This window comes from Streptomyces sp. NBC_00503, from assembly GCF_036346895.1.
Classification (GTDB): Bacteria; Actinomycetota; Actinomycetes; order Streptomycetales; family Streptomycetaceae; genus Streptomyces.
The window spans coordinates 3,122,071-3,179,741 of record NZ_CP107855.1 but is presented as its reverse complement, the minus strand read 5'-3'; the positions used below and the strand labels follow the sequence as shown (position 1 = coordinate 3,179,741).

The window sequence follows — 57,671 nt, the reverse complement described above, 5'->3', positions numbered from 1 at the left end:
CCGCGTACTCCCGCGTCGAGCTCGTCGAGAAGCGCGGGGAGTTCGCCGTGCGCGGCGGGATCCTCGACGTGTTCCCGCCCACCGAGGAGCACCCGCTGCGCGTGGAGTTCTGGGGCGACGAGGTCGAGGAGATCCGCTACTTCAAGGTCGCCGACCAGCGGTCCCTGGAAATCGCCCAGCACGGCCTGTGGGCCCCGCCCTGCCGCGAGCTGCTCCTCACCGACCAGGTGCGCGAGCGGGCCGCGGCCCTGGCCGAGCTCCACCCCGAGCTCGGCGAACTGCTGAACAAGATCGCCGAAGGGATCGCGGTCGAGGGCATGGAGTCCCTCGCGCCGGTCCTGGTCGACGACATGGAACTGCTGATCGACGTCCTGCCCGCCGGTTCGATGGCCGTGGTCTGCGACCCCGAGCGGGTGCGCACGCGCGCCTCCGACCTGGTGGCCACGAGCCAGGAGTTCCTGATGGCCTCCTGGGCAGCCACCGCCGGCGGCGGCGAGGCACCCATCGACGTCGGCGCGGCCTCGCTGCGCGGCATCGCCGACGTACGGGAGCACGCGCGCGAGCTCGGCATGATGTGGTGGTCGGTGTCCCCGTTCGCCGCCGACGAGGACGAAGCCCTCGGCAGGGACACCCTCACGCTCGGCATGCACGCCCCCGAGGCCTACCGCGGCGACACCGCCCGCGCGCTGGCCGACACCAAGGCCTGGATCGCCGACGGCTGGCACACCGTCTACCTCACCGAAGGCCACGGCCCGGCCGCCCGCACCGTAGAGGTGCTCGGCGGCGAGGGGATCGCGGCCCGGCTCGAGGCGAACCTCGACGCCCTGGAGCCCTCCCTGGTCCACGTCTCGTGCGGCTCCCTCGACAACGGCTTCGTGGCCCCGGCCCTCAAGCTCGCCGTCCTCACCGAGACCGACCTGACCGGCCAGCGCACCGCCACCAAGGACCTCGGCCGGATGCCGACCCGGCGCCGCAAGACGATCGACCCCCTCACCCTGGAGGTCGGCGACTACATCGTCCACGAACAGCACGGCGTCGGCCGGTACGTGGAGATGGTGCAGCGCACCGTGCAGGGCGCCACCCGCGAGTACCTCCTCGTGGAGTACGCCCCGGCCAAGCGCGGGCAGCCCGGCGACCGGCTCTACATCCCCACCGACCAGCTGGAGCAGGTCACCAAGTACGTCGGCGGCGAGGCCCCGACCCTGCACCGGCTCGGCGGCGCCGACTGGACCAAGACCAAGGCGAAGGCCAAGAAGGCGGTCAAGGAGATCGCCGGCGACCTGATCAAGCTCTACAGCGCCCGGATGGCCGCCCCCGGCCACACCTTCGGCCCCGACACCCCCTGGCAGCGCGAGCTGGAGGACGCCTTCCCGTACGCGGAGACGCCCGACCAGCTCACCACCATCGCCGAGGTCAAGGAGGACATGGAGAAGTCGGTCCCCATGGACCGCCTGATCTGCGGGGACGTCGGCTACGGAAAGACGGAGATCGCGGTCCGCGCCGCCTTCAAGGCCGTCCAGGACGGCAAGCAGGTCGCCGTCCTCGTACCGACCACCCTGCTGGTGCAGCAGCACTTCGGGACCTTCTCCGAGCGGTACGCGCAGTTCCCGGTCAAGGTGAAGGCGCTGTCCCGCTTCCAGAGCGACAGTGAGTCCAAGGCCACCCTGGAGGGGCTGCGCGAGGGCTCCGTGGACATCGTCATCGGCACGCACCGGCTGTTCTCGCAGGAGACCAAGTTCAAGGACCTGGGCCTGGTCATCGTCGACGAGGAGCAGCGGTTCGGCGTGGAGCACAAGGAGCAGCTGAAGAAGCTGCGTGCCAACGTCGACGTCCTGACCATGTCGGCGACCCCGATCCCACGCACCCTGGAGATGGCGGTCACCGGCATCCGCGAGATGTCCACGATCACCACCCCGCCCGAGGAGCGCCATCCGGTCCTGACCTTCGTCGGCCCCTACGAGGAGAAGCAGATCGGCGCCGCGATCCGCCGCGAGCTGCTCCGCGAGGGCCAGTGCTTCTACATCCACAACCGGGTCGAGTCCATCGACCGGGCGGCCGCCAAGCTGCGCGAGATCGTGCCCGAGGCGCGGATCGCGACGGCGCACGGCCAGATGTCCGAACAGGCCCTGGAACAGGTCGTGGTGGACTTCTGGGAGAAGAAGTTCGATGTCCTCGTCTCCACGACGATCGTCGAGTCGGGCATCGACATCTCCAACGCCAACACCCTCATCGTCGAGCGCGGCGACAACTTCGGCCTCTCGCAGCTCCACCAGCTGCGCGGCCGCGTCGGGCGGGGCCGCGAACGCGGGTACGCGTACTTCCTCTACCCGCCGGAGAAGCCGCTGACCGAGACCGCCCACGAGCGGCTCGCGACGATCGCCCAGCACACCGAGATGGGCGCGGGCATGTACGTGGCGATGAAGGACCTGGAGATCCGCGGCGCGGGCAACCTGCTCGGCGGCGAGCAGTCCGGTCATATCGCGGGCGTCGGCTTCGACCTGTACATCCGCATGGTCGGCGAGGCCGTGGCCGACTACCGGGCGGCGATCGAGGGCGGGCCGGAGGAGGAGCCGCCGCTGGAGGTCAAGATCGAGCTGCCGGTCGACGCGCACGTCCCGCACGACTACGCGCCGGGCGAGCGGCTGCGCCTGCAGGCCTACCGCTCCATCGCCGCGGCCAACTCCGAAGAGGACGTCAAGGCGGTGCGCGAGGAGCTCACCGACCGCTACGGCAAGCTGCCGGAGCCGGTGGAGAACCTGCTGCTGGTGGCCGGGCTGCGGATGCTCGCCCGCGCCTGCGGGGTCGGCGACATCACCCTCCAGGGCCCCAACATCCGCTTCGGGCCGGTGGAGTTGCGCGAATCGCAGGAGCTGCGCCTGAAGCGGCTCTACCCGGGCTCGGTGCTCAAGCCGGCCGCCTCGCAGGTGCTGATCCCGCGGCCGAAGACGGCGCGGGTGGGCGGGAAGCCGCTGGTCGGGCGGGAACTGCTGGGCTGGACCGGGGAGTTCCTCGCCACCATCCTCGGCTCGTAGCCGGCCCGTCCGGCCCGTCCCCGCATGGCGGCGGCCGCGGCGGGGGACCTTCTCGGTCCCCGGCCGCGGCCGTTCGCGTTTCCGCCGGCCCTACTTCTTCGGGTCGTCGTCGATGCCGAGCTGCTGTTCCATCTGCTGCTGGGCCTTGTCGATCTGATCGGCGTACTTGTTGCCGGTCTTCTCGTTGGCCTCGGCTTCGAGATTGTCCGAGATCTCCTTGGCCTTCGCCTTGCCCTGATCCCTGAACTTGTCGAAGATCCCCATCTGGAGGGCTCCTTCCGTAATCCCTTCTGCGACGCTACGCGCCCTTCGCGCCATGCGCGCGCCGAGCGGTCGCGGCAGGCCGCGGAGCCCTTGGGGGGACTGGCCGGGCCCCGCCTACGCGCCTTCGCCGGCTCCGGCCTTCGAGAGGTCCAGGACGTCCGCGCCCGCCGGGGGAGCGGTGTCGACCGGGGTGTCGAAGGCCGAGTAGGCGACTTCTCCGTCCTTGCCGCCCGAGGAGAGGGCCTTGAGGAAGTAGGGGGTGCCCTGGGTGGCGATCCAGTAGGTCTCCTCGGTCCCCTCATCGGTCTTCGCGGACACCGCCACCGCCGTCTTGCCGTCGATCAGGGAGATCCCGTCCTTGCGGACCTCCACCGCGCTCGCGCCGATGCCCGTCACCGCGTCCATCTGGTCGCAGACGGCTGCCATCTGCGCGGACTGCGGGTTGGAGCGCGGCATTTTCATCCAGCGGGCGGCGAAGGTGCCGACCAGGACGTTTTCCTGCTTCGGCGTGGCGTGCCTCTGCCGGGCGATGTTCCGCCAGAAGTCGGCGTCCCCCTTGATGTGGAGTAGTTCGGGAGACCTGATGACGGTGACCGATCCCAGGCCCTCCGCCTGGATCGTGCCGCTGCAGTTGCCCTTCCTGTCGAAGGAGATGTCCACCTTCACCGACGTGATCCCGGACGCCGTCGTCTTGTCCGCCGCTTGGGCCAGGCTGCCCGTGACGTGGACCGACTGGAGCTTGTCCATGGCCGCGACGGCCCTGTCGAGGATCTCGTTCTCCGGCAGGCTGTCCAGCTTGCCGTCGGTCGCGCCGGGCGAGGGCGGTGCGCTCGGGCCGCTCGCGGTCTTCGCTTCGGCCCCGGGCGCCCTGCGCCGGCCCGGTGCTACGCCTTCTTCCAGTCCTGGCAGTCCTGGGTCTTGAAGTAGCCGTCGCCGGGGGCGATGGTCACGACGGCCTGGCCGGTGGGGTTCTCGTTCGCGATGATCGAGTCGGTGCTGCCCGAGGCGTCCTTGGTGCGCTCCCAGTAGCAGCCGGTGCCGCCCTCGGTGGAACCGGCGGACTTGTAGGTGCCCGGGGCGATGTCCACGCCGACCTTGAGGGTCCCGGCCTTGCCCGGGGCCTCCGCCTTCGGGGTTCCGGTGGCCTTGGGGTCCACGGCCGTCCAGTCCTTGCAGTCCTGGGACTTGAAGATCTTGTCGGTGGCCTCGATGGTGACGTACGAGGAGCCGACCGCGTTCTCGTTGTCGATGATCGAGCCGGTCTCGCCCGAGGCGTCCTTGGCCCGCTCCCAGTAGCAGTTGGCGCTCTCGCCGTTGCCGGTGGAGCGGTAGGTGCCGGGCTGGACGTCGGAGCCGACCTTGAAGGTTCCGCTGCCGCGGATGGTCGTCTTCTTGGCCTGGTCCGCGGGGGCGCTGCTCGCGGCCGCCGGCTTCGAGGGGGCCGCGTCGCCGGACTTGGCGGTGTCGGTGTCGGTGCACGCGGTGAGCGTCACCAGCGCGAGGACCGCACCGCAGCCCGTCAGCGCCTTGTGTCGGGCGATCCAACTCGTGCGCGGGGTATGGGACATGGGGTGGCTCCTGCCTTCGTCGTGGCGGCTCTGCTGTGCGGTGCGATCATCAGAGCAGAGCTTGTGAACCGAGTCAACGAGTTCGTGAGAGATTGCTGAATTCACACTGTGAAGGGGGCTATCGCGTGTACGGCGCCGGTAGGCTCGCGCGCATGCCGGAACAGACCCCCACCTCCCCGGATCCCACCGCCCCGGACATCACCGCCGCCGAGATCGCCCGGCTCGCCGGAGTCGGCCGCGCCGCCGTGAGCAACTGGCGCCGCCGGCACGCCGACTTCCCCAAGCCCGTCGGCGGCACCGAGACCAGCCCCTCCTTCGCCCTCGCCGAAGTGACGCACTGGCTCCGGGCGCAGGGCAAGCTCGCCGAGGTCCCGCTGCGCGAGCGCGTCTGGCAGCACGTGGCCGCCCATCCCGGCGGCTCCGTCGCCGCGCTCGTCAGGGCGGGGGGCGCGCTGCTCCTCGTACGCGAGCGGCCCGGCCAGTGGCTGGAGCTGACGGCCGGCTCCGACGAGCGGATGGCCGCCCTGCTGCCGGCCGCCCTCGACCGGGTGCTCGACCTGCGGCTGGGCGCCGACCACCGGCTCGGTGCGGACCACCCGGACCGCCCGCTCGGTGCGGACCACCCGGACCGCCCGCTCGGCGTCGGCCACCCCCTCGGCGCCACCGGTCCGCTGCGGCCCGAGGCGATGCCCTTCCTGCGGGCCGCCGGGGAGCTGGCCGCCGAACTCGGAGCGCGCGGCGCCTTCGAGTTCCTGCTCGGCCGCCACCTCGAAGCCAACCCCCGCCAGTACACGCTCACCCCGGACGGCCTCGCCGGGCTGATGGCCGCCCTCGCCGGCCCCGCGGCCCGGACCGTCCTCGACCCGGCCTGCGGCACCGGCACTCTGCTGCGGGCCCTCCCCGGGGCCACCGCCCGCTACGCGCAGGACAGTTCGCCCGAGCTGGCCGCCCTCGCCGCGCTGCGCCTCGCCCTGCACGGCGACGCCCTGGTCCGGGCGGCCGCCGCCGACAGCCTGCGCGCGGACGCTTTCGCGCGCCCCGCCGCCGAGCCGGTGGACGCCGTGCTCTGCCATCCCCCGTTCAACGAACGCAACTGGGGGCACGAGGAACTCGCCTACGACCAGCGCTGGGAGTACGGCTTCCCGGCTCGCGCCGAATCCGAACTCGCCTGGATCCAGCACGCCCTGGCCCACCTGCGCGAGGGCGGCACCGCCGTACTGCTCATGCCGCCCGCCGTGGCCGCCCGCCGCTCCGGCCGCCGCATCCGCGCCGACCTGCTGCGCCGGGGCGCACTGCGGGCCGTCGTCGCCCTCCCGGCGGGCGCCGCGCCGCCGTACGGGATCCCGCTCCACCTGTGGATCCTGCGAAGGCCCTCCCCGCACGGGGCGCCGCCCTCCGGGCTGCTCCTCGTGGACACCGCCGGGCTCGCCGCCGAGGGGCAGGGCCGGGTCGACTGGCCCGCCGTGCACGGGGTCGTGGAGGAGACCTGGACGGCGTACGACCGCGACGGCGCGGCCCCGGACGTCCCCGGCGTCAGCCGCGTCGTGCCCGTGATCGACCTCCTCGACGACGACGTGGACCTGACCCCCGCCCGCCACCTGCCGCCGCCGACTGCCGGCGCGGGCGTGGCCGAGCTGGCCGCCGTACGGGAGCGGCTCGACGAGACGCTCGGCCGCGCGGCCCGGCTCAACCCGCCGCCCCCGCCCCCCGCCGGACCCGCCCCCGGCGGCCCGGCGGCCCGGCCGCCGCTCACCACAGTCGGCGAACTCGCCCGCGCCGGAGCCCTGGTGCTGCACGCGGGCACCGGCAGCGGGTCCGGACCGGCCCCGGTGCTCACCGAGCACGACGTGGCCGCGGGGACCGGACCCTCCGGGATCCTGGCGCTCTCCCCGGACGAGCCGCTGCTCACCGCCCCCGGCGACGTGGTCGTCCCGCTCACCGGCGGGGCGGGCGCGGCCCGCGTGGTCGACGCGGCCACCGCGGGCGCGGCGCTCGGCCGGGGCCTGCAGCTGCTGCGGCCCGACCCGGCCGCGCTCGACCCCTGGTTCCTGGCCGGATTCCTGCGCGGCACCGCCAACAACCGCCGCGCCAGCAGCCACGCCTCCACCACCACGCGCCTCGACGTGCGCAGGCTCCGGCTGCCCCGGCTGCCCCTGGCCGAGCAGGAGGTCTACGGGGCGCGGTTCAGGGAACTCGCCGAGTTCGAGGACGCGCTGCGGCTGGCGGCGAGGCTCGGGGAGCAGCTCGTACAGGGGTTGTACGACGGGCTGTCGGACGGCACGGTGCGGCCCGGGTAAGGGCCAGGCCGCGACCGTGCAACGGTTGGGTGCATCGGCTCACTTCCGGCCGGAAACGCTGTATACGCTCAGACCCGGAACACATCCCCGTTCGGCCCGTCAGGAGTATCGATGCACGGCCCCGGCATCCCGCCGCAGCACGGTCAGCAGCCCGGCACCGACTCCGCGGTGGGGCTGCGCGTGCTGTTCTCGCTGCTGCCCGTCCTGAGCTGCGGGTTCCTCGCGTGGGGCACGATGCTTCGGCTCGCGCTGGTCACCCGCAAGCCCCGGGACTGGTGGCTGATGGGTACGACCATGGCGGCCGAGTTCCTGTGGGTGCTGCTGAGCGGGCTCGACACCACCCCCGACAACAACGGCTGGCAGGCCAACCTGGGCGCCGGCGGCACGGTCGTCACCGGCTTCGCCGTCGCGGTGTACTTCCTGGTGTCCGACATCCGTCACCACGCGGCGCTCCGGACGGCGCAGCCCGCGCCCTGGTACCCGGCGCGGCCCGCCCCGTACACGCCGCCGCAGCAGCCTCCGCAGCAGCATCAGGCTCCGTCCTACGGGTACCCGCCCGCGCCCCGGCAGGCCCCGGCGCCCGTCGCGCAGCCCGCCCCCGAGCCCGCCCCGGCTCCGGCGCCGACCCCGCCGCGCATCGGGCAGGTCCGCGCCGAACTCGACGAGCTCAGCGAACTGCTCCGCAAGCAGCCTCCGCACGACGACCACGGCCCGCGCGCGTGACGGACCGCCTCATCGGAGACCGCTACCAGCTCGCCACCATCCTGGGCCAGGGCGGCATGGGCCAGGTCTGGACCGCGTACGACCGCCGCCTGGACCGCCGCGTCGCGGTCAAACTGCTGCGCCCCGACAAGGTGGCCGGCCCCGGTTCCGTGGCCGACGAGCTGCGCCGCCGCTTCGTGCGCGAATGCCGGGTCACGGCGCAGGTGGACCACCCCGGGCTGGTCACCGTGCACGACGCGGGCAGCGACGGCGACGAGCTGTACCTGGTCATGGGGTACGTGGAGGGCTCCGACCTCGCCGACCACCTGGCCGAGCACGATCCGTATCCGTGGCCGTGGGCGGTCTCGGTGATCGCGCAGCTGTGCTCGGTGCTGTCGGCCGTGCACGCGGTGCCGATCGTGCACCGGGACCTCAAGCCGCGCAATGTGATGGTCCGCCCGGACGGGACCGTCCTGGTCCTGGACCTGGGCGTCGCCTCGGTGATGGACACCGACACCACCCGCCTCACCAGCACCGGTTCCCCGATCGGCAGTCCCGCGTACATGGCCCCCGAGCAGGCCATGGGCGGAGCCGTCGGCCCGCACACCGACCTCTACGCGCTCGGCGTGGTGCTCTACGAGCTCCTGTCCGGCAACGTGCCCTTCGCCGGGTCCACCGCCCTCGGGGTGCTCCACCGCCACCTGTACGAACCCCCGGTCCCGGTGCGCCGACTGCGCCCCGAGGTCCCGCAACAGCTCGAAGCGGTCCTGCTGCGCCTCCTGGCGAAGGACCCGCAGGACCGGCCCGCCTCCGCGCAGGAGGTGTACGCGTCCCTCGCGCCGCTGCTGCCCCACCACGGCTCGGGCGCCCCCAGCGGCCCGCTCGACCCGACCCGCCCCTTCCTGCGCCCGCAGGCCCCTTGGCCCGACCGGGCCACCGTGATCCCGCCGCGGCCCTCCGCCCCGCCGGCCCCGGCCCGGCCCGACGTCCCGGCAGCCGTGGAGGAGGCGAAGAGCCTCCTCGACCAGGGGCGGCTCACCCAGGCGGTGGACATCCTCGGCGGCATCCTCCCTGCGGCGGCGCAGCAGCACGGCGAGCACTCGACGGTGGTCCGCTCCCTGCGCAAGCAGTACGCGGCCACGCTGATGGACGACGGCCAGTACCGCCGGGCCCTGCCCGAACTGCGCCGCCTGGCGGAGGAGTTCCCGGCCGGAGACCCGCGGTCGCTGCGCTTCCGCTACGACGCGGCCCAGTGCCTGGAACAGCTGGGCGAGCCGGCGGCGGCCCTGGCGGAGTACCGCTCGCTGCTCCCGCTCTTCGAGAACCACTACGCGAACCCGGATCCGGGCCTGCCCCTGGAGGTCCGCCGCCGGATAGCCCACCTGCTGCTCTCCCTCGGCGACCGCCCGGCGGCCCACGACACCCTGGCCCGGCTCCTGTTCGACGCGGAACGCCTCCACGGTCCCGCGCATCCCTTGTCGGTGGAGGTCCGGCGCACCCTCCTGTGGCTGGGGCAGGTCCGCTGAGGCGGCCGGATCACGACTGCGCATCTCCTCGGGCAGCGGCGAACATTAGTCCGATTTGACCCTCTCGGGCCGTGTAGCGTACGCGCGTTCGTTCACTCAAACGCCCTAGAGGACAGCTCATGACCACCCCGCCCCCCTCGTTCCCCGTAGACCCTCAGCCGGTGTCGCCCGCCGCGCCCTTCGAGGCCGCCGCACCCGCGAAGAAGGGCGGCAAGGGGAAGAAGATCCTTCGGGTGGTCGCGCTGATCGTGGTCGCCGGCCTGGTGAAGTTCGGCATCTCCTACTTCTTCTTCGGCCCGGTGCAGGCCAAGGCCGGTGACTGCGTCTCCGTGACCGGCAGCGACACCAATCCCAAGGTCTCGACCAAGGACTGCGGTGACAAGGACGCCAACTTCAAGGTCGTCAAGGTCATCGACAACACCTTCGACCTCAACGCCTGCGGCGGCACCGGCGAGGCCGCCCTGGCCCAGCAGTGGAAGTCGGAGGAGTTCGTCCTCTGCCTGAACCCGATCAAGGCGTAGTACCCCGGCGTGCGGACCGGGCCCGCCGCATCGCGGCCGGCCCGGTCCGCACTGCTGTCAGGAGGGCGAGCAGCCCCAACAGGGCCGCGCCCGCGACCGCCAGGCCCGGCACCAGCCCCGGGGGGCGGAAGGCGCAGCTGACGGTGGTGGTGCGGCCGTCCAGCTCCACCGCGACCAGGCCCAGGTAGCCGGAGGCCGGGCGGCCGTTGCAGGTCCAGCCCGCGACGGCGGGGGCCGACAGCACCATCGTGCCCGTGGCGCCCGGCGGCAGAACGGCGCCGACCGACGAGGAGCCGACCCGCAGGGACACCGGCGCCGTGGCGCGCAGCCGCGCGACCGCCGAGTCCAGCCGGGTCCGGTCCAGGCAGGACAGCTGCCAGTGGGCCGGGGCGGCGCCCTCGAAGACCAGCTCCGAGGACCGGCCGTGCGAGACGCCCATCGGCTGGAGGGCGGCCCGGTTGCGCGGCGGCCTCGCGTTCAGCCGGAAGGCCGGGCCGTCCGCGAGGCGGGCCTTCGCGTTGTACTCCGGGGCCCACAGGAAGGCCTCCGTGCCCGCGCGGCAGACGCCGGGCGAGAGCGGGTCCTCGTAGACCCGGGCGCCCAGCAGCAGTTCCTGGTTGGCGAAGGGCGAGGCCCCGTAGGACGGGGGCGGGCCCGCCGGGCGGAGCGTGACCAGCGGCGGGACCTCCTCGCGGGCGATGGTGCCGTCCGGCCGCAACCGGGCGCCGACCGCGAAGACGGCGTCCGTCACCGGGTTGTCGAGGCTCTGTACGTTGCGGCCGCGCGAGGTCCAGCCGGCCCCGAGGGCCACCATGGTCCGGGTGAACAGGTCCGGGGTGTGGCTGCTGTAGTACGCCCCGCCCTCGCCGCCCAGCAGCATCGGGTCGTTGCCCGTCAGCGCGGGCCGTCCCGCGTCGGTGCGGTACGCGGGCCAGCCCTCGGCCCCCGCCAGGGCCTCGGACCGGGCGGTGTGGGCCGCGCCCCAGGACGGGTAGTCGTCCAGGCCCGACAGCTTGCCCTTCTCGCCGAACGCGGTGGTCGCGGCGCCCTGGGCGAGGAGGATCAGGACCAGCGCCCCCGCCGCGGGCACGGCCAGCCGGGGCCTGCGCAGCGCCCACCAGGCGGCCGCCGCCAGGGCCAGCCCGCCGCCGAAGAGGCCGAGCCCCCAGGCCGTGGCCAGCGCGCTGCCGCTCGCCGCGAGGGCCACGGCGGCCAGTACGGCCGCGCCGCCCGCCAGGGCCCGCGGCCCCGGCACTCCCGCCGAGAGCCCGGCCCAGGCGGCGATCACCACGATCCCGGCCAGGACGAAGGTCTGCCGGTACGCGCTGCCGTTCGGCGTCGCGAACAGGTGCCAGGCCAGGTGCGTCGGCTTCCACTGCAGGGACAGCAGCACCGCGAGCACCAGCCCCGCCCACCACAGCCGGGTCCGCCCCGCCACGGCCCGGTGGAACGGCAGGGCCGCCACCAGCAGCAGGGTCCCCGTGCCGATGAACAGGGCGGGGGAGGAGAAGGAGTAGGTGGCGGGCAGCAGCCGGGCCAGCAGGTCCTCGGTCGCCACCGGCCGGAACGGCCTGAACCACCCGGGGTAGGCCTGCTTCGAGCTGAGGAAGAGGGGGAGGAGGACCGGCGCGGCCAGGGCGACGCCCAGCACGGTGGTCAGGGCGGCCCGCGCGAGGACCCGTAGACGGGCTCCGAAACCCTCCCGGACGAGCACCACCCGCACCAGCAGCACCAGGACCGCGCCCAGGGTCGCCATGTAGGCGGTGTAGAAGTTCGCCGTCCAGCAGACCGCGACCACGAGCACCGCCGCCGCCGGGCGGCGCGAGCGCAGCGCCCATTCACCCGTCAGACACAGGAGCGGGAAGGCGATCAGCCCGTCCAGCCACATCGGGTTGTACGAGCCCTCGATCACCGACCAGCCGCACAGCGCGTACGAGGCCCCGAGCAGCCCCGCCGCCCACCACGGGCCGCGCCGCTGGGTGCGCAGCAGCCAGGCCATCGCGGCCCCCGCGGCCATCGTCTTGAGCACGACGACCACGTACACCGCGAGGTCTATGTCCTGGCGGGGGAAGAGGGCCACCAGCGGAGCGAAGGGGCTGGTCAGGTAGGTCCCGAAGTCGGGCAGGAAGCTGGTCCCGTATCCGGACTGCCAGTTCAGCAGCAGTCCGCCCGCGGCGCGCCCGTGCAGCAGGTCCCACAGATGGGCGTGGAAGGGCACGAACTGGTTGCCGAGGTCGTTGATGCTGCGGTGGCGCGGCCCGTACGGGAAGACGCGCGCGACGGCGTCCCCGGCGCACACGGCGACGGCCGTGATCAGCGCGGCGAGCGCCGAGCCCAGCAGGCTCGCGCGGCGCGGGGAACGGTGCGGTGAGCGGTGCGGTGAGCGGTGCGGTGTCGACATGGTGGGCCGACCCTGACAGCGCCGGAGGGCCGAAGGATGACCGCAGGGTGAACGCGAACCCCAACACCCCCGGAATCGTTGGTCGAACCGGTGGCTCTGACCACCGGGACTGCATAACATCGATCACCGCACGGCCCTTGTGCACCGACGCACAATCTCCCGGCCCTGGAGGCTCCTTTGCACCGTCGCACAGCGCTCTCCGTCTCCGCCGCCCTGCTCATGGCGGCCCCACTGCTGTCCGCGTGCTCGGGACAAGCCCGTCCAGGCACTGCGGCCGTGATCGGCGGCGAACGGATCACCACCTCCGCGGTCCAGGCCCAGGTGAACGATGTCCGCGCCGCGCAGAACCGTTCCGAACACTCCTCCGAGCTCATCGCGGCCGTCCCGCAGCTGGACCGGGTCAAGCTCAGCGGGATGCTCCAGAGCCGGATCCTCGACCGGATGGCCGAGGACGCCGGGATCGGCGTCACCCCCAAGGAGCTGGAGGAGGAGCGCCAGACCTTCGAGAACGACAAGGGCGCCGAGGCCTTCCAGGCGACGCTGCTCCAGAAGTTCGCCATCGCCCCGGACCAGATCGACCGCTGGGCCACCGACCAGGTGCTCTTCACCAAGCTCAACGCCAAGTACGGGCAGGGCAACCTCGCCGAGCCCGCCTCGAAGGCCGCGGGCAAGCTGGGCATCGAGGTCAACCCGCGCTACGGGGTCTGGGACCCGCAGAAGGTCTCCATCGGCGACTCCGTGACCCCGTGGATCACCCAGGTCACCCGCCCCGAGCAGCAGCCCCCGGCCGGAGCCTAGGCCGTCTCTGGGCCGTCCCCGCGGGGAGGTAGGTTCGGAGGGTGACTGACGACGTGCCCTCCGAGCCCTCCGCCGCGACCGAGCCCACCGGCCGCATCGTGCTGCTGACCACCAGCCACCGGGTCGCCCCCGGCGTACTGTCCTGGCCGGCCTGGCAGATCCTGCACGCCGCGGACCGGGTACTGTGCGCCGACCCGGACCACGTACAGCTGCCCTACCTGCGCGAAGCGGGCGTCACGGTCGAGCACGGGGCCCCGGACGCGCAGTCGCTGATCGAGGACTGCGCCGGCGGGCGCACGGTCGTCGTGGTCCTGAGCGGCGAGGGCGACCGGCGGCTCACCGACGGGCTGGCCCGCTTCGCCGGGTCGGGCCGCGTGGCCATGCCGGACCTGGAACTGCTGCCGGGCTCCTACGATCTGCCCGGCGCGCGGCTGCTCGACCTCGTCCAGGTCATGGACCGGGTCCGCCGCGAATGCCCCTGGACCTCGGAGCAGACGCACGAGGGGCTGGTGAAGTACGCCATCGAGGAGGCGTACGAGCTGGTCGAGGCCATCGAGGACGGGGACCGTGAGGAGCTGCGCGAGGAGCTCGGGGACGTCCTGCTCCAGGTGGTCTTCCACGCGCGCATCGCGGAGGAGGGCGGTCCGGGCGAGGAGGACGAGCCGTTCTCCATCGACGACGTGGCCGGAGCCCTGGTGGAGAAGCTGATCCACCGCCACCCGCACGTCTTCGGGGACGCCGAGGCCAAGACCGCCGAGGACGTCAACGAGCACTGGCAGCGCACCAAGCAGGTGGAGAAGCAGCGGGAGTCGGTGACCGACGGGATCCCGCTCGGACAGCCCGGTCTCGCGCTCGCGGCCAAGCTCGCCGGCCGGGTCCGGGCGAACGGTGTGGACGTGGAACTCCCGAGCGGCGAGGGCATCGGGTACGAGCTGCTGGAACTGGCGGCGCGCGCCGAGGCGGCGGGCACCGACCCCGAGACCGCGCTGCGCGCGGCGGCCCGGGTCTACCGGGACGCGATCCGGGCCGCCGAGGGCGTCGGCGAGTAGCCCCCGGCAAGGACGGCCCCGCTCGGCCGGCTCGGGCTTCCCCGATCAGCCGGCCCGCTCGGCCGGCCCGCTCAGTACGGCCGGGGCGCGCGGCCCGAGGGGTTGTGCCAGTGCGGATCTGGCCGGTTCAGGAACCACTCCCCGAAGCCCATCGGCCGGCCCCCGTGGCCCTGGCCCTTGCCGCCGGCGGGTACGGAGTCGTAGAAGATCCGGCCGGTACGGGCGCCGAGCTCCTCCAGGAGGTACGCCGTCTCGTCGATGAACTGCGGCGGACCGCTGAGGTAGACGTCCTGGTCGGGCCAGAGCCCCCGGTTGCTCAGCGCGGTCGCCAGCCGGTCGGTGGCCTGGTTGCGGTGCTGCCCGGGGGCGGGGGTGATGTAGGTGACGCTCAGCCAGTCGCGGGCGGCCGCGTACTCGTCGATGAGAGGGCGGTCGTAGAGGTGCGCGGCGTCCCGGGCGACGACGAAGAGCCGCGCGTCCTGATCGGGGGGATGCTCCGCCAGCTCCTCCAGCATGGCGCGGACCGGGGCCCAGCCGGTGCCGGCGGCTATGAAGCTGACCGGCCGGTCCTCGCGGCGGAAGGTCAGCTGCCCGCCGGCCGCGCCCAGCCTCAGCATGTCGCCGGGGTGCGCCTCGCGGACCAGGGAGGTGCTGAGGCGGCCGCCCTCGATCCGGCTGACGTGCAGGTCGACCGTCCCGTCGGAGCGGGGCGCGTTGCCGATGGAGTAGGTGCGCCAGGTCGTCGGGACCCGGTCGCTGCTCACGCTCACGTACTGGCCCGGCAGATAGGGGAGAGGGGCGTGCGGGCGCAGCGTCAGGACGGCTATGTCCTCCCCGTACTGCAGGTGGCGCACGATCTCGGCGTCCCACCAGGGCGGGTCCTCGCTGGAGGCGGCGCCGGCCATCATCGCGTCGGCGATGACCTGGTAGGCCTCGCTCCAGGCCTTTTCCACCGGCGGGGTCCAGGCCTCGCCGGAGGTTTCGGCGAGCGCGGCGAGCAGGCTGGCGCCCACGGCCGCGTAGTGCTCGGGGCCCGCCAGGAACTTGCGGTGGTCGCGGCCGAGGTCGCGTAGATAGGGGAGGAGAGTTTCGTTCTCCAGGTGCGCGATCACATGGGTGAGCGCGGCGAAGAGCCGGTCCCGCTGACGCTCCATGTCCTCGAAGGAGGCCGGGAAGAGCTCACGGACTCCGGGGTTGTGCCAGAACAGGTGGGTGTAGAAGAACTTGACCGCGTGCTCGGCCCGTCTCTCCACCACCGCAAAGCTGCTTTTCAAGATCCTCACATCCACAAAACCGAAAGTAGGAATGCCGGAGAACGTGAGGTCAAGCCAGGGCTGATCTACGGACAGCCGCGACGAATGGCCCATATGGGGTGATGGGTGGCGGGCGGGATACGGTCTTCGGGTGCACGAGCAGACCCCCGAAGCCCCTGCGGCCCCCGAGGCCCCCGCCGCCCCCTCTGATTCCCCGGCCGGTCCGACCCTGTTCGACTGGGAGTTCGCGACCGACCCGTACCCGGCCTACGCCTGGCTGCGCGAGCACGCCCCCGTGCACCGCACCCAACTCCCCAGCGGGGTCGAGGCCTGGCTGGTCACCCGGTACGCGGACGCCCGCCAGGCCCTCGCCGACCAGCGGCTCAGCAAGAACCCGTCCCACCATGCGGGATCGGCCCACGCCAAGGGCAGGACCGGGATCCCGGGGGAGCGCAAGGCGGAGCTGATGACGCACCTCCTCAACATCGACCCGCCGGACCACACCCGGCTGCGGCGGCTGGTGTCGAAGGCGTTCACCCCGCGCAGGGTCGCCGAGTTCGCGCCGAGGGTCCAGGAGATCACCGACCACCTCATCGAGCGGTTCGCACAGAAGGGGGAGGCCGACCTCATCCACGAGTTCGCCTTCCCGCTCCCCATCTACGCCATCTGCGAGATGCTCGGCGTACCGCGGGAGGACCAGGACGACTTCCGCGACTGGGCCGGGATGATGATCCGGCACGGCGGAGGCCCGCGCGGCGGAGTCGCGCGCTCGGTCAAGCAGATGCGGACCTATCTCGGCGAGCTCATCCACCGCAAGCGCGACGACCTCGGCGACGACCTGATCTCCGATCTGATCCGGGCCAGCGACCACGGCGACCACCTGACGGAGGCCGAGGCCACCGCCATGGCCTTCATCCTCCTCTTCGCCGGGTTCGAGACCACCGTCAACCTCATCGGCAACGGCGTCCACTCCCTCTTCATGAACCCCGACCAGCGCGAGCGACTCCAGGCCTCCCTCGCGGCCGGCGAGAGCGCCCTGCTCGCCACCGGGGTCGAGGAACTGCTCCGCTACGACGGCCCCGTGGAACTGGCCACCTGGCGGTTCGCCACCGAGCCCTTCGTCCTCGGCGGGCAGGACATCGCGGCGGGCGATCCGGTGCTGGTGGTCCTCGCGGCCGCCGACCGCGACCCCGAGCGGTTCGCCGAGCCGGACACCCTCGACCTCTCCCGGACCGACAACCAGCACCTCGGATACGGGCACGGGATCCACTACTGCGTGGGCGCACCCCTCGCCCGCCTCGAAGGCCAGACCGCGCTCGCGACGCTGCTCACGCGCCTGCCCGATCTGGAACTTGCCGTACCGGCCGGTGAACTGCGGTGGCGCGGCGGGCTCATCATGCGCGGGCTGCGCACGCTTCCGGTCCGATTCACCCCCCAAAACACCTGAAACCAGCCTGACCTGAAGTCAGAAGCCCTCTGAACTTGTGACAGGCGTTCGAAGGCCGCTAGGTTCTGCCGTTACCCCGCCGTTATGCGAAAGGTGCAGCCTCATGCGTTCCGGGAACGGCCGCCACAGACGCCCCCGACAAGTGCCCGCACTTGTCGTCACCGCCGGAGTCACCGGCTCCGCCCTCGCCCTGCCGCTGCTCGCGGCCACCGGCGCGAGTGCGGCCGAGACCTCCACCTGGGACAAGGTCGCCGAGTGCGAGAGCGGCGGTACCTGGAGCGCGAACTTCGGCAGCGGCGCCTACGGCGGGCTGCAGTTCACCCAGGAGCAGTGGAAGAACGCCGGCGGGCTCGACTTCGCCGAGCGCCCCGACCTCGCCAGCCGCTCCCAGCAGATCGCGGTGGGCGAGCGGGTGCTGGCCTCCCAGGGTCCGCAGGCGTGGCCCCTGTGCGGGGCGCCGGCCGGGCTCGCGCAGCAGGGTCCCGCCGCCGAGGTGGACCCGGGCCTGCCCGGGGGCGGCAACGCCGCCTCGCACTCCGCGTCCCGCCCGGACAGCAAGATCCCGTACCTCGGGACTCCCCGGCCCTCCACGGACTTCGGGGCCCCGACCCCGGCGGCCCCGGCCCCCTCCCCTTCCGGGACGCCGTCCTTCCTGCTGCCCGACTACCCGCTGCCCGTCATGCCGCAGCCGGACCTTCCGGCGACGACTCCGGGGCTCCCGGGCGACCCGACGGCTCCCACGGCTCCCGCGGACCCGACGGCCCCCACCGTCCCGACCTCGCCGTCCACGGACCCGACCGTGCCCGCGACGCCCGCGCAGCCGACGACTCCCGCGCACCCGGGCGACCCGAAGGCGCCCACGGTGCCCGCCACGCCGGCCACTCCCGCCGACCCGACCGCCCCGGCGACCCCGGGAGCCACCACCGACCCGGCCGCCCCGGCAGCCGACGGGGCGTCGGGTGCCGGTAAGCACCGCGGCCCGGCCGCGGTTGAGGCCCCCGTCACATCTGATGCCGCGTCGGAGCCTGCGTACACGGTGAAGGCGGGCGACAGCCTGGCCGCCATCGCGGACGCCAAGGGAGTGAAGGGCGGCTGGAACGCGCTCTACAAGGCCAATGAGCAGGTCATCGGCGAGGACGCCAACCTGATCAAGCCCGGCCAGAACCTGGATCTAACCCACCAATAGCGACACTTGGGGCGCCCGAGATCAGTTGATTGTCCGTTTTCTGTAAGTGAGACATGTGTCTCTTCCGGTCAACTGGCGTGTCCGGTCCGGAGGGTTCCGCAAACCCCGTCCTCACCTGCGCAAACGTCCTTGTGGAGAGCGCAAGTAGGCACCGTTTCTCCCCGATGTCGCTCGTTGAACATCGGGGGGAGACCTGTCTACCTTCTGAATCGCTCGCCACCGCGGGCTCCTTCGACCGCATCGCCGAATCCTGCCGGCGGCCGGGGGGAACACTCGTCGCGCAAGCGCCGAAGGCAGGAGCGGGGGAACCAAGGTAGGCGCCGGAACCGGCCGTTGAGAGACGGTCACGGAACCGGCTAGGGGTTAAGACAGGCGCTAGGTCGCCTGGCCGGGCACTCACTCGCCCGAACCCGACAGCTCACCTCGAAGGCGTCGGTGAGGAGAACTCCATGCTGCTTTCCAAGGGCAAGCACCGCCGCGGCTCCAAGGCCGTCCGGCTCGTCACGCTGGCCGGCGTCGCCGGTGTCGCCGTCGCGGCTCCGCTGATGGCCGCGGGCACCGCTTCCGCCGCGACCGCTTCCGAGTGGGACCGCGTCGCCTCCTGCGAGTCCGGCGGCAACTGGGCCATCAACACGGGCAACGGCTACTACGGCGGCCTGCAGTTCTCGTCCTCCACGTGGGCCGCGTACGGCGGCAAGGCGTACGCCGCGCAGGCCAACCAGGCCTCCAAGTCCCAGCAGATAGCCATCGCCGAGAAGGTCCTCAAGGGCCAGGGCAAGGGCGCCTGGCCGTCCTGCGGCGTCGGCCTGTCGAACTCCGGCTCCGGCGGCGGCGGCTCCACCGAGGCCGCCCCGAAGAAGGCCGAGACCAAGAAGACCGAGAAGAAGGCCGAGCCGAAGAAGGAGACCAAGCGCTCCGAGGCCACGACCCGCTCCGAGCGTCCGGCCGCCCCGGCCAAGCCGAAGACCGAGGCCCCCAAGACGGGCAACGGCTCCTACGAGGTCAAGTCCGGCGACACGCTGGGCACCATCGCCGAGGCGAACAACGTCTCCGGCGGCTGGGAGAAGCTCTTCGAGCTCAACAAGGACATCGTCTCGGACGCCGACCTGATCTTCCCGGGTCAGAAGCTGAAGCTCAGCTGAACCTTGCGGCAACAGCCGCAGTAGCGTTCGCAACACGCAGGATTTCCACCGCCCGGCGCGTAACCCCCCACGCGCCGGGCGGTGCTGCGTGCCGGGCCTTCGCCCGGCCTTTGCCGGGCCTTCGGCCTGACGGCGGGTCCGGAGGGGCCCCCGGGCAAGAGCCCTATGTCCTGTAAGAGGGGCATTCAGGCCCTTTTTCGTCCCAGGGGTCGGTTGCTCGGGTCGCCGACGGCCCGGAGCCGGTTAGGCTCTAAGCGGCAAGGCCGTCCCACGGCCTGACACGCCACCGCACACTCTGCGTCACATCCCAGAAGGAGATGCTCGTGCCGTCCATCGACGTCGTCGTAGCCCGGGAAATCCTGGACTCCCGAGGCAACCCCACGGTCGAGGTCGAGGTTGGCCTCGACGATGGCAGCACCGGCCGTGCTGCAGTTCCGTCCGGCGCCTCCACCGGAGCGTTCGAAGCCGTAGAGCTCCGCGACGGTGACCCCAACCGCTACATGGGCAAGGGTGTCGAGAAGGCCGTCCTCGCCGTCATCGAGCAGCTCGGCCCGGAGCTCGTCGGCTACGACGCCACCGAGCAGCGCCTGATCGACCAGGCGATGATCGACCTGGACGCCACCGAGAACAAGGGCTCCCTCGGCGCCAACGCCATCCTCGGTGTCTCCCTCGCCGTCGCGCACGCCGCGTCCGAGGCCTCCGACCTGCCGCTCTTCCGCTACCTCGGCGGCCCGAACGCGCACCTGCTGCCCGTTCCGATGATGAACATCCTCAACGGTGGGTCGCACGCCGACTCCAACGTCGACATCCAGGAGTTCATGATCGCCCCGATCGGCGCGGAGTCCTTCTCCGAGGCGCTGCGCTGGGGTGCCGAGGTCTACCACACCCTCAAGAAGGTCCTGCACACCAAGGGCCTCTCCACCGGTCTGGGCGACGAGGGCGGCTTCGCGCCGAACCTGGAGTCGAACCGCGCCGCGCTCGACCTCATCGTCGAGGCCATCAAGCAGGCCGGCTACGTCCCGGGCCAGGACATCGCGCTCGCGCTCGACGTCGCCGCGTCCGAGTTCTACAAGGACGGCAAGTACGAGTTCGAGGGCCAGTCCCGCTCGGCCGCCGAGATGACCGACTACTACGCCGAGCTCGTCGAGTCGTACCCGCTGGTCTCCATCGAGGACCCGCTGTACGAAGACGACTGGTCGGGCTGGAAGACCCTCACCGACCGCCTGGGCTCCAAGGTCCAGATCGTCGGCGACGACCTCTTCGTCACCAACCCCGAGCGTCTCGCCCGCGGCATCGAAGAGGGCTCGGCCAACGCCCTGCTCGTCAAGGTGAACCAGATCGGCTCGCTCACCGAGACCCTGGACGCCGTCGAGATGGCCCAGCGCAACGGCTTCAAGTGCATGATGTCGCACCGTTCCGGCGAGACCGAGGACGTCACCATCGCCGACCTCGCCGTCGCGGTGAACTGCGGCCAGATCAAGACCGGCGCACCGGCCCGCTCGGACCGCGTCGCCAAGTACAACCAGCTGCTGCGCATCGAGGAGATCCTCGACGACGCCGCGGTGTACGCGGGCCGCAGCGCGTTCCCGCGCTTCAAGGGCTGATCAGTCCTTTAGGGGCGCAAGCCTCCCTACGTCCCCGCACTCGGTCCCGTACCGTGTGCGGGGACGTATTGCGTAGTGCGTATATAGGGGAGGCGGATCAATGGCCGGGAACCGGGACCGGTTCGCCACGTTCTCGACCGCGACCAGGCTCAAGCAGCTGGGCGAGCGGACCGCGGCGCACGTCTACCGCTCGCAGTCCCGCCGCCAGGTCCGTCGCAGCCGGCTCACCGGGCGGGCCGCCCTGCTCGTCCTGGTCCTCTGTACCCTGGTCGTCGCCCTCGCGTATCCGATGCGCCAGTACGTTTCCCAGCGCTCGGAGATCGCGGAGCAGCAGAAGGCCGCCGTCTCCGCGCGGGACCGGCTGGAGAGGCTGCGCGACGAGAAGGCCCGCTGGCAGGACAACGCGTACGCGGAACAGCAGGCGCGCAAGCACCTGCACTTCGTCCGGCCGGGGGAGATCAGCTACATCATGAACGACCCCGGAGCCGAGGCGGCCGAGCACCGCCGCAGCGGACAGGCCGCCACCGACCGGCCCTGGTACTCCAACGTCTGGGACGGCGTCGACAAGGCCGACCGCCCGGGCGACTGAGTCCCACCCATCCACGATTACGAAAAGACTTCCTCCAGGCATGCAGACGCCCCCGCCCCAGACCGACCGGACCGAGCCGACCGCCGCCGACATCGAGGCGTTCCAGCAGCAGCTCGGCCGCCCGCCGCGCGGGCTGCGCGCCATCGCGCACCGCTGCCCCTGCGGGCAGCCGGACGTGGTGGAGACCGCCCCCCGGCTCCCCGACGGCACGCCCTTCCCGACGCTGTACTACCTGACCTGCCCGCGCGCCGCCGGTGCCATCGGCACGCTGGAAGCCAACGGCGTGATGAAGCAGATGCAGGCCAGGCTGGCCGAGGACCCGGAGCTGGCCGCCGCCTACCGGGCCGCCCACGAGGACTACATCACCCGCCGCGACGCCATCGAGGTGCTCGAGGGCTTCCCGAGCGCCGGCGGCATGCCGGACCGGGTGAAGTGCCTGCACGTCCTGGTCGGGCACTCGCTGGCCGCCGGCCCGGGCGTGAACCCGTTCGGCGACGAGGCCCTGGCGATGCTGCCCGAGTGGTGGGCCAAGGGCGCCTGCGTCACCCCGTGCGCGCAGAAGTCCGCGGAGCAGTCCGTCGAGCAGTCCTCGGAGCAGTCCGCGGAGCAGAAGGAGCCGCAGGCGTGAGGCGGGTCGCGGCCGTCGACTGCGGTACGAACTCCATCCGCCTCCTCGTCGCGGACCTGGACCCCGAGACCGGCGAGTTCGCCGAACTGGACCGCCGGATGACCGTTGTCCGCCTCGGCCAGGGCGTGGACAAGACGGGCCGGCTGGCTCCGGAGGCGCTGGAGCGCACCTTCGCGGCCTGCCGCGAGTACGCGGCGGTCATCAAGGAGCTCGGCGCCGAGCGCGTGCGCTTCGTGGCCACCTCGGCCTCGCGGGACGCGGAGAACCGGGACGAGTTCGTGCGGGGCGTGCTGGACATCCTGGGCGTGGAGCCCGAGGTGATCTCCGGGGACCAGGAGGCGGAGTTCTCCTTCACCGGCGCCACGAAGGAACTGAAGGGCACCGACCACCTCGAGAAGCCCTTCCTGGTGGTGGACATCGGCGGCGGCTCGACCGAGTTCGTGGTCGGCGAGGAGCACGTCCGGGCCGCCCGGTCGGTGGACGTGGGCTGCGTTCGGATGACCGAGCGCCACCTGGTGGCCGCCGACGGCACGGTCACCGACCCGCCGACCGGGGCGCAGGTCGCCGCCATACGGGCCGACATCGAGGCGGCGCTGGACCTGGCCGCCGAGAGCGTCCCGCTGGCCGAGGCGCGCACCCTGGTGGGTCTGGCCGGTTCGGTGACCACGGTCGCCGCGATCGCGCTGGGCCTGGCGGAGTACGACTCCTCGGCGATCCACCACTCGCGGATCCCGTACGAGACGGTCCGCGAGGTCAGCGAGCGGATGCTGAGCCTGACGCACGCCGAGCGCGCGGCGATCCCGGTGATGCACCCGGGCCGCGTGGACGTGATCGGGGCGGGCGCCCTGGTCCTCCTGGCGATCATGGAGCGGGTCGGCGCCACGGAGGTCGTGGTCTCGGAGCACGACATCCTGGACGGCATCGCCTGGTCGGTCGGCTGACGGGAGCCCCGAGGGTCCCGGAAGGGTCTCCGGCGGCCCGGTCGGGCCCTTTCGGGGGCCCTTCGGGGGCCTTAGGTCCCGTCGTCCACATGAACTTCGTGAAGTTCTTCACAAGGAAAAGATGCCCGTGAGGGCTCTTGAGGCGCCTTTTGGGTGACCCGGGGGCCCTCCGGGCCTTCTTTTTGCGAGCGTTCGTGCGAATGGCGGACACGGCGAGGGTCCGGCAGTAGGTATCGACGAACCCGGTGGTCTACTCCGCTTAAGGGGCTGGAGGCCAGTTCAGGCCTGGTGTTCAACGACTCCCGTTACACCCTGGTTCCCGCTTCGCGCCATGACCTCGGTCACGTGGGCGGCGGAGTGTAGCAGAGGGTCTCCAGGCCCTTGTGAAGGGGCTCACGAGCGTCACCCCTTGGGGTGCTGGATACTCGTTCCATGAGCACCACGGAGCGTCCCAGGATCCTCGTTGTAGGAGGTGGGTACGTAGGCCTGTACGCAGCCAAGCGCATCATGAAGAAGATGCGCTACGGCGAGGCGACCGTCACGGTCGTCGACCCGCGCTCGTACATGACCTACCAGCCCTTCCTCCCCGAAGTGGCCGCAGGCAGCATCTCGCCTCGGCACGTAGTCGTCCCGCTGCGACGCGTGCTGCCCAAGGCAGAGGTTCTCACCGGCCGGGTCACCAGCATCGACCAGGACCGCAAGGTCGCCGTCGTCACGCCGCTGGTCGGCGAGGCGTACGAGCTGCCTTTCGACTACCTGGTGATCGCGCTCGGCGCCATCTCCCGCACCTTCCCGATCCCCGGCCTCGCCGAACAGGGCATCGGAATGAAGGGCGTCGAAGAGGGCATCGGCCTGCGCAATCACGTCCTTGAGCAGCTGGACAAGGCCGAGTCCACGACGGACGAGGACGTCCGCCGCAAGGCCCTCACCTTCGTCTTCGTCGGCGGCGGTTTCGCCGGCGCGGAGACCATAGGCGAGGTCGAGGACATGGCCCGCGACGCCGCGAAGTACTACACCAGCATCAAGCGCGAGGACATGCGCTTCATCCTGGTCGACGCGGCCGACAAGATCCTTCCCGAGGTCGGGCCCAAGCTCGGCACCTGGGGCAAGGAGCACCTCGAGTCCCGCGGCATCGAGATCTACCTCAACACCTCCATGGACTCCTGCGTGGACGGCCACGTGGTGCTGAAGAACGGCCTCGAGGTCGACTCCAACACCCTGGTGTGGACCGCGGGCGTCAAGCCCAACCCGGTGCTGGCCCGCTACGGCCTGCCGCTGGGCCCGCGCGGCCACGTGGACGCCGACCCGACCCTCCAGGTCAAGGGCACGGACTACATCTGGACCGCCGGCGACAACGCCCAGGTGCCCGACCTCGCCGCCCGCAAGGCCGGCGTGGAGAACGCCTGGTGCCCGCCGAACGCCCAGCACGCGCTGCGCCAGGCCAAGGTCCTCGCCGACAACGTCATCTCCGGGATGCGGGGCTTCCCGCAGAAGGAGTACGCGCACTCCAACAAGGGTGCGGTGGCGGGCCTCGGCCTCCACAAGGGCGTGGCGATGATCGTCATGGGCGGGATGAAGATCAAGCTCAAGGGCCGGCTCGCCTGGTACATGCACCGTGGCTACCACGGCATGGCCATGCCGACCTGGAACCGCAAGATCCGCGTCTTCGCCGACTGGACCCTCGGCATGTTCCTCAAGCGCGAGGTCGTCTCCCTCGGTGCCCTGGAGACCCCCCGCGAGGAGTTCTACGAGGCCGCCAAGCCGGCGCCGGCTCCGGCCGCCGCTCCGGCCGAGAAGGCCAAGGCCTCCTGACCGGGTTCGGTCGGACCTCCACCGCATGACCCCAGCGTGACCCCGAAGGGGCCGCCCGCCATCCGTGGTGCGGGCGGCCCCTTCGGCGTGTCCGGCGGATTGTCCGCCCCCGAGGTGGGGTAGAGGCTTGGGTCGAACCGTTATCGGAGGTGTGTGCCATGACCGACGCCGCGCCGCGGCTGGCCGCTGTGGCCGAGACCCTGCTCGGCGCCCCCCTGCCCGTGCGCGTCAGGGCCTGGGACGGCAGTGAAGCGGGCCCGCCCACCGGCCCCGTCCTCGTCTTCCACAGCCGCCGCGCCCTGCGCCGCCTGCTGTGGAAGCCGGGCGAACTGGGGCTGGCACGGGCCTGGGTCTCGGGCGACATGAGCGTGGAGGGCGATCTGTTCGCCCTCCTGGACCGGGTGGCGCCCCTGTTGTGGGAGCGGAGCCGTCCCCCCGGCGAGGAACCGCCGCCCGAGGCCTCCGCCGGGGCGCTCGCGCTGCTGCGCGATCCCGCGGCGCGCGGCGCCGTACGGGACCTCGTGGGCCTCGCGCGGCCGTGGCCGGCGCCCGCTCCGCCGCCCGAGGAGGCGCTGCGCCGCGGCGGGCCGAGCCACACCAAGGGCCGCGACCGCGCGGCCATCAGCCACCACTACGACGTGGGCAACGAGTTCTACGCCCACGTCCTGGGCCCCTCGATGGTGTACTCCTGCGCCTACTGGAGCCCCGGCTCCACCCTGGAGGAGGCCCAGCGCGACAAGCTCGACCTGGTCTGCCGCAAGCTCGCCCTGCGCCCCGGCGACCGGCTCCTGGACGTCGGCTGCGGCTGGGGCTCCATGGCCCTGCACGCGGCCCGCGAGTACGGGGCCAGGGTCACCGGGATCACGCTCTCGCGCGAGCAGGCCGCGTACGCCCGCAAGCGGGTCGCCGAGGAGGGGCTGGCGGACCTGATCGACATCCGGGTCCAGGACTACCGGGACGTCAAGGACGGCCCGTACGAGGCCATCTCCTCCATCGGCATGGCCGAGCACGTGGGATCCGACCGCTACCGCGCCTACGCCCGCACCCTGTACGGGCTGCTGCGGCCCGGCGGCCGGCTGCTGAACCACCAGATCGCCCGGCGCCCCGAGCCGGTCGAAGAGGCGTACCGGATCAACGAGTTCATAGACGCCTACGTGTTCCCCGACGGGGAGCTCTCCCCGCTCGGCACCACCGTCGGCGAACTGGAGCGGGCCGGCTTCGAGGTCCGTGACGTGGAGGCGCTGCGCGAGCACTACGCGCTCACCCTGCGGGCCTGGGTGGCACGGCTGGAGGAGCACTGGGAGGAGGCGGTCCGGCTGACCTCGCCCGGCCGGGCCCGGGTCTGGAAGCTGTACATGGCCGCCTCGGCCCTCGGCTTCGAGCACAACCGGCTCGGGGTCAACCAGGTGCTCGCCGTGCGCGCCGAGGGACCGGGCCGGGCGGACTCCGGGCTGCCGCTGCGCGCCCGGGAGTGGCCGGCGTAGCCGGGCCCGCGACGACGAAGGGCCCCGCGGCCGCCGGAAGGCGGCCGCGGGGCCCTTCCTCCGTACCGGCCGCTACTCGGTCTTGATGGCGGTGAGCATGTTCAGCCGGGCCGCGCTGCGGGCGGGCCACATGGCGGCCAGGGCGCCGACGATGCCGGCCAGCAGCATGAAGATCGCGATCCGGTCGTAGGGGATGACCAGGGCGTAGTTCGGGATCGAGGCCTTGATGGTCTCGCCGACGGCCCAGGCGATGAAGGTACCGAGGGCCACGCCGATCACCGCGCCGAAGAGCGAGATGACGATGGCCTCCAGGCGGATCATGTTCTTGACCCGGCCGCGGTCCAGGCCGATCGCCCGCAGCATGCCGATCTCCTGGGTCCGCTCGTAGACGGACATCGCCAGGGTGTTGACCACGCCCAGCACCGAGATGATCAGGGCCATGGCGAGCAGGCCGTACATGATGTTCAGGGCGGTGTTGATGATGCCGCCCATCTCGTTGCGGATGTCCTGCTGGGTGGCGAAGGTGATCGCCGGGTTCTTGCCGAGGGCGTCGACGAGGGACTGCTCGGCCTTGTCGGAGGCGCCGGCGTCCATCTTGACGTAGACCTCGCGCAGGTACGGCTTCTCGCTGTGCTGGGAGAGGACGTTGTAGTCGATCACGTAGGGGGAGAGCATGCCCTCCATGTCCTTGAAGATCGCGCCGACCTTCAGGTCCGCCTTCTTGTTGTCCGTGAAGGTGGCCTTCAGGGTGGAGCCGACGGACAGGCCCTGCTCCTTCGCGGTCTTCTCGGAGACCGCCAGCTCGCCCTTGGCGAGGCTGCTGAGCTGCCCGCCGAGCACGTCGAAGTTGAGGAGCTGGCCGATGGTGGCCGGGTTGACGCCGGAGACGGAGCGGTAGTCCTTGGCGTCACCGAAGGCGATGTCGCCGGCCTGCTGCGGGGAGACGGCCTTGACGCCCGGGGCCTTCTCCAGGGCCGGGATCACGGAGGGGTCCAGGCTGCCGAAGCTCTCGCCCATGGAGACCTTGTAGTCGGCCTTGAGGTTGTCCGTGGTCGCCCGGTCGACGGCCTTGCCCATCGTGATGCCGAGCACCGACAGGGCGGTGACCAGGGTCAGGCCGATGGCCAGCGAAGCGGCGGTGACGGCGGTGCGGCGCGGGTTGCGGACCGCGTTCTGCGCGGCCAGCTTGCCGGCCACGCCGAACACCTTCGTCAGGAGCGGGCGGACGGCCGCGATGACCGGGCGGGAGAGGGCCGGCAGCAGGATGATGATGCCGATCATCGTGAAGAAGGCGCCGGTGCCGATCAGCATCTTGCCGTCCTTCCCGATCAGCGCGCCGCCCAGGATGCCGAGCAGGCCGAGGAAGGTGATCGAGCCGCCGATGCTGTTGCGCAGCACCAGGGACTTCGCGGTGGCCGGGAGGTGGGCGCTGCCCATGGCGGCGACCGGGGCGATCCGGGAGGTGCGGATGGCCGGCACCAGGGCGGCGATCACCGTGACGAAGACGCCGATGGCGATCGCGGCGACGATGGTGGTGGGGGCGACGACCAGCGGACCGGCCGGGATCTTGGCGCCGAAGGCGCCGATCGCGGAGCGCATGCCGACGGCGAGGCCGATGCCGGCCACCAGGCCGATGGCGGAGGAGATCACGCCGACGACCAGGGCCTCGGCCAGGACCGAGCTGCGGACCTGGCCGCGGTTGGCGCCGATGGCGCGCAGCAGGGCCAGTTCCTTGGTGCGCTGGGCGACCAGCATGGTGAAGGTGTTGTAGATCAGGAACACGCCGACGAAGAGCGAGATCAGCGCGAAGACCAGAAGCATCTGGTTCATGTTGCCCATGCCGCGCTCGATGTCCTTGGCCTGCTCGGCCGCGAGCGCCGCGCCGGTCTGGGCCTTGGCGTCCTTGCCGACGATCGGCTTGATCTCGGCGAGCAGCTGGTCGGCACTGGCGCCGGCCTTGGCGCTGACCGAGAGCTCGTTGTAGAAGCCGGGCTCCAGGTAGAGCTGCTGGGCGGTCGGGGTGTCGAACAGGACGAGCGAGCCGCCCGCGTTGACCGCGCCGTCCTCGGTGGTGAAGACGCCGGCGAGGGTGTACTCCTTGGCCGGGCCGTTGTCCGCCACCCGGACCTTGTCGCCGACCTGGTACGCGCCGCGCTTGGCCGTCTCCTTGTCGAGGGCGATCTCGCCGGCCTTGGCCGGGCCGTTGCCCTCGGTGAAGGTGTAGCGGGGGTCCTTGCCGTCCTTCAGCGGGACGAAGTTGGCGCCGGTGTTGGCCCAGCCGGTGCCGATCAGCTTGCCGTCCTGGTCGCCCACGGCGGCGAAGCCGTGCACGCGGCCGGAGGCGGCCTCGACCCCGCCCAGGGCCTTGACCTTGTCGAGCGTCTGCTGGCTGATGCCCGGCTCGCCCTCCTTGACGCCCTCGTCGTTGCGGGAGGCGCCGTAGGAGGTGACCGAGACGGCCACGCCGTCGAAGCTCTTGGCGGACTGGTTCGACATCGCCTTGCCGACGGTGTCGGTGAAGACGAGGGTGCCGGAGACGAAGGCGACGCCGAGGACGACGGCGAGCACCGTCATCAACAGCCTGGCCTTGTGCGCGAGCACGTTGCGCAGGGCGGTACGGAACATGGTGGAGGAGTCCAGGGGTGAGGGGTCAGCGGGGACGTGGGGGAGGGGACGTCCCTCAGCTGGTGCGGCCCTTGGCGTCGAAGGCCTTCATGCGGTCGAGCACGCCGTCGGCGGTCGGGTGCAGCATCTCGTCGACGATGCGGCCGTCGGCGAGGAAGATGACGCGGTCCGCGTAGGAGGCGGCGGCCGGGTCGTGGGTGACCATGACGACGGTCTGGCCGAGCTCGCGCACGGAGTTGCGCAGGAAGCCGAGGACTTCGGCGCCGGAGCGGGAGTCGAGGTTTCCGGTGGGCTCGTCACCGAAGATGATCTCCGGGCGCGAGGCCAGGGCGCGGGCGACGGCCACGCGCTGCTGCTGGCCGCCGGAGAGCTGGGTGGGGCGGTGGCTCAGGCGCTCGGAGAGGCCGATCATGCTGATCACCGCGTCCAGCCACTGCTGGTCGGGCTTGCGGCCGGCGATGTCCATGGGGAGCGTGATGTTCTCCAGGGCGGTCAGCGTCGGCAGCAGGTTGAAGGCCTGGAAGATGAAGCCGATCTTGTCCCTGCGGAGCTGCGTGAGCTGCTTGTCCTTGAGCGTGGACAGCTCGGTCTCGCCGATCCGGACGGATCCGGCGGAGAAGGTGTCCAGCCCGGCCACGCAGTGCATCAGCGTGGACTTGCCGGAGCCCGAGGGGCCCATGATCGCGGTGAACTGTCCCTGGGCGAAGTCCACGGAGACGTTGTCCAGGGCGACCACCTGGGTCTCGCCCTGGCCGTACACCTTGGAGAGGCCGGTGGCGCGCGCGGCGACGGCCTGGGCGGTGTGCGGGGCGTAGTTCACGGTGGTCATGGGGGCAGCTCCAGACAGGACGGGGGCCTGCGGACCGGGCTCACGGTCCGCGGTTCGGCGGGACCCTTCCATCGTCGTGGCGGGCATCGCGTTCCGGATCAGCCGTGGTGCCCGTTCTGCAGGCCACTGGAGTCTGACCGCGCGGGGGCCGGTCTCCTCCTCTGGTATGACGGCCGGCTGCCCGGAGTCGGGGGAGGGGTCCGGCGGCGGCCGCGGGGGAGGGGGTGGCGCGCGGGGTGGCGCGGGCCGTCGAAATCCCGTCAATCCCACGGAGTGCATGATCGATGCGGGAAGGGGCCGACCGTGCGTTCTGTGTCCTGACGCCCCATCAATCACCAATAAAATCAGACAACATCGGCTAGATCCCCAGGTGGGGGCGTACGCCCTCCGGATAGACTCGCCCGCAGGGTTTCAGGGTTTGTCCCAGGGGGCCGCTACGCCCTGCCCGGATGGTGGAATGCAGACACGGCGAGCTTAAACCTCGCTGACCTTCGGGTCGTGCCGGTTCAAGTCCGGCTTCGGGCACGAGGACGTTCGCGCGGTGCGGACGCGCGACGGCGGGGGCGCCCGATGGCCCCCGCCGTTCTGCTTCCCGGGGTCCGCCGGGGTCTCCCGGAGTGCGCAGGGGCTCGGCCGGGGCCGCGCCCCCCGGCCTCCGCTTACCGGCCCGTGACGAGGGCTTGCCGGAAAATCCTCCCAGAGCAGTAGGGCGATTCCTTTGCGACCGCATTACTCTTGGGACCAAGGCCGCGCACGGTGGCCACGGAGGAGTGAGATGAGGAGCAGCAACCCGGTCTTCTCGCGACGGGGGTTCAGCCGCGACAACGGTGCTTATGCGGGCTTCGGCACGCAGCAGCCCCAGGCCGGGACCACGACCAACCCGTACGCGACCAACCCTTACGCGACCGACCCGTCCACGGGTATGCCGCAGGCGCCGGTCCGCGGAAACGCGATGACCATCGACGACGTCGTGAGCCGTACGGCCATGACGCTCGGCACGGTCATCCTGACGGCGGTCATCTCCTGGATCGCGCTTCCCGTCGACCAGGACAACCTCAGGACCTCGTACGGCATCGCCATCGGCGCCGCGCTCATCGCGTTCGTCTTCGCGATGATCCAGTCGTTCAAGCGCAAGCCGGTCCCGGCGCTGATCCTGGCCTACGCGGCGTTCGAGGGCGTCTTCCTCGGCGTCATCAGCTCCGCCACCAGCACCTACATCTCCCCGGGCACGGTCATCCAGGCCGTCATGGGCACGATGTGCGTCTTCGCCGGCGTGCTGATCGCTTACAAGATGCGCTGGATCAACGTCAACCGTCGCTTCTACGGCTTCGTGATGGCCGCCGCCATGGGGTTCATCCTCCTGATGGCGGTCAACCTGCTGTTCTCGATCTTCGGTGGCGGCGACGGCCTCGGCTTCCGCAGCGGCGGCCTCGGCATCATCTTCGGTGTCATCGGCATCATCCTCGGTGCCTGCTTCCTCGCCCTGGACTTCAAGCAGGTCGAGGACGGCGTGACCTACGGCGCCCCGCGCGAGGAGTCCTGGCTGGCGGCCTTCGGCCTCACCATGACCCTGGTGTGGATCTACATGGAGATGCTGCGCCTGATCTCCATCCTCAAGGGCGACTGACCGTACCGCCCCTGAGCAGTTGAGCCGAGGAAGGCCCCGCGAGCACACGCTCGCGGGGCCTTCCCGCATGTCGGGGGTCGGATGTCGGATGTCATATGTCGGAGGGGGACTCGGACGGGGGCAGGGGCTCGCTCAGCCGAACTTGCGGGCGGCCCTGCGCAGGTCGTACTCGTGGATGATCGCCTTGGCCTGGCCGTACGAGAGTTCGTGCGCGCCGCGCAGCCAACTGACCTTCTCCTCGAACCGGATGAGGGAGGGGCCCTCGTCCACGGTACGGAGCCAGTCGGAGAGTTCACGACCGGTGGTCTCGGGAATTCTGTCGATCATGTTGCGGTGTGTCTGCTCGGAGAACTCTACGGACATGGGCGCCTCCGGAGGTATCGCCGTCTGCTCTCTTCACGACACCGTGCCGGAGAGTTCGCCCGTTGGCAATGGTGCCGGGGCGGCGCGTAAGGTCGGCCGGGTGCTCGATACCTCACCCCTGACCGCCGCCGTGGAACGCTTCGCCGACCGGCTCCGGGCCGCGCCGCAGAGCCGGCTGCGGCAGGGCGCCGCCGAGGCGGCGCTGGAACTGGCCCGGGAGCTCTCCGTACGGGCGCAGCGGCTGGAGCACGCCGCCGTCGGCGGCGGGGACGGCGAGGGGGCGGCTCCGGCGCGCAGGATGCCGGACGCCGGGATGTTCGTCGTCGGCGATCAGGTGGCCGTGGCCGGAGTGGACCTCGCCGAGGCGCTGCGCGCCGCGGGAGCCGTGGGCGCCGTAACGGGCCCGGACGGCGCGAAGGCCCCGTCCGTGATGCTGGACGAGGCCGTGCGGCTGGTGGAGCAGGCGGAAGTCAGAGCGATGCGATGACGCGGTCCGCGAGGATGTAGACGTTGCTGTCCGGGTCCTCGGCGTCACCGCAGGAGAAGGTCAGGGCGTAGGCGCCGGAGATGCCCGAACCGCCCAGCAGGACCGGGGCGCTGCCCGAGCGCAGGGCGTCGGCCAGGCGTTCCGCGGTCTCCCGGTGTCCCGGGGTCATGCAGAGCGTGGTGCCGTCGGTGAAGACGTACACGTCCAGGGTGCCCAGCGGGCCGGGACGGACGTCCGCGAGGGCCGTACGGGCCTCCGCGAGCTCCTCCAGGCGGCTGACGGTGCGCTCGTGGTCGGCGCCGGGGTGCGAGGCCTGGACCGGTACGAAGTCGGGGTGCGAGGGGTGGCGCCGGCGGGCGGCGGCCAGCTCGGCCGAGTCCTCCGGGTACTCCTCCATGATGTCCTCGCCGATGAGCGGCTCCAGCCCGACCATGTCCACCTGCCGGGGCAGGAAGACCGGGCCGTCCTCGCCGAGGCCGCTCAGCCCGCCCAGCAGGGAGGGCGCGTCGGCCGCGTCGCGGGCCTCCTGGGCGGCCCAGAAGGCGCGTGCCTCGGCGAGCTCGCGCTCGCGCTCCTCGGCAAGGGCCTCGGCCACGGCGGCTCGTATCTCGGCTGCGGGGGACTCCACGGCGCTGCGGGCGTGCGGGACGGTGGCACCGCGGGGGTGGGCCGAGACCACCAGCTCACCGCGCAGGGCCGTGACCTGCTTGCGCAGGCCGTGGACGGCGTGCAGCGCAGCAGCGCCGACGGCCGTGGCAGCGGCCGTGGTCAGCAGTAGGGCAAGAGACATGGCGCTCACTGACTAACTCCTGATTGATTCGATCCCCCGACTTCCTACATCAGCTTGGCCTGACCTGGGAATGGCTGGCAGTGCATTACGTCATGAATTGGACAGGTCTTTCGTCCCTGCGTACCTCGGGGAACCCGCCCTGACCTGCGAAAACAATGATCCCCCAGGACTAAGGTCACATCCTGGGGGACATTTGGTCACAGAATGGCCGCGACAGGATTAGATTCGGCGTCAGTACGGCGTATGGGATCAAGCGGATCCCGTACGGCGTCTGGCATCGGACCTTGATCCCGACGGCTGCGACTGGCTGAGCCGCTCTTCTTCCTTGGTCGCGCTGAACTTCGCCTCCGCGGCGGGCAGGTGCCGTCCTTCGTTCCTCAGGACGACCCCTACCCGCCGCTGCGGCTCAGCTCAGCCGCTCGATGACCATGGCCATGCCCTGTCCGCCGCCGACGCACATGGTCTCGAGGCCGAACTGCTTGTCGTGGAACTGCAGGCTGTTGATCAGCGTGCCGGTGATGCGCGCGCCGGTCATCCCGAAGGGGTGACCCACGGCGATGGCCCCGCCGTTGACGTTCACCTTCTCCAGCGGGATCTCCAGATCCCGGTAGGACGGGATGACCTGGGCCGCGAAGGCCTCGTTGATCTCGAACAGGTCGATGTCGCCGACGCCCAGGCCCGCCCGCTTCAGCGCCTGCCGGGAGGCCTCGACCGGACCCAGGCCCATGATCTCGGGGGAGAGGCCGGTGACACCGGTGGAGACGATCCGGGCCAGCGGGGTCAGGCCCAGCTCGCGGGCCTTGGTGTCGCTCATGACGACCAGCGCGGCGGCGCCGTCGTTCAGCGGGCAGCAGTTGCCGGCCGTGACCAGGCCGTCGGGGCGGAAGACGGGCTTGAGGCCCTGGACGCCCTCCAGCGTGACCCCGGCGCGCGGGCCGTCGTCGGTGGAGACGACCGTGCCGTCCGGGGTGGTGACCGGGGTGATCTCGCGGGCCCAGAAGCCGTTCTTGATGGCTTCCTCGGCCAGGTTCTGCGAGCGGACGCCGAATTCGTCCATGTCGCGCCGGGTCACGCCCTTGAGGCGGGCCAGGTTCTCGGCGGTCTGACCCATCGCGATGTACGCGTCGGGGACCAGGCCGTTCTCGCGCGGGTCCTGCCAGGAGGAGCCGGTGGACTCGGCGACCTGCTTGGTGCGGGCCTCGGAGTCGGCGAAGAGCGGGTTGTGGGTGCCGGGGATGCCGTCGGAGGAGCCGTTCACGGACCGGGAGACCATCTCGACGCCCGCGGAGATGAAGACGTCGCCCTCGCCCGCCTTGATGGCGTGCAGCGCCATCCGGGAGGTCTGGAGCGAGGAGGCGCAGTAGCGGGTGATCGTGGTGGCCGGCAGGTGGTCCATGCCCATCTGCACGGCGACGATGCGGCCCAGGTTGTGCCCCTGCTCGCCGCCCGGGAGGCCGCAGCCCAGCATCAGGTCGTCGATCTGGCGCGGGTCCAGCTCGGGGATCTTGGCGAGGGCGGCCTGGATGATCGTGGCCGTCAGATCGTCCGGCCGGATGTCCTTGAGGGATCCCTTGAAGGCACGGCCGATCGGCGACCGGGCGGTGGAAACGATGACTGCTTCGGGCATCGGGGCTCCAAGGGAGGTGGTGTCGTACCGGGACCGCATGCGAAGTTACCGCCCCGTACCGTCGAGGTCACTGCCCTTGCGATGTGACTCCGGTCGCTCCGGTCGCTCTGGCCTCGCCCCCGGCCGCCCCGCCCGCCCCTCCAGTCTGCGCCCCGTGCCCCGCCCGCTGCCCGCCGCGCTCCGCGAGGTCCTCGCCCGGCACCTGCCGCCTGCGCCGGTACTTGAGCAGGACCCAGGGCCCGCGGGCCGCCGTGACCTCCGTACCGGCCAGTCCCGCGGCCGCCGAGGCGGCCTTGGCCACCGGGAGCATGTCCTCGTTGCGCGACACGTCCAGGCGGTCCGACTCGGGCCAGACGCCCAGCGCCGCGCACAGGGTGGGCAGCACGGCCATCGCGGCGGTCGCATACCCCTCCGCCGACGGGTGGTAGGAGTCCGGTCCGAACATCTCGCGCGGGTTCGCCGCGAACTCCGCGCCCATCAGGTCGCCCATCGAGACGGTACGGGCGCCCAGCGCGAGCACTCCGATCGTCTGGGCGGCGGCCAGCTGGCGCGAGACGCGGCGGGCCAGCCACCGCAGCGGCTGGTAGACCGGCTCGATGGTGCCGAGGTCCGGACAGGTGCCGACCACGACCTCGGAGCCCGCGAGCCGCAGCCGGCGGACGGCCGAGGTCAGCAGCCGCACCGACTGGGTCGGGGGCATCCGCCGGGTCACGTCGTTGGCGCCGATGATGATCACGCACACGTCGGGGGCCGGCCCGTCGCCGTCGAGCAGCAGCCCCACCTGCCGGTCCAGGTCGTCGGACATGGCGCCGGACAGGGCCACGTTGCGCAGCTCCACCGGCCGCTCGGCCACCGCGGCCAGCCCCGAGGCCAGCAGCGCGCCCGGAGTCTGTCTCGCCCGCCGCACGCCCAGCCCGGCGGCCGTGGAATCGCCCAGCATGCCGAGCCGCAGCGGTCCCGGACTCATCTCGGGACCGCCGAACTCGCCCCCGTACAGCCCGTCCGCGCGCGGCGGATCCGGCAGCCCGGTGCCGACCGTCCGCTTCGCGAACTGCACCTCCGCCACGACCAGACCCACCGCGGCGACCCCGACGAGCCCGAGCCCGCCACCGCCGTACGCCGCGCCCGCCGCGATCCGGCGGGCCGTCCTCGCCCTAGACACCCTCAGGCCACCTCCTCGGCACCCGGTCCTGTTGACCTTCCTGCCCCGTACGCAAGGTCGGCCAATCCCTTTCCGCATACTCTGGCCGAGCCTCCCGGAGAACCCGTGGAGTCCCCTCCTTGGAGAACATGGTGCAATTCCACGACTCGATGATCAGCCTCGTCGGCAACACCCCGCTGGTGAAGCTCAACCGTGTGACCGAAGGCCTGCAGGCCACCGTCCTTGCAAAGGTCGAGTACTTCAATCCCGGCGGATCCGTGAAGGACCGGATCGCCGTCAGGATGATCGAAGCCGCCGAGCAGAGCGGAGCACTCAAGCCCGGCGGGACCATCGTGGAGCCGACGAGCGGCAACACGGGTGTAGGACTCGCCATCGTGGCGCAGCAGAAGGGTTACCACTGCATCTTCGTCTGCCCCGACAAGGTGTCCGCTGACAAGATCAACGTCATGCGGGCCTACGGTGCCGACGTAGTGGTCTGCCCGACGGCCGTCGATCCCGACCACCCGGACTCGTACTACAACGTCTCCGACCGCCTCGTGCGCGAGACGCCCGGCGCCTGGAAGCCCGACCAGTACAGCAACCCGAACAACCCGCGTTCCCACTACGAGACCACCGGTCCCGAGCTGTGGGAGCAGACGGACGGGAAGATCACCCACTTCGTGGCCGGTGTCGGCACGGGCGGCACGATCTCCGGCACCGGCGGGTACCTCAAGGAGGTGTCCGGCGGCAAGGTCAAGGTCATCGGCGCCGACCCCGAGGGCTCGGTCTACTCCGGCGGCTCGGGCCGCCCGTACCTCGTCGAGGGCGTCGGCGAGGACTTCTGGCCGACCGCCTACGACCGCAACGTCACGGACGAGATCATCGCGGTGTCCGACAAGGACTCCTTCCAGATGACCCGCCGCCTCGCCAAGGAGGAGGGCCTCCTCGTCGGCGGTTCCTGCGGCATGGCGGTCGTCGCGGCGCTGCGCGCGGCGGAGGGCCTCGGCCCGGACGACGTGGTCGTCGTCCTGCTCCCGGACAGCGGGCGCGGCTACATCAGCAAGATCTTCAACGACGAGTGGATGGCCGGACACGGTTTCCTGGAGGACGCCGGACCGTCGGCCCGCATCCGGGACGTGCTGGCGGACAAGGAGGGCGGCATCCCCTCCCTCGTCCACATGCACCCCGAGGAGACCGTCGGCGAGGCCATCGAGGTGCTGCGCGAGTACGGCGTCTCGCAGATGCCGATCGTCAAGCCGGGCGCCGGCCACCCCGACGTGATGGCGGCCGAGGTCATCGGCTCGGTGGTCGAGAAGGAGCTGCTGGCGGCGCTGTTCGCCCAGCGCGCCTCCCTCGGCGACCCGCTGGAGAAGCACATGTCCGCGCCGCTCCCGCAGGTCGGATCCGGTGAGCCGGTCTCCGAGCTGATGGCGGTCCTCGGCGAGGCCGACGCGGCGATCGTGCTGGTCGAAGGCAAGCCGACGGGTGTGGTGAGCCGTCAGGACCTGCTGGCGTTCCTCGCGAAGTCCGCGAAGTAGCGCGAAGCGGTACGGGGGCCCGTGCCTCGGCCGACGCCCTGGCCGCGAGGCCCTGGCCGACGCACAAACGGTACGGGCCCGTCACGTCGCGGCAGCACCGGCTTAACACGGCTGGGGCACAGTGGTGGTTGTCGGCAGGGAAGCCCGGGGAACCGGGACCCGGCCGGCGCCACGAACGGCGTCGACGTACCTCCGGAGCGGCTCCCGGACCGCGTGGACGCCACGGACGCGCGGACGGCCCTGACCCGGCCCGTGTCCCTCGCGGGGACCGCCGTCGTCCCGCCCCCGGGCAACCGGGGTGCGGCGGTCCCCGCGCCAAAACCTCCGCGGGTCCGGCCCGCGACTCAGTCCTGCGGGTCCGGCCCGCGCCGCCGCAGGGACTTCGACGCGTGGACGAAGTTGACGCCCACGATGCCGAGCCAGGCCACGATCAGGCCGGGCAGGTGGGCCTGGGCCGCGCCGATCGCCGAGAGCGGGATCGCCAGCACCAGCGTGACGATCGCGAACCCGAAGCGCTCCCCGAAGTTGCCCGCCGGGGATTCCTCCGGGCGCCGGGGACCGCGGGCCGCGGCCAGCCGGTCCTCCGCCAGCCGCCGCCGGACCTGGGTGTCGACCTTCTCGACGAACGAATCGACCAGCGCGGCCTCGTACTCGGGCCCCAGCTCACGCCGGGCGTCCAAGGTGGCGGCGAGTTCCTTCTTCAACTCCTGGGACTCCATGCCTCCACGGTAGGAACCGTCACCCCGTACGGGCACTGGGGCTAGCCCCCGTATTCGTCCCGGCCGGTCAGCCGGTCAGCCGGTCGGCAGGTCAACAGGCTCGCCGGTCGGCCGCTCCGCCCGCCGCAGGCCGCGCACGGGGCGGACCAGGAGCAGCGCGAGCGCGCAGCCGAGGCCGATCACCGAACCGGCCAGCAGGAAGCGGTGGAGGCCGAACAGCTGCGCCGCGGGCCCCGCGAGGACCTGGCCGAGGGGGACGGCGAGGATCGAGCCGGCGATCTCGTACGCGGTCACCCGGTTCAGCCGGTCCTCGGGTATCTGTGTCTGCACGGTGGTGGCCCACTGCACCCCCCAGAACGCCCAGCCCAGGCCGCTCACCGCGTACATGAGCATGAGCACCGGCAGCGAGGGCACCAGCGCCGCCGCCAGGGGCATCATCGGGAAGAGGCACATCGCGATCCCGCCGCCGAACAGCGGCCGGGCCGGCCGGAGCCGGATCGCGACCAGCCCGCCGAGCATGCAGCCGGCCCCGAACGCGCCCTCCGCGTACCCGAAGGCCGCCTTGCCGTGCTCGCCGATGACGGAGGCCGCGCCGAGCGGGGTGATCGGGCCCCACACGAACACCCCGAGCACCCACCAGATCAGGATGACCGCCCACAGCCAGGACCGGGAGCGGAACTCCACCCAGCCGGTCCGCAGGTTCTCGAGCGTGGAGGCCGACCGGTCCACCTCGAAGGGCGGCAGCCGCAGCGCCAGCAGGCACAGCCCGCTGACCGCGAAGGTGGCCGCGTCGACCGCGAACACCCAGGCCGTCGAGGTGACCGAGACGAGGATTCCGGCGAGCGCCGGCCCGGCCATCGTGGACATCCCCTCGCTGACCCGCAGCACCCCGTTGGCCTTCTGCGGATCGGCGGCGACCTGGGGGACCAGGCCGTTGACCCCGGGCTGGAACATCGCGGTCGCGATCCCGCCGAGCGCCGAGCCGCCGATGACGAACCACAGGGAGGGGTGGCCGAGCCAGAGGTACACGGCGAACGAGCCCTGGATCAGGAAGCGGGCCGCGTCCGCGCCGATCATCTGCGGCTTGGGGTGGAACCGGTCCGCGAACACCCCGCCGAAGACGACGAAGAGCGCGAAGGCCCCCATCCACGTGCCGAGCACGTACCCGAGGCCGCTCACCCCGTAGCCGAGCGAGAGCATCGCGACGGCCATGGCGACGGGCATCATCGTGTCTCCCGCCATCGACACGATGCGGGCGGTGAAGTAGAGGCCGAAGTTCCTGGTCCACAGGTGGGTGCGGGGGGCGGGCGGAGCGGAGACGGACGAGACCATGGGGGCAGCCAATTCGGTCGGAATGGTGGGCTGTTGACCGAACGGGACCTCGTGCGCACCGCCCCCGCCGGCTCCTTTGAACTATGGCCGCGCACGACGGCCGGTCAAGCGATTTGATCTCGGCCCGGAGGGGCGCCCCCGGGGTCTCGGATCGCGGGCGCGGGTTGCCGTCCTGCATAAGCGCATGCAAAGTGCTCCGTGACTGAATATCTGACCGGGGACGTACGGGACGGAGGGGAACGGGATGAGTGAGAGCCCTGCAGCGCGGCTGCAGAAGCTGTTCGAGGGGCACCGGCTGACGCCGACCCAGCGGCGCATCGCGCACTGCATGGTGCGCGGGGCCGCGGAGGTGCCGTTCCTGTCGAGCGTGGAGCTCGCCGAGCTGGCCGGTGTGAGCCAGCCGTCGGTGACCCGGTTCGCGGTGGCCCTGGGCTTCGACGGCTACCCCGCGCTGCGCAAGCACCTGCGGGAGGTGGCCCCCGCGGGGCGGGCCGGGGGCGGGCCCGAGGACGCGTACAACGAGTACCAGCAGGCCGTCCAGGGCGAGATCGAGAACCTGCGGCAGCTGTCGGCGATGCTCGCCGACCCGGCGCCGGTCCAGGAGGCCGGGCGGCTGCTCGCCGCGTCCAGCCCGCTGCCCGTACTGGGGCTGCGGGCGGCGTCCTCGCAGGCGCGCGGGTTCGCGTACTTCGCTGCGAAGGTCCATCCGGACGTCCGGCTGCTCGACGAGGGCGGCTCGATGCTCGCCGACCGGATCGACGCGGCCCGCGCCGCCGGAGCCTCGGCCCTGCTGTGCTTCGCGCTGCCCCGCCACCCCAAGGAGGTCGCGGAGGCGCTGGACCACGGGCGGGCGGCCGGGCTGACCGTGGTGACGGTGGCCGATTCGGCCTTCGCCCCGGTGGCCAGGCATTCGGACCTGCTGATCCCGGCGCCGGTGGGGACCGGGCTGGCCTTCGACACCGCGTGCGCACCGATGCTGCTGGGGCGGGTGCTGCTGGAGGCGATGGCCGACGCGCTGCCGGACGCGCAGGCCCGGCTGGAGGCCTTCGACGCGAGGGCCGCGGCGCGGGGCCTGTTCGTGGAGTAGCGGCCCCGATCGCCCCTCACCGGTAGTTGAGCTCGGCCAGCTCGGTGGCGAGGCGCTTGCGGAGCGCCGGGACGCGGGCGAAGAGCGGGAGCAGGATGTTGCGCACGGCGCGCAGGGCCGGGTTGCGCAGGTGGGCGACACGGGTCATCCGGTCGGTCAGCGCCACCACGCGCAGGGCGACGGGCCGGCGGGTGGCCCCGTACGCGTCGAGGTCGCCGGGATTCCCGGAGGCGAGGGTACGGGCGAGGGCGCGGCCGAGGGCGTGGCCGTCCTGGATGCCGGTGTTCATGCCCTGGCCGCCGGCCGGGCTGTGCACGTGCGCGGCGTCTCCGGCGAGCAGCAGGCGGCCCGAGCGGTAGCGGTCGGCGACCCGGTGGTGGATGCGGAACCGCGAGGACCAGACCAGTCCGGTGACGGTGGCCTGGCCGGGGGCGCGGGCGTCCAGCAGGGCCTGGACGAAGGCGAGGTCGGGCTCGGCGGGGGCGTCGGAGACGGTGGCGACGACCCGGTAGCGCCCCGCTCCCGGGGTCCCGGCGGCGGCGGATGCTTCCCCGGGCAGCGGGGCGACCACGGTGACACCGGCCGCGGCGAAGACGAGGGAGACCTCGCGGGGTCCCGGGGCCCAGTCCATCACCACGTCGGCGAGGACGAAGGACTCCCCGTAGGCACTGCCGGTGAACCCGATCCCGGCGGCCTCGCGGACCGTGCTGTGCATGCCGTCCGCGCCGACGGCGTAGGCGGCGCGCAGGGTCTCGCCGGTGGCGGTGGTGAGGGTGACCCCCGCGCCGTCCTCGTCCTGGTGGACGCCGGTGACCTCGTACGGGCGGTGGACCTCGCCGCCGAGGGCGCGCAGGCGCTCCAGGAGCACGGCCTCGGTCCGGTCCTGGGGGACCATCAGGGCGTATGCGTGGGCCGTGGGCAGGTCGTCGAAGGTGATGGTGGCGAGGGGCCGGGCGCCGTCGCGCATCCGGAACCGGGTGACGGGGATGCCGCGGCCGACCAGCTCGGCGCTCAGGGACCCGGTCGGGTCGATCTCGTCGAGGACCTCCAGGGTGCGGGCGTGGACCACGGCGGCGCGGGAGGTGTTGGCGCCCTCGGCCTGCCGGTCGAGGAGCACGAAGTCGATGCCGGCCCCGGCGAGGGTCACGGCGAGGGCGAGGCCGGTGGGACCGGCGCCGATGATCGCGACGTGGGTGGTGGCGGGGAGCGTTCCGGGCATTCTGGGCCTCCTGCGGGATGCCAACGAGCGTTGGCCAACAACCGTTGACTCAATGGTGCGGCGGTCGGCACCGGGGTGTCAACGGTTGTGGGCCCACAGGTGTTGGCCTACCTTTGTCGGCATGATGCAAGAGGCTCAAGAGGCTCAAGAGGCGGAGGGCCGGGGCGCGCAGACCAAGGCGGCGATCCTGCGGGCCGCGCGGGACCGGTTCGCCGCGCACGGGTACGAACGGACGACCATCCGCGCGGTCGCGGCGGACGCGGCGATCGACCCGTCGATGGTGATGCGGTACTTCGGGAACAAGGAGAAGCTCTTCGACGCCGCACTGGCGGTGGACCTGCGGCTGCCGGACCTGTCGGCGGTCCCGCCGCAGGAACTGGCGGCAGTGGTCCTACGGCACTTCGTGGACCGCTGGGAGGGCGACCCGGCGGATGACGCCCTGCTCGTACTGCTGCGCTCCGCGGTGACCAACGAAGCGGCGGCGCAGCGGATGCGGGAGGTCTTCACGACCCAGGTCGCCCCCGCGCTGGGCGCGGCACTGGGCCCGGAACGGGCGCGGCGGGTGGCGGGCCTGGTCTCGGCGCAGCTACTGGGCCTGGCACTGACCCGCTACCTGCTGCGCCTCCCGGGCGTCACCTCCCTGACCCCGGACGAGGTGGTGGCAGGCCTGTCCCCAGCCCTTGCGGCGACGCTGGATGTTTCCAGCCCGTCCGGCGTTTGAGGACCGGGTCCGGGCAGCGCCCGGGGAACGGTGGAAGGGCGGGTAGGGGACATGCCCCGCGCAGCGGCAGGCAGCCACCGCGCCCTGGGGTCAGAGCAGGGCGTCCGGCACGGCCGCACCCGCCTCGGCGGCGATCGCCGCGAGCGACTGCTCGGCCCGCACCAATGCGAAGCGGACGAAGCCCGGCTCCGCCACCGTGAACCCGTAGATCGCCGGCCGCGGCAGGCTGTTGTAGCCGTAGTGCGCCGTGAAGGCGTACGCACCCGTGTCGGGGATGGCGATCAGGTCTCCGGGGGACAGCAGCGGGAGCTCCCGCGCGGTGGCCAGGAGGTCGCCCGCGAAGCAGGCGGGGCCGGCGATGTCCTGGGGGACCGGCGGTCCCGTCAGGGGGGCGCCCTTGGCGTCGTAGGGCAGGATCCGCAGCGGCCAGGCCGCCGGGGCGTAGACCGTTCGGGTGGCCAGCTGGACCCCGGCGTGGGTCAGGGCGATCGCGCGGCCGCCGGTGGTCTTGGTGTACTCCACGAGCGACAGCACCAGCCCGTGCTTGGCCACCAGGGACCGCCCGAACTCCGTGACCAGCCCGTACGTGCCCGAGAAGAGCCCGGGGGCGGCGGAGCGCAGCGCGTCCACGTAGTCCGCGTAGGTAGGCGTGGTCTCGTCCGATCCGAAGTTGACCGGCAGGCCGCCGCCGATGTCCAGGGTGTCCACCTGCCTGCGGCCGGCCGCCGCGTTGATCTCCTCGGCCAGGGCGTGCAGCTCCCGTACGCCTTCGGCGATCAGGGCGAGGGGCACGCCCTGGGAGCCCGAGTGGATGTGCAGCCGGGTGAGCCACGGCCGGTCCGCGAAGGCCCGTAGGAGCCATGCGCGGGCGCCCGGATCGCGCAGGGCGACTCCGAACTTCGAGGTGGCCGTGGCGGTGGAGAGGGCGTCGATGGCGCCGGCGCCGGTCTGCGGGTTGATCCGGATCCCGAGGGGGGAGCGGGTCGGGGCCGCGGCGACCAGGGCGTCGAGGCGGTGCAGCTCCTGGCGGTTGTCCGCGTTGACGGCGATGCCGAGGGCGAGGGCTTCGCGCAGTTCGGCGGGGGTCTTGGCGGGGGAGTCGAGGACGGTGCGTTCGGGTGCGACCCCGGCCGCGCGGGCCAGGGCCAGCTCGCCGGCGCTGGCGACCTCGCAGCCGATGCCCGCGTCGTCGAGCAGTCGCAGGACGGGGACGAGCGGGGCGGCTTTGACGGCGAAGGCGTGCAGGACCGGGGTGCCGGGTGCGACGGCGGCGGCGAAGGCGTCCGTCAGGGCGGCGGCGGAGGCGCGGATGCCGGCGGTGTCCAGCAGGCAGACGAGGGAGGGGTCCGGATCCCGGCCCGGGTCGGGCCCGATCAGGCCCTGCGCCACGGCGGCCTCGACGGCCAGGTTCCGTCGCGCGGCCGGTGTCGAGGAGGTCGATTCGGTGGTGTGCGTACGCGGGGCGTCGGCCATGTTCTTCATCCCATCACCCGGCGCGGCGGGCCGCAGCTGTTGACTGAATCTATTCAGGGAGTGAAACTGTGAATGGATTGACCAACACCGGAGGAGGCACCGCCATGTCAGGACCCCGCCCCGTACGTGCCGCACGAGGTACCGACCTGAGCACCCTGGGATGGCAGCAGGAGGCCGCGCTGCGGATGCTGCAGAACAACCTCGACCCCGAGGTCGCCGAGCACCCTGACAAGCTCGTCGTCTACGGCGGCACCGGCAAGGCGGCCCGCGACTGGCGCTCGTACGACGCGATGGTGCGCACCCTGCAGACGCTGAAGCAGGACGAGACGATGCTCGTCCAGTCCGGCCGTCCGGTCGGCGTGATGCAGACGCACGAGTGGGCGCCGCGCGTGCTGCTCGCCAACTCCAACCTGGTGGGCGACTGGGCCAACTGGGAGGAGTTCCGCCGTCTGGAGAACCTGGGCCTGACCATGTACGGCCAGATGACGGCCGGTTCGTGGATCTACATCGGCACCCAGGGAATCCTCCAGGGCACCTACGAGACCTTCGCGGCCGTCGCGGCGAAGAAGTTCAACGGGACCCTGGCCGGGACCATCACCCTCACCGCCGGCCTCGGCGGCATGGGCGGCGCCCAGCCGCTGGCCGTGACGATGAACGACGGCGTCGCGATCTGCATCGACGTCGACCCGCGCGCCATCGACCGCCGCATCGAGCACCGCTACCTCGACGTCAAGGCGAACGACCTGCGCCACGCGCTGCAGCTCGCCGTCGAGGCCCGCGACGCCCGCAAGCCGCTCTCCATCGGCCTCCTCGGCAACGCCGCCGACCTGCTCCCGCAGATGCTGGCCGAGGGCGCCCCGATCGACATCGTCACCGACCAGACCTCCGCCCACGACCCGCTGGCCTACCTGCCGGTCGGCGTGGACTTCGACGACATGGCCGACTACGCGGCCAAGGACCCGGCCGGGTTCACCACCCGCGCCCGCGAGTCGATGGCCACGCACGTCGAGGCCATGGTCGGCTTCATGGACGCGGGCGCCGAGGTCTTCGACTACGGCAACTCCATCCGCGGCGAGGCCCAGCTCGCGGGCTACGAGCGCGCGTTCGCCTTCCCCGGCTTCGTCCCCGCCTACATCCGCCCCCTCTTCTGCGAGGGCAAGGGCCCCTTCCGCTGGGCGGCGCTGTCCGGCGAGGCCTCGGACATCCACAAGACCGACAAGGCGATGCTGGAGCTCTTCCCCGAGAACGAGTCCCTGCACCGCTGGATCAAGATGGCCGGCGAGCGCGTCCACTTCCAGGGCCTGCCCGCACGCATCTGCTGGCTGGGCTACGGCGAGCGCGACAAGGCCGGTGAGCGCTTCAACGAGATGGTCGCCGACGGCACCCTCGCCGCGCCCCTGGTCATCGGCCGCGACCACCTCGACTGCGGCTCGGTGGCCTCCCCGTACCGCGAGACCGAGGCCATGCTCGACGGCTCCGACGCGATCGCCGACTGGCCGCTGCTCAACGCCATGGTCAACGTGGCCTCCGGTGCCTCCTGGGTCTCCATCCACCACGGCGGCGGCGTCGGCATGGGCCGCTCGATCCACGCCGGCCAGGTCACCGTCGCCGACGGCACCAAGCTCGCGGGCGAGAAGATCCGCCGCGTGCTGACCAACGACCCGGGCATGGGCGTCATCCGCCACGTCGACGCGGGCTACGACATCGCGGAGTCCGTGGCCGACGAGCGCGGCGTCCGCATCCCGATGCGCGAAGGCGACCAGGCGTGACCCAGGAAGCCGCCGCCGGAGCCTCGTTCCACCAGATGTGGGCCGAGCTCCGGCCCATCGGCCGGGACCAGGGCAGCGGCGGCTACCGCCGCTACGCGTGGACCGGCGCCGACGCCGACTGCCGGACCTGGTTCCAGGCGCAGGCCGAGGCGCGCGGGCTCGCGTACGAGGTCGACCGCAACGGCAACCAGTGGGCCTGGCTCGGCGACCCCCTCGCCGGTGACGCCGTGGTCACCGGCTCCCACCTGGACTCCGTCCCCGACGGCGGGGCCTTCGACGGCCCCCTCGGGGTGGTGTCCTCCTTCGCGGCGCTGGATGAACTCCGCGGGAGGGGAGTGGAGTTCTCCAGGCCCCTGGCCATCACCAACTTCGGCGACGAGGAAGGGGCCCGCTTCGGGCTGGCCTGCGTCGGCTCCCGGCTGGCCGCCGGGCAGCTGACCAAGGAGAAGGCGTACGAGCTCCGCGACGCGGACGGCGTCCGGCTGCCCGAGGCCATGGAGGCCGCCGGGTACGACCCCGCCACCATCGGGGCCGATCCCGAACGCCTGGCCCGCATCGGCGCCTTCGTCGAACTGCACGTGGAACAGGGCCGCGCCCTCGACCTCTCAGGGGACCGGGTCGGCATCGCCTCCGCGATCTGGCCGCACGGCCGCTGGCGCTTCGACTTCCACGGCGAGGCCAACCACGCCGGCACCACCCGCCTGGTGGACCGCCGCGACCCGATGATCACCTACGCGCAGACCGTGCTCGCGGCCCGCGCCGAGGCGGCCCTCGCCGGAGCCGTGGCCACCTTCGGGAAGATCTCCGTCGAGCCCAACGGGGTCAACGCCATCCCCTCGCTGGTGCGCGGCTGGCTCGACTCCCGCGCCGCCGACCAGGCAACCCTCGACACGGTCGTGACCGCCATCGAGAAGGCCGCCCGCGAGAGCGCCGACCGGGACGGGATCGACCTGGACATCGTCCGGGAGTCCTTCACCCCGGTCGTCGAGTTCGAGCACGCCCTGCGCGACGAGATGAACCGGATCCTGGGCGGGGCCGTCCCGGTCCTGGGCACCGGCGCCGGACACGACGCGGGAATCCTCTCCGCGGCCGTCCCGACGGCCATGCTGTTCGTGCGCAACCCCACCGGCGTCTCCCACTCCCCGCGGGAGTTCGCCGCCGAGGACGACTGCGTGGCAGGAGTCCTCGCCCTCGCCGACGTACTGGAAGGCCTCGCGTGCCGCTGAAGACGTACTGGCTGGAGCACGCCTGGCTCGGCACCCATGTCGAGCCGGGCGTCGCCCTGGACGTGGAGAAGGACGGCCGGATCGCCGCCCTGAGGACCGGGGCCGAGGCCCCGCCCCCGGGCGCGGAGGTCCTGCGCGGACTGACGGTCCCCGGCCTTGCCAACGCGCACAGCCACGCCTTCCACCGAGCCCTGCGCTCCCTGGTCCAGGTGGGCTCGGGCACCTTCTGGACCTGGCGCGAGTTCATGTACCAGGTCGCCCAGAACCTCACCCCCGACCGCTACTTCGCGCTGGCCCGCGCCGTCTACGCGGAAATGGCACTGGCCGGGATCACGGCCGTCGGCGAGTTCCACTACGTCCACCACGCCCCCGGCGGAACCCCCTACGCCGACCCCAACGCCATGGGCGAGGCGCTGATCGAAGCCGCCGCCGAGGCCGGCATCCGGATCACGCTCCTGGACACCGCGTACCTCTCGGCGGGCTTCGGGAAGGCCCCCGACCCCCACCAGCTCCGCTTCTCCGACGGGACGGCGGACGCCTGGGCTCAGCGGGTCAGCGCCCTCAAGCCCCGCGAACACGCCCTGATCGGCGCCGCGATCCACTCGGTCCGCGCCGTACCGGCCGGACAGCTCGCCACCGTGGCCCGCTGGGCCCAGGAGCGCCGGGCCCCGCTGCACGTCCACCTCTCGGAGCAGACCGCCGAGAACGAGGCCTGCCTGGCGGCCCACGGCCGCACCCCGACGCAGCTGCTCGCCGACCACGGCGTCCTGGGCCCGCGCACCACCGGCGTGCACAACACGCACCTCACCGACACCGACATCGCGCTCCTCGGCGACAGCACCACCGGCACCTGCATGTGCCCCACCACCGAACGCGACCTCGCCGACGGCATCGGCCCGGCCGTACGCCTCCAGCGCGCGGGCAGCCCGCTCTCGCTCGGCAGCGACAGCCACGCCGTGATCGACCTGCTCGAAGAGGCCCGCGCCATGGAGCTGAACGAGCGCCTCAGCAGCCGGACCCGGGGCCACTGGACGGCGAACGCCCTGCTCACGGCCGCCACGGCCGAGGGCCACGCCGCGCTCGGGTGGTCCGACGCGGGCCGCCTGGAGGCGGGCGCGCTCGCGGACTTCACCACGATCGCCCTGGACTCCGTACGGACGGCCGGACCGCTGCCCCGGCTCGGCGCGGAGACGGCCGTGTTCGCCGCGACCGCCTCGGACATCCGCCACACCGTGGTCGGCGGCCGCCACATCGTCCGCGACGGCGTCCACGCCCTCGTCGGCGACGTGCCGTCGGCCCTGGCCGAGTCCATCGCAGCCCTTCGCGGCTGACGCCGGGAAAGGAACCCCGAAGGGAACCATGACCACCACCGTCATCACCAACATCGGCAGCCTCGTCACCAACGACCCCGCCCTCGGCGACGGCAGCCCCCTCGGCCTCATCGCCGACGCCGCCGTGGTCATCGACGGCGAGACCATCGCCTGGGTCGGCCCCGCCGACGCCGCTCCGGCCGCCGACACCGCGTACGACGCGACCGGCCGCGCCGTCATCCCCGGCTTCGTCGACTCCCACTCCCACCTCGTCTTCGCGGGCGACCGCACCGCCGAGTTCAACGCCCGCATGTCCGGCCGCAGTTACTCCGCCGGAGGCATCCGCACCACGGTCGCCGCCACCCGCGCCGCCTCCGACGCCGAGCTCGAAGCCAATCTGCTGCGCCACCTCGACGAGGCCCGCCGCCAGGGCACCACCACCTTCGAGACCAAGTCCGGCTACGGGCTCACCGTCGCCGACGAGGCCCGCGCGCTGCGGATCGCCGCCGCGCACACCGAAGAGGTCACCTACCTCGGCGCGCACATCGTCTCCCCGGACTACGCCGGGGACCCGGCCGCCTACGTGGAGCTCGTCACCGGCGAGATGCTGACCGCCTGCGCCCCGTACGCCCGCTGGGTGGACGTCTTCTGCGAGAAGGGCGCCTTCGACGGCGACCAGGCGCGCGCCATCCTGACCGCCGGCGCGGCCGCCGGGCTCATCCCGCGCATCCACGCCAACCAGCTCTCCCACGGCCCCGGCGTCCAGCTCGCCGTCGAGCTCGAAGCCGCCTCCGCCGACCACTGCACGCACCTCACGGACGCCGACGTGGACGCGCTGGGCCAGGCCTCGGCCACCACCGTCGCCACCCTGCTGCCCGGCGCCGAGTTCTCCACCCGCGCCCAGTGGCCCGACGCCCGCCGCCTGATCGCCGCGGGCGCCACCGTCGCACTGTCCACGGACTGCAACCCGGGCTCCTCCTACACGAGTTCCATGCCGTTCTGCATCGCGCTGGCCGTGCGCGACATGGGGATGACCCCGGACGAGGCCCTGTGGTCCGCCACCGCCGGCGGCGCCCGCGCCCTGCGCCGTAGCGACATCGGGATCGTCACTCCCGGCGCCCGCGCGGACCTGGCGCTGCTCGACGCCCCCAGCCATGTCCACCTCGCGTACCGGCCGGGCGTTCCGCTGGTCTCCGGGGTCTGGCAGAAGGGCCGCAAGGTGGCCTGAAACAGCCTGAATCGGGACGGCGTCGGAGCGGCCTCGGGGCCGTTGATCCGGCGCCGTCCTTTGTCTTCCCTCCGTAAGGCCCCCGGCGTACCTTGAGCCACCAATCTGATGTGCCGTCAGTAACTTGTGGCCATGGTTCGAGGGGAAGACGAAGGTGTCCGACCGGAAACGCTCCACCGCGCTAGCGCTGGCCTCCGCGCTGGCGGGAACGGCGGTACTGCTCGCCGCCCCCACCGCGCAAGCAGCGGTGGTCGACGTGAACTACAACTGCGAGACCCCCATCGGCCCGAAGTCGGCGGTCTCGCCCATCGACATCAAGGCCGTCAAGGAAGGAAACGGCTACAAGCTCACGATGTCCTTCCAGAAGGGCGTCTCCTCCAGCCCCGTGGAACTCGGCAAGGGTGCGATGACCCCGAGTGCCGTGATCCTGGTGGGCGGGGCCGAAAAGGTGTCCGTACCGGTCTCCGGTGCGCCCAACTCCGAGGCCCTGCCGGCCAATACGCCCATCAAGATCAGCGACCTCTCGGGCACCTACACGCCCAAGAAGTCGGGCAAGGTCACCCTCACCGCCGGTGTCCTCACCATCAAGGCGATGGGCACCACCACCACCTGCACGCCCGGCAACAGCCCGGGGCCCTCCCTCGAACTCGACGTGACGGCCCCCGGCGGCGAAGCCGCGTCCACCACCACCGGTGGCGGCAGCGGCGGAGCCACCCTCCCGCAGACCGGCCCCGAGGACTCCGCCATCGCGCTGGGCACCCTCGGAGCCACCGTCCTGCTCTCCGGCGCCGCCGGCGTGCTCTGGCTGACCCGGCGCGGCCAGCGGGCCCGGTCCTGAACGGAGCACCCCCGGTCATGCCCGTGCTCCACACCCTGAGAAGGGCCGGCGTGCTCCTCCTCGCCGTCGCCGCGCTCCACGGCGCGGCGGCGGCCGGGGCGCCCCCGGCCGCCGCCGACGAACCCGGCTGGACCGCCGAACCCGTCGCGGGCACCGGAGCCGCACCGAAGGCGTCCGGTGCGGCGAACGCACCGGCCGCGCGCCCGTACTTCTACCTCGCGGGCGCCTCCGGCACGGTGCTGGAGGACCGCCTCAGCCTGGCCAACACCAGCGACCAGGAGCACACCGTCACCCTGCGAGGGGCCGACGCCTACAACACGGCGGACGGCGCCTTCGCCGTGCGCCCCGCCCCGCCCGCCGCCGCAGGCGGCTCGCAGGGGCCCGCGACCGGAGCGGGCTCCTGGATCAGCTTCGGCGCGAGCACCACGGTCAAGGTCCCCGCGCACACCCGCGCCGTGGTCCCCTTCGCCGTCACCGTGCCGCCCGGCGCACCGCCCGGCGACCACCCGGCCGCCGTGGTCGCCACCGAGGCCGGACACGAAGTGGGCGTACGGGTCCACCTGCGGGTCGACGGCCCGGCGCTGGCCGCGCTCACCGTGGAGGACGTCTCCGTACGGGGCGAGGGCGCGGCCTCCACCATCGCCTACACCCTGGTCAACCGCGGCAACGTGGCACTCGCCCCCGAGCTCTCCATCGACGCCGAGGGCACCTTCGGGAAGGTCGCGGGCCGCAGCGCCCACACCCTGCCCGTCGAGGTGCTGCCCGGCCAGCGGGTCGAGTTGAGCGAACCCTGGCCCGGCGCACCGGTCTTCGACCGGGTCGCCCTCACCCTCACCGTCACCGCCCCCGGCGGCGCCCGCGCCACGGGCCGCACCTCGGCCTGGTTCCTGCCCTGGGGCATCGCGGGCCGGACCGGCGCGGGGCTGCTCGGCCTCGGCGGGACCACGGGGGCCGCCCTGCTCCTCGTACGCAAGCGGCGGATCCGGGGCGCGGACGGCGCCACGGCGCCGCACGGGAGCGCCGTACCCGACCAGTCCCCAGCACCGGAACACGAGTTGACGGGAGCACCCAGGTGAGAGCCAAGGCCGGTGGGACGTACGGCGCGAGGATCAGGGCCCTCGCCGCGGCGGGGCTCGGAGGGCTGTTGGGGCTGTCGGTGTGCGCACTGACGCTGTTCCCGGCGGCCGGTGCCGCCGCGGACGACGGGCCCAAGCCCGCCGTGGCGCTCTCGCTCAAGGAGGTCGCCAAGGGCACGCAGATATCCGTGACCGGTACCGGCTGGCGGCCCAAGACCATGGTGATGCTGCTGGTCTGCGGGCAGAACATGATCGGCGGCACCAACAGCTGCGCCAACGCCGACGGCGTCGCCGTCTCGGTCGCCGACGACGGGCACTTCTCCGCGCAGCTCCCGGTGACGGCCCCGCCCAAGCCCTGCCCGTGCGTGGTCAACGTGACCTCGGTCAACGGCGACCAGTCCACCGTCGCCGCCCCCCTGAAGATCACCGACCATCCGGTGGCCGACCTGCCCGCCGAGGGCGGCACCGCCCGCCTCGCCATGCTCACCGGGGTCCGGCTCAAGGGCGAGGACGGGGTCCTGACCTGGTTCGGAGCCCCGCCCAGCCGCAAGTTCACGGTCACCGTCGGCAATCTGGGATCCGCCCCGGTCAAGGACCCGGTCTTCCAACTCGGCACCGCCCACGGCGTGTTCGCGCCCCTGTGGGAGGAAGTCCGCTGGAAGGGCACCATCCCGCCCGGCGGCAAGGCGGAAGTCTCCCTGAACACCTCCCTGTCGGCGGGCGCCCACGGCGACTACACGGTCTCCCTCAAGTACGGGGAGACCGTCCTGGCCACGCAGCCCTGGGGCGTGGACCGCCCGTACGGGGTGCTGCTCTTCTGGGGCCTGCTGCTGATCGTGATCCCGGGCGGGATCTTCCGCATCGGCATGGCCGTCGTGGACCGGGTCCGCCCCCGCGACTCCTCCGGCGGCCGCCACCGCGGCCCGCGCCCCACCGACCCGGGCGCCGCCGTGACCGCCCGGCTGCCGCGGATCCCGGCGGTACGGGGACCCGCGCGCGGCCCCGTACGAGGCCTCGCGCCGAGCCGCCCCGAACCGGCGGCCGAACCCCCCGAGACCACCACGGCGGTACTGCCGTGGTTCACCCCGGACGACGCGCCGGGGACACCGGCACCACAGCCAACCGCACCACAGACGTCCGCACCGTCTGAGAACCGTTCGACGACGAAAGGACAAGCGTGAAGACCCAACGGAGGGTGAGCGCGGCCGCGGTCGCGCTGCTGCTCGGCGGCGCGGGCATCGCCATGGGGGCCACGCCCGCGCAGGCGGACGTGATCGACGTCCAGTACAAGTGCAAGACGCCCATCGGGGACAAGGAGGCGGTGTCGCCGATCGACATCAAGGGCGTCAAGGAGGGCGACGGCTACAAGCTGACGATGTCCTTCCAGAAGGGCGTCTCCTCCAGCCCCGTCGAGCTCGGCAAGGGCGCGATGACCCCCAGTGCCGTGATCACCCTGGGCGGCGCGGAGACCGGGTCCGTGGCGGTCTCCGGCCCGGCGAACGCCGAACCGATCCCCGCCAACACCCCCATCAAGATCAGTGACCTCTCGGGCACCTACACGCCCAAGAAGTCGGGCAAGGTCACCTTCACGGCAGGTGTCCTGACAATCAAGGCGCTGGGTACGACCACCACCTGCACCCCGGGCAACAACCCCGGACCGTCCCTCTCGCTCGACGTGACGGCGGGCGGCGGCACCCAGCCGCCGACCAGCCCGCCGCCGCCCACGAGCCCGCCGCCCACCTCGGCCCCGCCGACCTCGCCGCCGCCCACCAGCCCCTCGCCCTCGTCCTCGCCCACCGGCGGAGGCCAGACGGACTTCCCGGGCCAGACCGTCGACGTCTCCTTCGACTGCGGGGCCTACATGCCCAACGGCCCCCTCAAGGGCAAGGTGACGATCAACGCGAAGAAGAGCGGGGGCAGCTTCGCACTGACCGTCACGACCGCCAAGGGCGTGATGAACAGCCCCGCGGACCTTCCGGCCGGGGCCCTCAAGCCCTCGATGGACATCAAGCTCGGCGGCGCCGACAGCGGCACGGTCAAGGTCGCGGGCCCCGGCAACGCCGAGGCCGTCAAGGCCGGCAGCCCGGTCAGCCTCAGCGACATGACGGGCACCTACAAGCCCGGCAAGACCGGAAAGACCACGCTGACCCCTGACAAACTGACGATCGACGTGGTCATGGCCCCGGGCGCGACGCCGATCGTGGTGCCCTGCACCGCGAGCGGCAGCTCCGTTTCGCTCACCCTCGACACCACGGCCCAGGAGGGCGGCTCCGGGACCTCGGGAACCTCCGGGACCTCGGGCACCACCGGCTCGGGCGGCCTCGCCCAGACCGGCGCCGAGGACACCGGCATCAAGGCCCTCGGCCTGGTCGCCGGCACGGTGATCCTGCTCGGTGCCGCGGTGTTCACCTTCACCCCGTGGCGCCGCCTGCGCGGCCAGCGGTAGCCGTAGCGGCAGCGGTGAACGCGCGAGCGGCCCGGCACACCTTCCGGTGTGCCGGGCCGCTCGTGTTCAATGCCGGTGCGCTGGGTCAGTGCGTCAGTGCACGGTGCCCATCAGCGACTGGACCCGCTTGCGGTACGAGTAGACCGCGAAGCCCGCGAGCACCGCGGCGGCGGCCTCGAAGCCGATGATCCAGGTGCCGTTCAGGTCCACCTCGGCGATGGAGAGCAGGCTGGTGATGCAGTCACCGGCGGTGACCGCGAGGAACCAGACGCCCATCATCTGGGAGGCGTACTTCTGGGGGGCCATCTTCGTGGTGACGGAGAGGCCGACCGGGGAGACGCACAGCTCACCGATGGTCTGGATCATGTAGATCGAGACGAGCCACATCGGGGAGACCTTGACGTCGCCGCCCGCCATGTTCATCGGGACGATGAAGACGAAGAAGGAGGCGCCGATCAGGACCAGGCCCATCGCGAACTTCACGATGGTGTTCGGCTCCTGGTTCTTGCGGGCCAGCCACAGCCACAGCCAGGCGAAGACCGGGGCCAGGGCCATCACGAACAGCGGGTTCAGCGACTGGTACCAGGTGGCCGAGAAGCCGAAGCCGAAGACGGTGTCGGCGGTCTTGCCGTCCGCGAACAGGGACAGCGTGGAGCCACCCTGGTCGTAGATCATCCAGAAGACGGCGGCGGCGATGAAGAAGAAGATGTACGCGGTCATCTTCTTCTGCTCGGTGCCCGACAGGTCCTTGTCGCGCTTGATGCGCGTCAGGACGGCGATCGGGATGAACAGGCCGGCCAGCGTCAGCGGGACCAGCGCCCAGTTCAGCGTGTAGGCGCCGAGGGCGACCACGGCGCCGTAGAAGACCGCGATGCCCAGAACGGCGAGGGCGACCTTGGTGAGGACGGCCTTGCGCTCCTCGGGCGACAGCGGGTTCGGGACCAGGCTGCTCTTCGGGCTCAGGTGCTTGGTGCCGAGCAGGAACTGGGTCAGACCCAGGGCCATGCCGACGGCGGCGAGGGCGAAGCCCAGGTGCCAGTTGTGCTCCTTGCCGACCGTACCGACGACCAGCGGGGCGACGAAGGCACCCAGGTTGATGCCGATGTAGAAGAGCGTGAAGCCACCGTCGCGGCGCGGGTCCTCCGGGCCGTCGTACAGGTGGCCGACCATCGTGGAGATGTTGGCCTTCAGCAGACCGGAACCGGCGGCCACCAGGATCAGACCGACGAAGAACATCGCCTGACCGGGCACGGCCAGCGACACGTGACCGGCGATGATCACGAAACCGGCGATGGCGACCGTCTTGCGGGCACCCCAGACGCGGTCACCGAACCATCCGCCCGGCATCGCCATGAGGTAGACCATGGAGACGTACACGGAGTAGATGGCCGTGGTGGTGGCCGCGGTCATCGCAAGGCCGCCGCCCTGGCTGCCCGTGGCGGCGTCGGCGCCGCCCGAGACCAGGTAGTACACGAGAAGGGCGCGCATGCCGTAGTAGGAGAAACGCTCCCACATCTCGGTCATGAACAGAGTGGCCAGGCCACGGGGGTGTCCGAAGAAGGTCTTCTCGGTGGACGGGTCCGCCGAGTCCTTCGTCAGGCTGGAAGCCATGGTCGATCCTTGCTTGCTCGGGACGCGCGGCTTCGTGAGCTCAACAGCGCCCGGGGAGGGTGGCCGGTACCGGCAGCGGGTGTCCCACCCCACGCCCTGGGGTCTCGCTCCATTGCGGCGGAGCGGAGGAACATCCGTAACCGGGATCCACGCCCCTCGTGCTTCTTCGCAGGAGAGGCCCGGCCCATAGGTCATTCACTGTCATCAGGCCCGGAACGGGCGGTCCGACAAACGGTGCCCGTCCGATCAGGACAGAAAGAGGAGCTTTCCACCGGTTTTTGGTGTGGAAAGCCTCTGAGGTAGTGCATCAGGCGTCTCGACACCATACGACACGACACCGCCGCATATGAAAGCACTTGAGATATGGATCACAGGTTATCGCGGAACCAAGTGGGTACATTCGAAGGCGCTTAGTAGCGGATAAGGCCAGATCGGCAGGGGTGTTCGGGCGGGCCCCTGCTTTCCCCCGCCGCGGACTACCATCACCCACATGACGCGTGTACTGCTCGCCGAGGACGACGCATCCATCTCGGAACCCCTGGCCCGCGCCCTGCGCCGGGAAGGGTACGAGGTCGAGGTCCGGGAGGACGGCCCCACCGCCCTGGACGCGGGACTCCAGGGCGGCGTCGATCTCGTCGTCCTCGATCTCGGCCTGCCGGGCATGGACGGCCTGGAGGTCGCCCGCCGGCTGCGCGCCGAGGGCCACGGCTTCCCCATCCTGGTCCTGACCGCCCGTGCCGACGAGGTCGACACGGTCGTCGGCCTCGACGCCGGCGCCGACGACTACGTGACCAAGCCCTTCCGCCTCGCCGAGCTGCTCGCCCGGGTCCGGGCCCTGCTGCGGCGCGGCGCCAACGAGGCCTCCCAGCCCCCCGCCACCCACGGGGTGCGGATCGACGTCGAATCGCACCGGGCGTGGATGGGGGAGGAGGAGCTCCAGCTCACGGCCAAGGAGTTCGACCTGCTGCGGGTCCTGGTCCGCGACGCCGGCCGGGTCGTCACCCGCGACCAGCTGATGCGCGAGGTCTGGGACACCACCTGGTGGTCCTCCACCAAGACCCTCGACATGCACATCTCCTGGCTGCGCAAGAAGCTCGGCGACGACGCGGCCAACCCCCGCTACATCGCCACCGTCCGGGGCGTCGGCTTCCGCTTCGAGAAGAGCTGAGCGGCTTCCCACCCCCGGGTTAGGGCATGCTTTTCGGCATGCGCCGCCGCCTGATCAACTCCACGCTCGCCGTGGTGCTCGTCGTCATCGCCGTCTTCGGCATCTCCCTCGTCATCGTGGAGACCCGGACCATCACCAGCAGCGCCCAGGACCGCATCGAGTCCGAGGCGCTGCGGATGGTCGGCATGGTCGGCAGCGACGTCCTGGAGAAGAAGCCCGTCGACGCCGACGCGCTCGCCACGCAGCTCGACGCCGGCCGGTACGCCCGGATCACGATCCCGGGCCAGCCGGTCATCGAGGTCGGACAGCGCCCCGCCGACAGCGTCATCCGGGGCACCGCCCACGGGGACCAGGGCGAAGTGGTCGTCGTGGAGGAGTCCCGCTCCACGGTCACCAAGGAGGTCGGGCGGACCCTGGCCGTCGTGGGCGCCGTGGCCCTGCTCGCCGTCGTGGCGGCCGTCCTGCTCGCCGTACGCCAGGCCAACCGGCTGGCCTCCCCCCTCACCGACCTCGCCGAGACGGCCGAGCGCCTCGGATCGGGCGACCCGCGCCCCCGGCACAAGCGCTACGGGGTCCCCGAGCTGGACCGGGTCGCCGACGTACTGGACTCCAGCGCCGAGCGGATCGGGCGGATGCTGACCGCCGAGCGGCGCCTGGCCGCGGACGCCTCGCACCAGCTGAGGACCCCGCTGACGGCCCTGTCGATGCGGCTGGAGGAGATCACCGTCACCGACGACCTGGAGACCGTGCGGGAAGAGGCGACGATCGCCCTCACCCAGGTGGAGCGGCTCACGGACGTGGTGGAGCGGCTGCTGACCAATTCCAGGGACCCCCGCACCGGCTCCGCGGTCCCCTTCGACCTCGACGAGGTCGTCAAACAGCAGGTGGAGGAGTGGCGCCCGGCCTACCGCAGCGCCGGACGGGCCATCGTGCGCTCCGGGAAGACCGGCATGAGGGCCGTGGGCACCCCGGGCGCGGTCTCGCAGGTCCTGGCGACCCTGATCGAGAACTCCCTCATGCACGGGGGCGGCACCGTGGCCCTGCGGACCCGCGTGATCGGGAACCAGGCGGTCCTGGAGGTCACGGACGAGGGACCGGGGGTCCCGCCGGACCTCGGCAACCGGATCTTCGAGCGGGCCATCAGCGGCCGCAACTCCACCGGAATCGGCCTCGCGGT

General features: G+C 72.0%; 47 protein-coding genes, 1 tRNA gene and 1 riboswitch (2 of these 49 only partly in view). Of the genes, 32 read left to right on the top strand and 16 right to left on the bottom strand.

Annotation, left to right across the window (positions count from 1 at the left end):
* Positions 1 to 3,032, top strand: the 3' portion of a protein-coding gene (gene mfd, locus OG490_RS14735; protein WP_330296742.1) for a transcription-repair coupling factor. The gene continues 505 nt to the left of window position 1, outside the view; 3,032 of the gene's 3,537 nt are visible here — the last part of the coding sequence; its start codon lies off the left edge, out of view; its stop codon occupies positions 3,030 to 3,032.
* 90 nt (positions 3,033 to 3,122) lie between these two features.
* Here the strand turns inward: mfd and OG490_RS14730 are convergent, their stop codons facing one another.
* From OG490_RS14730 to OG490_RS14720, 3 genes are all read right to left on the bottom strand, one after another.
* Positions 3,123 to 3,296 carry an Rv0909 family putative TA system antitoxin gene (locus OG490_RS14730; protein WP_330296741.1) on the bottom strand — a complete coding sequence of 58 codons (174 nt, stop codon included), beginning with the start codon at positions 3,294 to 3,296 and terminating at the stop codon, positions 3,123 to 3,125.
* A 114-nt stretch (positions 3,297 to 3,410) separates the two neighbouring features.
* The gene (locus OG490_RS14725; RefSeq protein ID WP_330296740.1) at positions 3,411 to 4,043 is read right to left on the bottom strand and encodes a hypothetical protein; all 633 of its coding nucleotides are present in this window, start codon (positions 4,041 to 4,043) and stop codon (positions 3,411 to 3,413) included.
* 137 nt (positions 4,044 to 4,180) lie between these two features.
* Positions 4,181 to 4,864 carry a hypothetical protein gene (locus OG490_RS14720; protein WP_330296739.1) on the bottom strand — a complete coding sequence of 228 codons (684 nt, stop codon included), beginning with the start codon at positions 4,862 to 4,864 and terminating at the stop codon, positions 4,181 to 4,183.
* 152 nt (positions 4,865 to 5,016) lie between these two features.
* Between OG490_RS14720 and OG490_RS14715 the strand changes: the two genes are divergently transcribed.
* The 4 genes from OG490_RS14715 to OG490_RS14700 all read left to right on the top strand — a co-directional run bounded on the left by OG490_RS14715 (position 5,017) and on the right by OG490_RS14700 (position 9,910).
* On the top strand, positions 5,017 to 7,161 hold the full coding sequence (locus tag OG490_RS14715) for an N-6 DNA methylase (protein WP_330296738.1): 2,145 nt from the start codon (positions 5,017 to 5,019) through the stop codon (positions 7,159 to 7,161).
* Positions 7,162 to 7,272: 111 nt separating this feature from the next.
* Positions 7,273 to 7,884 (top strand): hypothetical protein, encoded by a 612-nt coding sequence (locus tag OG490_RS14710; RefSeq protein ID WP_330296737.1) that lies wholly within the window; start codon positions 7,273 to 7,275, stop codon positions 7,882 to 7,884.
* Positions 7,881 to 9,389 (top strand): serine/threonine-protein kinase, encoded by a 1,509-nt coding sequence (locus OG490_RS14705; protein WP_330296736.1) that lies wholly within the window; start codon positions 7,881 to 7,883, stop codon positions 9,387 to 9,389. Before OG490_RS14710 ends, OG490_RS14705 begins: the two co-directional genes overlap by 4 nt.
* 119 nt (positions 9,390 to 9,508) lie before the next feature.
* A complete protein-coding gene (locus tag OG490_RS14700) occupies positions 9,509 to 9,910 on the top strand; it encodes an LppU/SCO3897 family protein (RefSeq protein ID WP_330296735.1) in 402 nt (133 codons plus the stop codon).
* On the opposite strand, the gene OG490_RS14695 is transcribed toward OG490_RS14700, so the two are convergent.
* A complete protein-coding gene (locus OG490_RS14695; RefSeq protein WP_330296734.1) occupies positions 9,900 to 12,311 on the bottom strand; it encodes a YfhO family protein in 2,412 nt (803 codons plus the stop codon). The genes OG490_RS14700 and OG490_RS14695 overlap by 11 nt on opposite strands.
* Before the next feature lie 177 nt (positions 12,312 to 12,488).
* Between OG490_RS14695 and OG490_RS14690 the strand changes: the two genes are divergently transcribed.
* Positions 12,489 to 13,109, top strand: a complete 621-nt coding sequence (locus OG490_RS14690) for a SurA N-terminal domain-containing protein (RefSeq protein WP_330296733.1) — start codon at positions 12,489 to 12,491, stop codon at positions 13,107 to 13,109.
* A gap of 41 nt (positions 13,110 to 13,150) precedes the next feature.
* Positions 13,151 to 14,158 (top strand): nucleoside triphosphate pyrophosphohydrolase, encoded by a 1,008-nt coding sequence (locus OG490_RS14685; RefSeq protein WP_330296732.1) that lies wholly within the window; start codon positions 13,151 to 13,153, stop codon positions 14,156 to 14,158.
* 71 nt (positions 14,159 to 14,229) lie between these two features.
* Here OG490_RS14685 and OG490_RS14680 read toward each other — a convergent pair whose 3' ends face one another.
* Positions 14,230 to 15,414 (bottom strand): globin domain-containing protein, encoded by a 1,185-nt coding sequence (locus tag OG490_RS14680; protein ID WP_330296731.1) that lies wholly within the window; start codon positions 15,412 to 15,414, stop codon positions 14,230 to 14,232.
* A gap of 148 nt (positions 15,415 to 15,562) precedes the next feature.
* On the opposite strand from OG490_RS14680, the gene OG490_RS14675 reads away from it, so the two are divergent.
* The 9 genes from OG490_RS14675 to OG490_RS14635 all read left to right on the top strand — a co-directional run bounded on the left by OG490_RS14675 (position 15,563) and on the right by OG490_RS14635 (position 26,244).
* Complete coding sequence (locus tag OG490_RS14675) at positions 15,563 to 16,858, top strand: cytochrome P450 family protein (RefSeq protein ID WP_330296730.1); 1,296 nt, start codon at positions 15,563 to 15,565, stop codon at positions 16,856 to 16,858.
* A 142-nt stretch (positions 16,859 to 17,000) separates the two neighbouring features.
* The gene (locus OG490_RS14670) at positions 17,001 to 18,044 is read left to right on the top strand and encodes a LysM peptidoglycan-binding domain-containing protein (protein ID WP_330296729.1); all 1,044 of its coding nucleotides are present in this window, start codon (positions 17,001 to 17,003) and stop codon (positions 18,042 to 18,044) included.
* A gap of 275 nt (positions 18,045 to 18,319) precedes the next feature.
* Positions 18,320 to 18,491: riboswitch (cyclic di-AMP (ydaO/yuaA leader) on the top strand.
* A 2-nt stretch (positions 18,492 to 18,493) separates the two neighbouring features.
* Entirely contained in the window at positions 18,494 to 19,186 is a 693-nt protein-coding gene (locus OG490_RS14665) for a transglycosylase family protein (protein WP_330296728.1), read from the top strand.
* A gap of 317 nt (positions 19,187 to 19,503) precedes the next feature.
* Positions 19,504 to 20,790: a phosphopyruvate hydratase gene (gene eno, locus OG490_RS14660; protein WP_330296727.1), complete on the top strand. Its 1,287-nt coding sequence runs from the start codon at positions 19,504 to 19,506 to the stop codon at positions 20,788 to 20,790.
* A gap of 100 nt (positions 20,791 to 20,890) precedes the next feature.
* Positions 20,891 to 21,379 (top strand): FtsB family cell division protein, encoded by a 489-nt coding sequence (locus tag OG490_RS14655; RefSeq protein ID WP_330296726.1) that lies wholly within the window; start codon positions 20,891 to 20,893, stop codon positions 21,377 to 21,379.
* Between the two features lie 40 nt (positions 21,380 to 21,419).
* Positions 21,420 to 22,007: a DUF501 domain-containing protein gene (locus OG490_RS14650; protein ID WP_330296725.1), complete on the top strand. Its 588-nt coding sequence runs from the start codon at positions 21,420 to 21,422 to the stop codon at positions 22,005 to 22,007.
* Positions 22,004 to 22,948: a Ppx/GppA phosphatase family protein gene (locus OG490_RS14645; protein WP_330296724.1), complete on the top strand. Its 945-nt coding sequence runs from the start codon at positions 22,004 to 22,006 to the stop codon at positions 22,946 to 22,948. The genes OG490_RS14650 and OG490_RS14645 overlap by 4 nt, the downstream gene beginning before the upstream one ends.
* A 432-nt stretch (positions 22,949 to 23,380) precedes the next feature.
* On the top strand, positions 23,381 to 24,760 hold the full coding sequence (locus OG490_RS14640) for an NAD(P)/FAD-dependent oxidoreductase (RefSeq protein ID WP_330296723.1): 1,380 nt from the start codon (positions 23,381 to 23,383) through the stop codon (positions 24,758 to 24,760).
* Between the two features lie 158 nt (positions 24,761 to 24,918).
* Positions 24,919 to 26,244 (top strand): cyclopropane-fatty-acyl-phospholipid synthase family protein, encoded by a 1,326-nt coding sequence (locus OG490_RS14635; protein WP_330296722.1) that lies wholly within the window; start codon positions 24,919 to 24,921, stop codon positions 26,242 to 26,244.
* A gap of 72 nt (positions 26,245 to 26,316) precedes the next feature.
* Here OG490_RS14635 and OG490_RS14630 read toward each other — a convergent pair whose 3' ends face one another.
* Positions 26,317 to 28,869 (bottom strand): ABC transporter permease, encoded by a 2,553-nt coding sequence (locus OG490_RS14630; RefSeq protein ID WP_330296721.1) that lies wholly within the window; start codon positions 28,867 to 28,869, stop codon positions 26,317 to 26,319.
* Between the two features lie 55 nt (positions 28,870 to 28,924).
* Positions 28,925 to 29,698: an ABC transporter ATP-binding protein gene (locus OG490_RS14625; protein WP_330296720.1), complete on the bottom strand. Its 774-nt coding sequence runs from the start codon at positions 29,696 to 29,698 to the stop codon at positions 28,925 to 28,927.
* Positions 29,699 to 30,141: 443 nt separating this feature from the next.
* Between OG490_RS14625 and OG490_RS14620 the strand changes: the two genes are divergently transcribed.
* Positions 30,142 to 30,223: transfer RNA gene (locus tag OG490_RS14620), tRNA-Leu, on the top strand.
* A gap of 250 nt (positions 30,224 to 30,473) precedes the next feature.
* Positions 30,474 to 31,325: a Bax inhibitor-1/YccA family protein gene (locus tag OG490_RS14615; protein WP_330296719.1), complete on the top strand. Its 852-nt coding sequence runs from the start codon at positions 30,474 to 30,476 to the stop codon at positions 31,323 to 31,325.
* Positions 31,326 to 31,457: 132 nt separating this feature from the next.
* Here the strand turns inward: OG490_RS14615 and OG490_RS14610 are convergent, their stop codons facing one another.
* A complete protein-coding gene (locus OG490_RS14610; RefSeq protein WP_330296718.1) occupies positions 31,458 to 31,688 on the bottom strand; it encodes a DUF4287 domain-containing protein in 231 nt (76 codons plus the stop codon).
* 100 nt (positions 31,689 to 31,788) lie between these two features.
* On the opposite strand from OG490_RS14610, the gene OG490_RS14605 reads away from it, so the two are divergent.
* Positions 31,789 to 32,175, top strand: a complete 387-nt coding sequence (locus tag OG490_RS14605) for a hypothetical protein (RefSeq protein ID WP_330296717.1) — start codon at positions 31,789 to 31,791, stop codon at positions 32,173 to 32,175.
* Here the strand turns inward: OG490_RS14605 and OG490_RS14600 are convergent.
* From OG490_RS14600 to OG490_RS14590, 3 genes are all read right to left on the bottom strand, one after another.
* Positions 32,159 to 32,965: a hypothetical protein gene (locus OG490_RS14600; RefSeq protein ID WP_330296716.1), complete on the bottom strand. Its 807-nt coding sequence runs from the start codon at positions 32,963 to 32,965 to the stop codon at positions 32,159 to 32,161. The two genes, OG490_RS14605 and OG490_RS14600, sit on opposite strands and share 17 nt — an antisense overlap.
* Before the next feature lie 406 nt (positions 32,966 to 33,371).
* On the bottom strand, positions 33,372 to 34,592 hold the full coding sequence (locus OG490_RS14595) for an acetyl-CoA C-acetyltransferase (RefSeq protein ID WP_330296715.1): 1,221 nt from the start codon (positions 34,590 to 34,592) through the stop codon (positions 33,372 to 33,374).
* Between the two features lie 67 nt (positions 34,593 to 34,659).
* Positions 34,660 to 35,754: an SGNH/GDSL hydrolase family protein gene (locus OG490_RS14590; RefSeq protein ID WP_330296714.1), complete on the bottom strand. Its 1,095-nt coding sequence runs from the start codon at positions 35,752 to 35,754 to the stop codon at positions 34,660 to 34,662.
* Positions 35,755 to 35,885: 131 nt separating this feature from the next.
* On the opposite strand from OG490_RS14590, the gene OG490_RS14585 reads away from it, so the two are divergent.
* Positions 35,886 to 37,271: a cystathionine beta-synthase gene (locus OG490_RS14585; protein ID WP_330300927.1), complete on the top strand. Its 1,386-nt coding sequence runs from the start codon at positions 35,886 to 35,888 to the stop codon at positions 37,269 to 37,271.
* A gap of 344 nt (positions 37,272 to 37,615) precedes the next feature.
* On the opposite strand, the gene OG490_RS14580 is transcribed toward OG490_RS14585, so the two are convergent.
* Both OG490_RS14580 and OG490_RS14575 read right to left on the bottom strand, forming a co-directional pair.
* A complete protein-coding gene (locus OG490_RS14580; RefSeq protein ID WP_330296713.1) occupies positions 37,616 to 37,990 on the bottom strand; it encodes a hypothetical protein in 375 nt (124 codons plus the stop codon).
* A gap of 75 nt (positions 37,991 to 38,065) precedes the next feature.
* Entirely contained in the window at positions 38,066 to 39,322 is a 1,257-nt protein-coding gene (locus OG490_RS14575) for an MFS transporter (protein WP_330296712.1), read from the bottom strand.
* A 244-nt stretch (positions 39,323 to 39,566) separates the two neighbouring features.
* Between OG490_RS14575 and OG490_RS14570 the strand changes: the two genes are divergently transcribed.
* Complete coding sequence (locus tag OG490_RS14570; protein ID WP_330296711.1) at positions 39,567 to 40,409, top strand: MurR/RpiR family transcriptional regulator; 843 nt, start codon at positions 39,567 to 39,569, stop codon at positions 40,407 to 40,409.
* Between the two features lie 16 nt (positions 40,410 to 40,425).
* On the opposite strand, the gene OG490_RS14565 is transcribed toward OG490_RS14570, so the two are convergent.
* Entirely contained in the window at positions 40,426 to 41,628 is a 1,203-nt protein-coding gene (locus tag OG490_RS14565; protein ID WP_330296710.1) for an FAD-dependent oxidoreductase, read from the bottom strand.
* A 124-nt stretch (positions 41,629 to 41,752) separates the two neighbouring features.
* On the opposite strand from OG490_RS14565, the gene OG490_RS14560 reads away from it, so the two are divergent.
* Positions 41,753 to 42,349 carry a TetR/AcrR family transcriptional regulator gene (locus tag OG490_RS14560; RefSeq protein WP_443065953.1) on the top strand — a complete coding sequence of 199 codons (597 nt, stop codon included), beginning with the start codon at positions 41,753 to 41,755 and terminating at the stop codon, positions 42,347 to 42,349.
* A gap of 90 nt (positions 42,350 to 42,439) precedes the next feature.
* Here OG490_RS14560 and OG490_RS14555 read toward each other — a convergent pair whose 3' ends face one another.
* Positions 42,440 to 43,822, bottom strand: coding sequence for a diaminopimelate decarboxylase (locus OG490_RS14555; RefSeq protein WP_330300926.1), 1,383 nt, complete (start codon positions 43,820 to 43,822; stop codon positions 42,440 to 42,442).
* Positions 43,823 to 43,926: 104 nt separating this feature from the next.
* Here OG490_RS14555 and hutU point away from each other — a divergent pair, with 104 nt between their 5' ends.
* From hutU to OG490_RS14515, 8 genes are all read left to right on the top strand, one after another.
* Entirely contained in the window at positions 43,927 to 45,591 is a 1,665-nt protein-coding gene (gene hutU, locus OG490_RS14550; protein ID WP_330296708.1) for a urocanate hydratase, read from the top strand.
* 35 nt (positions 45,592 to 45,626) lie between these two features.
* On the top strand, positions 45,627 to 46,817 hold the full coding sequence (locus OG490_RS14545) for an allantoate amidohydrolase (RefSeq protein ID WP_330300925.1): 1,191 nt from the start codon (positions 45,627 to 45,629) through the stop codon (positions 46,815 to 46,817).
* Complete coding sequence (locus OG490_RS14540) at positions 46,808 to 48,148, top strand: formimidoylglutamate deiminase (RefSeq protein ID WP_330296707.1); 1,341 nt, start codon at positions 46,808 to 46,810, stop codon at positions 48,146 to 48,148. The genes OG490_RS14545 and OG490_RS14540 overlap by 10 nt, the downstream gene beginning before the upstream one ends.
* A 28-nt stretch (positions 48,149 to 48,176) precedes the next feature.
* Positions 48,177 to 49,355, top strand: coding sequence for an imidazolonepropionase (gene hutI / locus OG490_RS14535; protein WP_330296706.1), 1,179 nt, complete (start codon positions 48,177 to 48,179; stop codon positions 49,353 to 49,355).
* A 154-nt stretch (positions 49,356 to 49,509) separates the two neighbouring features.
* Positions 49,510 to 50,193 (top strand): LPXTG cell wall anchor domain-containing protein, encoded by a 684-nt coding sequence (locus OG490_RS14530; RefSeq protein WP_330296705.1) that lies wholly within the window; start codon positions 49,510 to 49,512, stop codon positions 50,191 to 50,193.
* A 17-nt stretch (positions 50,194 to 50,210) separates the two neighbouring features.
* Complete coding sequence (locus OG490_RS14525; protein ID WP_330296704.1) at positions 50,211 to 51,269, top strand: COG1470 family protein; 1,059 nt, start codon at positions 50,211 to 50,213, stop codon at positions 51,267 to 51,269.
* Entirely contained in the window at positions 51,266 to 52,450 is a 1,185-nt protein-coding gene (locus tag OG490_RS14520) for a neocarzinostatin apoprotein domain-containing protein (protein WP_330296703.1), read from the top strand. The genes OG490_RS14525 and OG490_RS14520 overlap by 4 nt, the downstream gene beginning before the upstream one ends.
* Positions 52,447 to 53,715: a hypothetical protein gene (locus OG490_RS14515; RefSeq protein WP_330296702.1), complete on the top strand. Its 1,269-nt coding sequence runs from the start codon at positions 52,447 to 52,449 to the stop codon at positions 53,713 to 53,715. Before OG490_RS14520 ends, OG490_RS14515 begins: the two co-directional genes overlap by 4 nt.
* Before the next feature lie 93 nt (positions 53,716 to 53,808).
* Here OG490_RS14515 and OG490_RS14510 read toward each other — a convergent pair whose 3' ends face one another.
* Positions 53,809 to 55,326, bottom strand: a complete 1,518-nt coding sequence (locus tag OG490_RS14510) for a peptide MFS transporter (protein ID WP_330296701.1) — start codon at positions 55,324 to 55,326, stop codon at positions 53,809 to 53,811.
* 490 nt (positions 55,327 to 55,816) lie between these two features.
* Here OG490_RS14510 and OG490_RS14505 point away from each other — a divergent pair, with 490 nt between their 5' ends.
* On the top strand, positions 55,817 to 56,494 hold the full coding sequence (locus OG490_RS14505) for a response regulator transcription factor (RefSeq protein ID WP_215035026.1): 678 nt from the start codon (positions 55,817 to 55,819) through the stop codon (positions 56,492 to 56,494).
* A 38-nt stretch (positions 56,495 to 56,532) separates the two neighbouring features.
* On the top strand, positions 56,533 to 57,671 hold the 5' portion of the coding sequence (locus OG490_RS14500; protein WP_330296700.1) for an ATP-binding protein. The gene runs 127 nt beyond the window's last position; 1,139 of the gene's 1,266 nt are visible here — the first part of the coding sequence; the start codon lies at positions 56,533 to 56,535; its stop codon lies off the right edge, out of view.

Excerpts from the sequence above, each read along its gene's own strand:
- OG490_RS14600 (WP_330296716.1), bottom strand. The coding sequence starts at position 32,965 with ATGTCTCTTGCCCTACTGCTGACCACGGCCGCTGCCACGGCCGTCGGC.
- OG490_RS14575 (WP_330296712.1), bottom strand. The coding sequence starts at position 39,322 with ATGGTCTCGTCCGTCTCCGCTCCGCCCGCCCCCCGCACCCACCTGTGG.
- OG490_RS14715 (WP_330296738.1), top strand. The coding sequence starts at position 5,017 with ATGCCGGAACAGACCCCCACCTCCCCGGATCCCACCGCCCCGGACATC.
- OG490_RS14710 (WP_330296737.1), top strand. The coding sequence starts at position 7,273 with ATGCACGGCCCCGGCATCCCGCCGCAGCACGGTCAGCAGCCCGGCACC.
- OG490_RS14650 (WP_330296725.1), top strand. The coding sequence starts at position 21,420 with ATGCAGACGCCCCCGCCCCAGACCGACCGGACCGAGCCGACCGCCGCC.
- OG490_RS14505 (WP_215035026.1), top strand. The coding sequence starts at position 55,817 with ATGACGCGTGTACTGCTCGCCGAGGACGACGCATCCATCTCGGAACCC.
- OG490_RS14510 (WP_330296701.1), bottom strand. The coding sequence starts at position 55,326 with ATGGCTTCCAGCCTGACGAAGGACTCGGCGGACCCGTCCACCGAGAAG.
- OG490_RS14625 (WP_330296720.1), bottom strand. The coding sequence starts at position 29,698 with ATGACCACCGTGAACTACGCCCCGCACACCGCCCAGGCCGTCGCCGCG.
- OG490_RS14725 (WP_330296740.1), bottom strand. The coding sequence starts at position 4,043 with ATGGACAAGCTCCAGTCGGTCCACGTCACGGGCAGCCTGGCCCAAGCG.
- OG490_RS14695 (WP_330296734.1), bottom strand. The coding sequence starts at position 12,311 with ATGTCGACACCGCACCGCTCACCGCACCGCTCACCGCACCGTTCCCCG.
- OG490_RS14570 (WP_330296711.1), top strand. The coding sequence starts at position 39,567 with ATGAGTGAGAGCCCTGCAGCGCGGCTGCAGAAGCTGTTCGAGGGGCAC.
- OG490_RS14615 (WP_330296719.1), top strand. The coding sequence starts at position 30,474 with ATGAGGAGCAGCAACCCGGTCTTCTCGCGACGGGGGTTCAGCCGCGAC.
- OG490_RS14720 (WP_330296739.1), bottom strand. The coding sequence starts at position 4,864 with ATGTCCCATACCCCGCGCACGAGTTGGATCGCCCGACACAAGGCGCTG.
- OG490_RS14580 (WP_330296713.1), bottom strand. The coding sequence starts at position 37,990 with ATGGAGTCCCAGGAGTTGAAGAAGGAACTCGCCGCCACCTTGGACGCC.
- OG490_RS14655 (WP_330296726.1), top strand. The coding sequence starts at position 20,891 with ATGGCCGGGAACCGGGACCGGTTCGCCACGTTCTCGACCGCGACCAGG.
- OG490_RS14630 (WP_330296721.1), bottom strand. The coding sequence starts at position 28,869 with ATGTTCCGTACCGCCCTGCGCAACGTGCTCGCGCACAAGGCCAGGCTG.
- hutI (WP_330296706.1), top strand. The coding sequence starts at position 48,177 with ATGACCACCACCGTCATCACCAACATCGGCAGCCTCGTCACCAACGAC.
- eno (WP_330296727.1), top strand. The coding sequence starts at position 19,504 with ATGCTCGTGCCGTCCATCGACGTCGTCGTAGCCCGGGAAATCCTGGAC.
- OG490_RS14565 (WP_330296710.1), bottom strand. The coding sequence starts at position 41,628 with ATGCCCGGAACGCTCCCCGCCACCACCCACGTCGCGATCATCGGCGCC.
- OG490_RS14595 (WP_330296715.1), bottom strand. The coding sequence starts at position 34,592 with ATGCCCGAAGCAGTCATCGTTTCCACCGCCCGGTCGCCGATCGGCCGT.
- hutU (WP_330296708.1), top strand. The coding sequence starts at position 43,927 with ATGTCAGGACCCCGCCCCGTACGTGCCGCACGAGGTACCGACCTGAGC.
- OG490_RS14555 (WP_330300926.1), bottom strand. The coding sequence starts at position 43,822 with ATGGCCGACGCCCCGCGTACGCACACCACCGAATCGACCTCCTCGACA.
- OG490_RS14560 (WP_443065953.1), top strand. The coding sequence starts at position 41,753 with ATGCAAGAGGCTCAAGAGGCTCAAGAGGCGGAGGGCCGGGGCGCGCAG.
- OG490_RS14700 (WP_330296735.1), top strand. The coding sequence starts at position 9,509 with ATGACCACCCCGCCCCCCTCGTTCCCCGTAGACCCTCAGCCGGTGTCG.
- OG490_RS14610 (WP_330296718.1), bottom strand. The coding sequence starts at position 31,688 with ATGTCCGTAGAGTTCTCCGAGCAGACACACCGCAACATGATCGACAGA.
- OG490_RS14665 (WP_330296728.1), top strand. The coding sequence starts at position 18,494 with ATGCTGCTTTCCAAGGGCAAGCACCGCCGCGGCTCCAAGGCCGTCCGG.
- OG490_RS14730 (WP_330296741.1), bottom strand. The coding sequence starts at position 3,296 with ATGGGGATCTTCGACAAGTTCAGGGATCAGGGCAAGGCGAAGGCCAAG.
- OG490_RS14640 (WP_330296723.1), top strand. The coding sequence starts at position 23,381 with ATGAGCACCACGGAGCGTCCCAGGATCCTCGTTGTAGGAGGTGGGTAC.
- OG490_RS14635 (WP_330296722.1), top strand. The coding sequence starts at position 24,919 with ATGACCGACGCCGCGCCGCGGCTGGCCGCTGTGGCCGAGACCCTGCTC.
- OG490_RS14525 (WP_330296704.1), top strand. The coding sequence starts at position 50,211 with ATGCCCGTGCTCCACACCCTGAGAAGGGCCGGCGTGCTCCTCCTCGCC.
- OG490_RS14545 (WP_330300925.1), top strand. The coding sequence starts at position 45,627 with ATGTGGGCCGAGCTCCGGCCCATCGGCCGGGACCAGGGCAGCGGCGGC.